The organism is Mesorhizobium sp. M0587, assembly GCF_040320945.1.
Classification (GTDB): Bacteria; Pseudomonadota; Alphaproteobacteria; order Rhizobiales; family Rhizobiaceae; genus Mesorhizobium.
The window spans coordinates 229484-284539 of sequence record NZ_JAMYQP010000004.1; the positions used below are offsets into that span (position 1 = coordinate 229484).

Here is a 55056-nt window from a genome sequence, read left to right on the forward strand (position 1 = left end):
GTCCTGCGTTTCCATCCCGCCTTCGAGACGCTGAAAGGCCTGATCGACAATGGCGAGCTCGGCGAAGTCCGCTACATCCACTCGCACCGGCTCGGCCTCGGCAAGTTCCACACCGAGAACGACGCGCTATGGGATCTGGCGCCGCACGATTTGTCGATGATCCTGGCCATAACCGGCACCGAGCCGATCGAGGTGCGCGGCGAGGGGGCGGCCCTGCTCGACAGTCTCAGCGACTTCGCGCATCTGCACATGCGCTTTCCCAACGGCCTGCGCAGCCATCTTTTCGCCTCGCGGCTCAACCCTTACCGCGAGCGGCGGCTGACCGTGGTCGGCACCAAGGCCATGGCGGTATTCGACGATGTCGAGCCTTGGGAGCGCAAACTTGCAGTCTACCGCCATGCGGTCTGGCAGGACAGCGGCCAGTGGGCCTTCACCACCAACGAGCCGTCCTATGTCGCGGTCGGGCAAGGCATGCCGCTGACGCGCGAGCTGGAGCACTTCATCCAGTGCATCGAGACGCGGGCCGAACCTCGCACGAGCGGCGAGGAAGCAATCAGGGTGCTGCGGATCCTGACGGCCGGCACGGTCACCCACACCAAGTCCTGACCCACACCAAGTCCTGAGAGACCTGTTCGGCTTACTCGGCGGGGACCTGCGCAGGCAAAGCGGCCAGCCGGGTCAGCATCGCCTCGGCCTCGGCGCCGCGCTCGGAGCGCTCGATGAAGCCGCCGCCGAAGACGCGGGCCTCGTTGCCGTCGTCGGAATAGAGCACGCAGGCCTGTCCCGGCGCGATGCCGGACTCGCCGTCGGCCAATTCGACCGACGTCACGCCCGCCTTGTGGCGCAGCACCGCAGGGCGCGGCGGCCTGGTCGAGCGGACCTTGGCGAAAAGCTCGAGGCCACCGGCAGGAACATCGGCCAGCGGCCCGCCGCCCAGCCAGTTCATATTGCGCAGATAGATCTTGTGCGTCTCCAGCGCTTCGCGCGGGCCAACCACGACGCGGGCCCGCTCGGCATCGAGATGGACGACATAGAGCGGTTCGCCGGACGCGATGCCGATGCCGCGGCGCTGGCCGATCGTGTAGCGCAGGATACCCTCATGGCGGCCAAGCACGCGACCGTCGATGTGGACGATGTCGCCCGGATTGGCGGCAGTCGGCTTCAGCTTGGCGATAATGTCGGAATATTTGCCTTGCGGTACGAAGCAGATGTCCTGGCTGTCCTGCTTTGCAGCCACCGTCAGCCCCATCTCCTCGGCGATGGCGCGCACCTGCGGCTTCGACAAGCCACCGAGCGGAAAGCGCAGATAATCGATCTGTGCCTGCGTGGTGGCGAAGAGAAAATAGCTCTGGTCGCGGTCGGCATCGACCGGCCGGTAGAGTGCGCGATGGGCGCCGTTGGCGCCGGAGCGAATATAGTGGCCGGTTGCCAACGCGTCGGCGCCAAGCTCCTTGGCGGTGGCGAGCAGGTCGGCAAACTTCACTGTCTGGTTGCAGGAAACGCAAGGGATCGGCGTCTCGCCGGCGACATAGCTCTCGGCGAAGGGGTCGATCACCGCCTTGCGGAAGCGCTCCTCATAGTCGAGCACATAGTGGGGGATGCCGAGCGTTTCCGACACGCGGCGAGCATCGTCGATGTCCTGGCCGGCGCAGCACGAGCCAGCCCGGTGCGTCGCCGCGCCATGGTCGTATAGCTGCAGGGTAACGCCGACGACGTCATAGCCTTCGCGCTTCAACAGGCCGGCGACCACGGACGAATCCACGCCGCCCGACATGGCGACGACGATGCGGGTCTTTTCGGGACGTCCGGGAAGATCGAGACTGTTCATGATGCTTTCGTTCTGCGCGGCGCCTGAATGCCAAGGACGCGAATATAGGTCAAGCTTTCCGGCTGCGCCAGCTGCAGGACGATTCCCCGGATGCGGCTGGTCCGGCGAACGCTCGGATTTTTCCCCGGTGAATCAAGGCTTCCTGCCGAATGTTTCAAATGCCCGCGAAAAGACTAACGCGGCGTTCACGATCCTTACCTAGTCATTAGGGTCTGCTTAGGCAATTTTTAAAGCTGTGGCGGTAACGTGGCGGGGATTGGGTCTTTGAGTTTTTTGTAGAGAGTACGATGACCGATCTGGTTAGACCTAGAGTGAAGTATGTTATTGGGCCCGACGGCAGCCCTCTTACGATTGCCGATCTGCCGCCGACCAACACACGTCGCTGGGTTATCCGGCGCAAGGCGGAGGTGGTCGCTGCGGTGCGCGGCGGCCTGTTGAGCCTCGAAGAGGCATGTCAGCGTTATAAGCTGACCACCGAGGAATTCCTGTCCTGGCAAGCGTCGATCGACGAATATGGCTTGGCCGGGCTGCGCACCACGCGCATCCAGCAATACCGGCATTAGAGCCGGTCTGAGCCAAAAAAGGGCGCGGCACTCCGCGCCCTTCTGGTTTCGAATGGCTCCGAACCCTCGCGGCGGTCAGACCGTCAGCGCCACCTTGCCGACCGGCTTGGTGGCGAGAAAGGCGTGGGCGGCTCCCGCTTGGTCGAGCGGAAAGCTCCTGGCTATATGGACGGCGAGCTTTTTCGCGTCGATCAGCCGGCCGAGCTCCAGCAGACCTTCACGGTCGGGCACGACGGACATGCGCTCGACCCGGATGCCCCGTATGCTGGCTTGCGCCTTCGTGGCGTCGCTGACATTGAGCAGCGAAACCAGTACGCCGCCGTCCTTGAGGACCTTGAGCGAGCGTTCGGCATGGTCGCCGCCGACTGGTTCCAGCACGAGATCGATATCATGAAGTTTTCCGGTGAAATCGTCCTTGGTGTAGTCGATGACCTCGTCGGCGCCGAGCTTGCGTACGAAATCGAGCTTGTCCGGGCTGGTGGTGGCGGCAACCCAGGCGCCGCGCGCCTTGGCGACCTGCACCGCCAGATGGCCGACCCCGCCGGCACCCGCATGCACCAGTACGCGCTGGCCCGACTTCAGCCCGCCATGACGGACAAGGCCTTGCCAGGCGGTGAGGCCGGCCAGCGGCAGCGCACCGGCCTGTAGGTAATCGGCCTTCTTCGGCTTCAGCGCGATCTCGTCGGCAGGCACGGCCACCAGTTCCGCATAGGCCGCCGCCTGTTTGGGGAAGTGCGGCATGCCGAACACGTCGTCGCCGATTTTGAAGCCGGCGACACCTGCGCCCAGCGCGGCGACTGTTCCGGAGATATCCCAGCCGAGGGTAAAGGGCGGTTCGCCAAGCAACGGAAAATAGCCGGCGCGGACGGCGCCGTCGACGGGATTGATGCCTGCGGCTTTGATGCGCACCAGCACTTCGCCGGCCTTCGGCGTGGGGTCGGTCTGACTGGCGATGACAAGGACTTCGGGCCCGCCGAAGGAATTCTGGATCACGGCACGCATTGGATATCTCCTGCTTGATTGGTGCCACTATCATTTGGATAGTAATGATCCCTTGTCCAGTATGTACCTTTTTGGTATATAGGCACCCCATGGATAGCGAAGATAACTGCCCCTTCGGCTATGACGCCTTCCGGCGGACATGTCCCTCGCATACCGTGCTGGAGATGCTGGCCAGCAAATGGGTCTATCTGGTGGTTTGCGCGCTGCGCAAAGGCCGACAGCGCAATGGCGAGCTTGCCCGCAAGCTCGAAGGCATAACGCCGAAGATGCTGACGCAGACGTTGCGCGTGCTCGAGCGTGACGGTCTGGTGCGGCGCGAGGTCTTTCCGGTTATTCCGCCACGCGTCGAATATGAACTGACCGAACTCGGCCAGAACCTGGCGGGGCTGCTTACCCAGATAAGATCATGGGCGGAGCAGCATGCACCTGATATCAAGGACGCCCGTGCGCGGGCGGTGGCCGGGAGTGAAGGGGATTGGGCCGCCTAAGGGAGCTTTGCCCTGGTCGAGCGCCTCGCAGCCTGGTGCGGTGCCCGCCCGCGTGGCAAGCACCTGCGTTATGAATAGCCGGACTTCAGCCGATCATGGCGCTGCGGCCGCCGATTTCGGTTTCGCGGATCTTGGTGTCTCGCGATTCCAGCATCTCCGCCTTGGAAAGCTCCGCTTCAGCTTCGCCGAGTAGTGATTCGGCAGCGCTGCGCTGTTGGGCGAGGTCGCTTTGCGAATTTCTAAGATTGTCGCGGCGCAAACGTGCCGCCTTGGCGAAGGTCGGATAGGCAAAATGGTTGATGTCGGTGATGCCGGCCTTCTTTTCCTCGGCATTGATCTGAAGCTCCAGTTCGACGGCCATGCGTTCGAACTCGGCGATCATCATGTCGAGCTGGAGCAGCTGCCGCCGCTTCTCATTCACCTGAAACTGCTTCAGTCGAACGAGGTTCTCACGTGACTTCATGATTCGGTACTCCCGGAAACGCACACCTGCACATATCGTCCAATCACCCGGAAACGCCCCAGGCGTTGCCCGTTTCCACCAGCTTTCCCCGAACTATGGGAAACAAAACCCTAAAGTTTTTTGCCGGCGGTAACCATTCGTTTACGGGCATTGTTAATCATACGGGTCAGGGCTTAAGGCCGGGTAAAAATCCGACCGACGACACGGAAGCGCTGTCGATGAGTCCCTGGAGTCACTTAGTCCAGGTTATTAATGTTGTGCATTAGCGGTTTGGGTCTGTGATTCACTATTAGATTCAAGAGGGTGTAGAAAGAGGTTAAAAAATCTGGTACCGTAATCGGCGCGGAATTAGGTTTTGTTAACCATTCAATGGCAGCCTCTGCATTAGGCAATCACTGCTCCGGTCCAGGACGGGTCGCGAGATGGTCCGGCAGCAGAAAAGGGGAATGAGATGCGTGTTCTGCTGATAGAAGATGACAGTGCAACCGCACAAAGCATCGAACTGATGCTGAAGTCGGAAAGTTTCAATGTCTATACGACAGACCTCGGCGAAGAGGGTGTCGATCTAGGCAAACTCTACGACTACGACATCATCCTTCTCGACCTCAACCTGCCCGATATGTCCGGCTACGAGGTCTTGAGAACGCTTCGCCTTTCCAAAGTTAAGACGCCTATCCTGATCCTCTCCGGCATGGCCGGCATCGAGGACAAGGTGCGCGGCCTCGGCTTCGGCGCGGACGACTATATGACCAAGCCGTTCCACAAGGATGAGCTGGTCGCCCGTATCCATGCCATCGTGCGGCGCTCCAAGGGCCACGCCCAATCGGTCATCACAACCGGCGACCTGGTGGTCAACCTCGATGCCAAAACCGTCGAAGTCGGCGGCCAGCGCGTGCATCTCACCGGCAAGGAATACCAGATGCTGGAGCTGCTCTCGTTGCGCAAGGGGACGACGCTCACCAAGGAAATGTTCCTCAACCACCTTTATGGCGGCATGGACGAGCCGGAACTGAAGATCATCGACGTCTTCATCTGCAAGCTGCGCAAGAAGCTCGACGCCGCGTCCGGTGGCCAGAACTACATCGAGACGGTCTGGGGCCGCGGCTATGTGCTGCGCGAACCCGAAGACATCCGCGTCAGCGCCTGAACGGCGAACACCGTCCGACTCTCTTCGACAAAAACCCGGCCAAGCCGGGTTTTTGTGCGAATGGGCCATTAAATTAGCCGTTTGTTTCTACGCAATCCTGGACGGAAAGGCCATGACGCACGTTTCTTGGAATTGCTCCAAGCCGGCGAATCAAGCGGCAATCTTCAGGGCGCGGAACCGTTCGAGCAACTGCGAACGGTTGAAGGGTTTCAGGAGATAGCCCTGGGCGCCGGCGCGCTTGGCCCGCATGATGGACGCGATATCGAGCTCGACCAGCGAGATCAGGATCTGCGGCTTGACCGGGCTTTCCATGGCGCGCACACGGCGGATCAGGTCAACCGCCTTCACGTCGGGCAGGGCGCCGTCGACGACGATGATGTCGGGCATGTCGGCGGCGCACATTTCCAGCGCATCAAGCCCGCTGGCTGCTTCGATGACCGTCATGTCGGAACCACCCAAGATGCGTTTTGCAACCTTTCTGATGACACTGGAATCGTCGACGAACATGCAGCGCTTCATTTCCGGGTCCTCTTTGCCTTATGGCGATCCGGTCGTCGGGGCATCTGCGGTGCACACTAGGCCGATCTGGTAAAGAACCCGGAAAGCGATTAGGTAAATTTTTTGCAAGGATGCCGTTTCATGGCTTTTTCTTGCGGATATTTCGCTGCTGCAATCAGAAGCAGTTCAATTCCCGCGGATTTGTCCGTATGGCAATATTATTTCGCTGAAATACTTTGCTCGTAGTGGATCAGCCGGATTCTCAGGCTACCGAAAGCACGATCTCTTCGGCGGTCGCATGGATCGATATCGTCATGCCGGCCTCGCGGGCCAGAAGCAGTGTGTAGTAGGGCTGTACCGAATGCGCGTCGATCGGTTCTTCCGGCTTGTGTCCGGAATGCAGTTCGAGGAATTTTGGCGGCACGCGCAGCATCGGCCCGCTTGCCGAAAGCGAAAAGCGTGGCTCGGTCTCGAGATTTTCCAATGTGACGACCAGCTTGCCGCCGCGTGGAATGGCGGCGTTGGCGACCAGGATCAGGTTCAGCAGCAGCTTGACCTTGTTCTTCGGCAGCAGCGCGCGCGTCCCTTTCCAGACGAGTTCCGGCTTTTCGTTCTTGAGGAAAGCGATGGCGACCGCCTCGGCGTCTCCGGTGTCGATCAGCATGCCCGCCGAGCCGGCTGCACCGAAGGCGATCCGGGCGAATTGCAGCCGGGCCGAGGCATTCTTGGCACTCTGGCGGATGAGCCGCATGGCGTCTTCGTCGGCGCCGCCCTCGTCGAGGAGTTCAAGCCCGTTGTTGATCGCGCCGACCGGGGAAATAATGTCGTGGCAGACGCGGCTGCACAAAAGCGCTGCCAGATCGGGTGCGGAAATGGTGAACAGATCGGCCATTGGCGAAAAATCCCTGCAAAATTTCACAACTCACGGCCGAGCGATCAATCGTCGCCTGCCCGCACGAATCACGCTTTCTCCCCAGGTCCTCTGAATACACAGCGCCTGTGCGTGCGGCAACAAATCCAAAATTATGGTCATGGCAAATGCGCGTTCACGCAGGCTGCCGCCCCACGTGTGCGACCCTAAAACAGCCTTCGAACCGCCATCTTCATGTGGAAGCTTAATGGTTGAAAAAGAATTACGGCATAGTTTGCCCGTAACAGTTACCCTTAACGGCCGGATAAGAGAGCCGTACGGGTGTGGGGCGTCGGCGAAAGTGCTCCCTGACGGAGATTGGAAGCATGTTTTCCCGATTCTACGACCGGAGCTTTTTCCGTGTCATCCCAGACCGGATTTCTATCCGTGTCCCAGACCGGAGCTTTTTCCGTGTCGTCTCAATGGCGGTCGCGCTCATGAGCGTTCTCGTCTTTTCGACCTCAGCCTTGCGGGCCCAGGAATACACCGCTCAGGAGATCGTGGATTCCGGCCACAAGTTCTTCGGAGCGACATCGGGAGGGCTCGCCACCGTCGTCGAGAAGGTCTTCGCCTCCTACGGCTTGCCGAACGGCTATCTGCTTGGCGAAGAGGGCTCGGGCGCGCTGATCGGCGGCCTGACCTATGGCGAAGGCACACTCTACACCAAGAATGCCGGCGACCACAAAGTGTTCTGGCAAGGCCCGTCGCTGGGTTGGGATTTCGGCGGCGAAGGGTCGCGGGTGATGATGCTGGTCTACAATCTCGACGATGTCGGCAACCTCTACAACCGCTATGGCGGCGTCGCCGGTTCAGCCTATGTGGTGGCTGGCGTCGGCTTCAATGTGCTGAAGAACAACAATGTGCTTTTGGTGCCGATCCGCACCGGTGTCGGCGCTCGGCTCGGCGTCAATCTCGGTTACCTCAAACTTACCGAGCGGGCGACCTGGAATCCCTTCTGAGCCCCAGTCGGCGTGATCGAAACGCGGACATGTCCGCGAGTCTTCACAAGCCGATGACCGAAGCGCGCTGTGGCAAGCCCCTTGCCGCAGCGCCGGATTTCCGCCATGCCAATGTGCCACGGTCAAAGCGCGAGAGGCGCTTTTGGTCTTCGTCTGATTGTATGTCGTCGTCCCAAAACCGGCTCCAACATTGGACGACATGCATTAGTTTCGCGGTTGCCTTCGATAACGGGTAGTCCCTTGGTTCAGTCGGTCCTGTTCTTTGCACTCGGCTTTCTCTGTGCCGGCTTTCTGGCGCTGATATTGGCTCCGGCGATCTGGCGGCGCGCCGTCGCCCTGACCCGCAAACGGATCGAGGCCTCGATCCCGTTGACGCAGGCCGAAATTCAGGCCGACAAGGACCGGATCCGCGCCGAATTCGCCATGTCCACGCGCCGCCTCGAAATGAACGTCAAGGCGCTGCGCGAGAAGGCGGCCGAACAGCTGGTCGAGATCAATCGCGGCCGCGAGGCTTTGAAGGGGCTGGCGGTCGAGCGCGCGGACAAGAACCTTGCCCTTGCCGAACTCGGCGCCAAGAGCGAGGCGTTACGGCAGCGCGAGGAAGAACAGCATCTGTTGTCGGCACGGCTCAAGGAGATCGAACGCAAACTGGAAAAACGCGCGCTCGAGCTTGAAAAGCTGGAGCATATGTATGATGACGCCAGCTTCTCTTCCAGCAGCCGCCAGATTGAATTGGTGGCGCGCGAATCCGAATTGCAGAAGCTTGCCAACGACATTGCGCTGCTGCGCGGCCAGCGCAAGGAAGCGGACCGGCGCGGCCAGGAAATCGCAGCCGAGAACAGGGCCGCGCGCGAAGCCCTGAAGGCCGAGAAGAAGAGAACGGCCGAACTCGACAAGAAGGTCGAGCGGCTCCTCGCTACGCTCGCCGATCGCGAAGACAAGCTCGAGCGTCGCGAAAAGGAGCTGGCGCGGTCGCGCGAAAAGGTGAAAGCCGAGGAGGGCGGGCCGGCGCTGCGGCTGGTCGGCAACCAGAATGGAGCCGACAGGCATGGGGAAGCTGAAAGGCGGGACGACTTGGACAAGGCGATTGCCAAGCTCGACAGCGATCGCGAGCGGTTGGAAGCCAGGCTCACGGCGCTTGCGAGCGAGAACAAGCGTTTGAAGGCGGCCATGACGGCATCAGGCCCCGCGAACGGCAGTGCCGCGCTGCGCGAGCAGATGAACGAACTGGCGGCGGAGGTCGTCCATCTGACGGCCAAGCTCGAAGGGCCAGACTCGCCAATCGCCAAGGCGCTGGCCGAGCCACAGGACAGCCGTTCCGGAAATGGCGACCGTAGCCTCGCCGACCGCGTGCGGGCATTGCAGAAGGCGGCGAACGGAAATCAGGTCCTGCCTGCGCAGAAATGATGCAGGGCGATGGCTGACGCGGCCGCGACGTTCAGGCTGTCGAAGTCTTGCGCCATGCCGATGCGCACCGTCTGCAAACGGGCAAGCAGGCTTTCGGGCAGGCCTTCGCCCTCGGTGCCGAGATAGAGCGCCAGGCGCTCGCTGCGCTGCGCGTCGCGTATGTCGGTGTGCCCACGCGGCGATAACGCAAACTGGCCATAGAAGCGCCGGTCGAGTTCTGCTGTGAACCCGGCGGCATCGGTGAAGGAGGCGAAGGGGATCTTGAGCGCGGCGCCGACCGAAACGCGGATCGCCTTGCGGTAGAGCGGATCGCAACAGGTCGCATCCATGAAGACCGCGTCGGCGCCGAAGGCGGCGGCGTTGCGGAAAATGGATCCCATATTGTCATGGTTGGCGATGCCGACAAGCACCAGGACCAATGCTTGGGCAGGCAAGGCATCGAGCAGCGCCTCGGCCTGTTGCTGCGTGCCCTTGCGGCCAATGGCCAGGATGCCGCGATGCATGTGAAAGCCGGCGATGGCATCCATCACAGCGCCGGTGGCGACATAGACCGGCAGGTCGCCCGGGGCCTTGCGCAAGATGTCTTCAAGGCCTGCCAAACGATTTTCCAGGACCAGCACCGATTCGGCACTGAACCGTCCGGCCGATAACAGCAGGTCGAGCACCACCTTGCCTTCGGCGACGAAACGGCCCTGCCGGCCGGCAAGATCACGTTCGCGGATATCGAGATAGGCTGCGACACGCGGGTCTCGCGGGTCGTCGATCCGAATGGGTTCCATGCCGCTCCTCGGCGCTCATACGTCGACGAGGTAAGCGGCAGCAGGGCTTGCCGGTCAAGTTCCCGCGCGGCGCAACCTGTGTGCCATCTGGGACAAATCATCCTTGCCACTGCCAAAAATGCCATCCAGCACGCCGAGCAGTTCGCGCACAGCGTCGGATTTGCAGGAATAGTAGATCATCTGGCGGTCGCGACGGGTTTCGACGAGGTCGAGTCCCCGCAACTTGGCCAGATGTTGTGACAGGGCGGACTGGCTGAGCATCACCTTTTCGGCGATGGCACCAACCGACATTTCACCGTCGATCAGATAGCTCATGATCAACAGCCGTTTTTCGTTGCCCATCAGCATCAGAAATTCAGCTGCCGATTCGGCGTTGGCGATTAGCTTTGTCGAGACCATCGATCCCCCATGCTGTTTGCTCATCAAGGCGCCATGGGGGCAATGGCACCTGAATCCATCAACTCGCTTGTGAATGGCGCTGACGAGTCAGCGTCACAGATAAAGCCTAGAACATTTCATTTAAATCTCAAGCATTGCTTTTGATCAAATGCTAATCACTCTGTCGTGCCCTGCGCCGCCCGGCCGCTCCTGGCCATGTCGACCAGAACCGGGCGCAACTCACGTGCCGTCGATAGGGGTTGCGGAAAGAAAACCCGACAAACATTGTCGCCCGAGAGCAGATCCATGCCATCGGCGTCAATTCCGCTGATGACCCAGCTATTGTCGCCGGACGACTTCCCGAAATGCAGTGCATAAACGGCGATCGCGTCGAGATGGTCGGAGTTCATATGATCAATAGCCGATTGTTCGCTCGCCGCCAGCTCTTCGACGACCGGTCCGCTGGTTATGAGATCGGACCGGCCGAGCTGATAGGCCTTGCCGAAACCGCCATTCAGACTGGCGCGTTGCGGATCGAGGCGAAAGATCGAAAAGTCGCCGAGCCCGGCATAGAGGCTGGCCTTGGGATTGCGGTTGAGATAGCGGCGCTCGGCGCGAGCGTAAGCATCCGAGCCACGCTCGAGCCGCGACGCCAGGCAGACCAGGCTCAGGCGCGGATGGGCGAGCGGGTCGCCCTTTCCGGGCTCGCCGAGCAGCAGAGAACAGCGGGGATCCGCAAGCAGGGCAGGCGTGTGCGCCGAAAGCTGCGACACCAAGATCAGGGGCGCGCCATCGATATCGGTGGCGACGCCGACCCGGCTCGCCAGGGGCGACCCGGTTTGCGGTTCCAGCACCGCCAGGGCACCGAAGCGGGCACTCCGCAGCAACGTGTTCGCCAGCCGGATCGCGTCGGCGTCGGTCTCGCGGATCACGTCCTTCCTTTGTTCGTCCAAGGTTCTCGTTCCGCTAAGTTGATGTCGCTATTCCACTTATCGAACGATGGTGCCACGCTTGGCAAGGACTACTTCGGCGCCATGCGGATGGCGCCGTCGAGGCGAATGGTCTCGCCGTTCAGCATCTGGTTCTCGACGATGTGGAGCGCCAGGGCGGCATATTCGGAAGGCTCACCGAGACGGGACGGGAAAGGTACTGCGGCACCCAGCGAATCCTGCACTTCCTGTGGCATGCCCGCCATCATCGGCGTCCTGAAGATACCGGGTGCGATGGTGCAGACGCGGATGCCGGAGCGGGCGAGATCGCGCGCCACCGGCAGCGTCATGCCGACGACGCCACCCTTGGAGGCCGAATAAGCAGCCTGTCCGATCTGACCGTCATAGGCAGCGACCGATGCGGTGTTGACGATGACGCCGCGTTCGCCGCCTTCCAGCGGCTCGAGCTTCGCGGTACGGTCTGCGACAAGGCGGATCATGTTGAATGTTCCGATCAGATTGACCTCGATTACCTTGCGGTACTGATCGAGGGGATGAGGGCCGTCCTTGCCGATCGTCTTCACGCCAATGGCGATGCCGGCGCAGTTGACCAGGATACGCGGCTCGCCGAACTTGGCCGCGACCTCGGCGAGGGCAGCCGTGCCACTGTCGCCGCTGCTGACGTCACATTGGACGGCAATGCCGCCGATTTCGGCTGCGACCTTGGACGCACGGTCGACGACGACATCGAAGATGGCGACGCGGGTCCCCTTGGCGGCAAGCGCGCGCGCCGTCGCCTCGCCAAGGCCGGAGCCGCCGCCGGTGACGATCGCGATCTGGCCGTTCGGATTCATGGCGTCGTCCTTTTGATCTTGGGGACAGGGGATGGATCAGGCGCCAGATCGGCCCGCAACGTCAAGCCATCGCGGAAATGTGCTCGGCAACCCTGGCCTGGTCGGCGTGGCCGACCTCGCCCGAGAGCCGGGCGACCGCGCCCGGCGTGATCTCGTGCGACAGCAACCGGTCGAGGTCGACGGGGCGCGGCATCGAAATCTGGCCGCGCGGGATCCTCTTGAAGCCGAGCGGGCCATAATAAGGCTCGTCACCGACCAGCATGACGGCAGGCGCGCCGGCCTTGGCGGCCGCCTCCAGCGCGATCGCCACCAGCCGGCGACCGATGCCGAGATTCTTGAAGGCCGGCCGCACCGCAAGCGGCCCAAGCATCAGCGCACGGCCGGCGCCGGCGGCAACGCGTGTCATGCGTACCGAAGCAACGACGATACCAGCATCGACGGCGACAAAGGACAGCGCGCGCTCATGGCCCCCGGCCTCGCGGATCTTGTAGGCGGCCAGCACGAACCGGCCGGGCCCGAAGGCCTCGTCATTGATGGCTTCGATCTCAGGATCATGCGCCGGAGTTTCCGGCAGGTATTTCACGTCGGCAAGGCTCATGGTTTTGCGTTCCGGTAGAGGAGGAAAGGTTTGCTGCAAACGGCAGCATTCGCCAGTCAGCGCTTCATCAAGCGCGGGCGCCCTTTCGTCGTCGGTCGAACCGGATCAAAGCAAAGTCGAACATGCGGATTGTCCGCTAGCATCAATTTTAGGCCGCCGCAATCGACCCGGTCGCCGGCACTGCCGATTGACGATCTGTTCAGCCTGAGATGATTTCCGCCTTGCCCCCTCGCGTTCTACATGAAGGCAAACGCGAAAGGGTATTCTATGGGATTGCTGGTCGAGGGCAAATGGCAGGACCGCTGGTCCGACACCAAGGATAGCGGTGGCAAGTTCGTGCGGGACCAGTCGCAATGGCGCGACTGGGTCACCCCCGACGGCTCGCCCGCCGAAGGCCGCAGCCGCGGCTTCAAGGCGGAGCCCGGCCGCTATCACCTCTATGTGTCGCTCGCCTGTCCGTGGGCGCACCGGACGCTGATCTTTCGCGCGCTGAAAAGACTGGACCGCATCATCTCGGTTTCGGTGGTACATCATTTCATGGGCGCTAATGGCTGGACGTTCCTGGCCGAGGACAGCGCCACCGGCGACACGCTTTACGGCCTCGACTTCCTGCATCAGATCTACACCAGGGCGGATCCCACCTATTCCGGCCGGGTGACCGTGCCGGTGCTTTGGGACAAGAAGGAGCAGACCATCGTCTCCAATGAATCCTCCGAGATCATCCGGATGCTCAATTCAGCCTTCGATGAGTGGGGTGACGCCAGCCTCGATTTCTATCCGCATGCACTGCGCGGCGAGATCGATGCGATCAATGCGCTGGTCTATCCCGCCGTCAACAACGGCGTCTACCGCGCCGGTCTCGCCACCACGCAAGCCGCCTATGAGGAGGCGTTCGGCGACCTGTTCTCGGCGCTCGATGCGCTGGAGGGTCGGCTGTCGCGCCAGCGCTATCTTATTGGCGGCCGCATTACCGAGGCCGACTGGCGGCTGTTCACCACTCTGGTGCGCTTCGACCCGGTCTATGTCGGCCATTTCAAGTGCAATCTGCGCCGCATCGCCGATTATCCGAACCTGTCGAACTATCTGCGCGACCTCTACCAGTTGCCTGGCGTCGCCGCGACAGTGAACCTCCATCACATCAAGGCGCATTATTACGGCAGCCACGAGACGATCAATCCGACGCGGATCGTCCCGGTCGGCCCGGAACTGGATTATGGCGCGCCGCACGACCGGGCACGGTTCGGTGAGGCGGCGGTATGATCTACCAATAGGGCGATGCCGGTTCGCCATGAAAGACCTCCGCGATCCGGCGCAGCGTCGCCGGTGTCGTGCCTTCCGGCAGGCGGTCGATCGGGAAGAAGCCGGCCTCGGCGATCTCGCGGTCGGGCAGCTTCGGCGCGGTCTGGCTGAACTGCTCGATCAGGTAGAAGCCGACGTGGTCGCGCCGGCTGGAGCGGCGGTTGAAATGTGTTGATTTCAGCATCGGCGGGTCAGTCAGCGCGATGTTACCTTCCTCGGCCAGTTCGCGCGCCAGCGCCTCAACCATGGTCTCGCCAACCTCGAGCCCACCACCGGGAAGCTGCCAGCCCGGGACATAGGTGTGGCGGATGAGGAAGACGGAATTGGACGCGGTATCGTGGACGAGGCCGCGCACGCCGAGCGTCATCGGCCGCCGCAGCACGAAATAGAGATGGAACAGCCTGGCCCTGAGGCCAGGCCAGCCGGTTTGGCGGAAAGCGTCTTGCGGACCTGTCGTCATCGGTAGCGAAACCTTGGGTGGAAAGCGGGGCCCCTGTCGCCTATGAAGGATGCATGTTCAGGCTCGCGCATATTTCCGATGTCCATCTGGGGCCGCTCCCCGATGTATCCTATCGCGATCTCGCCTCCAAGCGCGTGCTCGGCTACGTCAACTGGCAGCGCAACCGCCGCCGCTACATGCATGACGCGGTCATCGACACCATCGTCGGAGACATCAAGGCGCAAGGCCCCGATCACCTTGCCGTTACCGGCGATCTCGTCAACCTGGCGCTCGACGGCGAGATCGAGATGGCCAGGCACTGGCTCGAGACGCTGGGGTCGCCGCACGACGTGTCGGTCGTTCCAGGAAATCACGATGCCTATGTGCCGGGCGCTTTCGACAAGGTCTGCCGGTCCTGGGCGGCCTGGATGAGCGGCGACGGCATCAACACGCCGGTCGACCGCAATGCATTCCCCTATCTGCGCGTGCGCGGCAATGTCGCGCTGATCGGCGTCTCGACGGCGCGTGCCACGGCACCCTTCATGGCCAATGGCTTCTTCATGGAAGGCCAGGCCGAGCGGCTCCGCAAAATGCTCGATGCGACGGCGAAGCAAGGTCTGTTCCGTGCGATCATGATCCATCATCCGCCGGTGCGGGGCGCCGTCCCGCAGCACAAGCGGCTGTTCGGTATCGCCCGCTTCCACAAAATCATTCGCCGGCATGGCGCGGAGCTCGTCCTGCATGGCCATTCACATCTGCCGTCGCTGTTCCAGATCGGCCCGCGAGGCGCCAAGGTTCCGGTGGTCGGCGTCGCCGCCGCCGGCCAGGCGCCGGGCGGCAAAAATCCGCCGGCGCAATACAATCTCTTCGAGATCGACGGCGAAAAGGGAGACTGGCGCATCCGCCTGACGCGGCGCGGGCTCACCGGCCCTTCGATACCGCCTTCGGACCTGCAGACACTGGAACTCGGCGTGGAAGCCAGCGCCGCTATGGCCGCAGGCTGAGCCCCATCGCCACGATGCGATCCCAGAAGAGCGCGATCGACACCGCCAGGCCGACAAGGGCGCCGGCGGCGACGAGGCCGAGGCCGGACAGGAAGGCCGACCAGCCGTTGCGGCGGGCCGTCGAGCGCAGCGGCGGCTCGGCTTCCGCCACCTCGGCGCGTTTCATGCCGGCCACCGCGAGTTCGACCCCGCCTTCCATCATCCTCTGACGCTCGATGATACGCTCGGCGACATAGCGCGTCACGGAATCGGCGACCAGCTTCATCTCCGTCGATTCGGCAAGCACAACGCGGCCGATGCGGGTGTCCTTGAGGAAACGATAGGTGCGGCGGTCGCGTCCCATGGCGACATGGCTGACGGCATCGATCCACAGGCGCGGTTGTAGCCCCGTGGAGACGACGAAATCGAAATTGTCCATGTCGGCCGGAACATCGGCGAAGATGGGCTCGAGTTCGGCCGCCAAAAGATCGAGGCGCATGCGATGCGCCTCGCGCATATCGACGACGACATCGTCGCGGTCGGCGAAGGCATTCTTCACATCACGGATAGCGTCGGACAGCTTGTTCGACTGGTCGACCTGCTCGCCTGTGTCCTTCATCGGCGTTGCCTCGCGGTTTGGTTAACATGGAGTTAACACAGCCGCCGGCAAAATGCACTGGCGAGATCGAGCGGTCGAGGCGTTCGGAAGAGATTGGACGCGAAAAGTCAGCTGGCGGCCGCCGCGAATTTCAGGCGCCGCCGCCTGGCGCGGCGGCTCATATTGCGTTGAATGATCCTGGCGACCAGATCGGGGGCTTCCTCGATCAGCATATGACCGGCACCGAGCACGTGATGGACATGGAAATGCGCCGGCAGATGATCGGCCTGGGCAAAGGGCAGCACCGTGTCTTCACTTCCCCACGCCACCATCACCGGCATCTCCAGCCTGTCGAGCTGTTCGCGTGGAATGACGCCTTGCTGATCGTTGCTCGTGATGGCCTCGGCGATCTCGACGAGTTTCTCCAACTGGCCGGGTCGGCCGCGCATTTCCCATAGCGCGTCCACGGTGGGATCGAAGGGCCGTGCCCCTGGGCCCGACATGGCGGCGAGGCACGCCCGGATCTCTGATGGATCCTGGGCGTTGGCATAGCGACGTAACAGTGGGCCGTTGATTTCCGGACCGAAGCCGCCGGGCGCCAGAAGCGTCAGCGATGCCACTTTTTCGGGTTCGGCCAGCGCCATCAGCACCGCGACCGCCCCGCCCATGGAGTGGCCCACGAGATGAAAGCGCTTCAGCCCGCGCGTGGAGAGATCGGCGAGAACGGCCCTTGCCGCGAGTTTGGCCGGGCCGGCATTTGGGAAGCCGAGCGACAGGCCATGCCCCGGCAAATCATAGGCAAGCGTGTGCACAGGCGGCAGCGACGAGATCACCTCGCGCCAAACATCGTGAGAGCCGCCCAAACCATGCAGCAGGATTGTGGCCTTCGAACCAACACCTTGTTCGGCGGCATGAAGCGATGGGGTCATGAAAACTGAAGGCTTTAACTGAAATGGCAGGACGGCACGTTGCAAATGTGGCTGAAATGCTCCTTGTCCAGAGCGATGGCCAGTAAAATCTTCGCGATTGGCTTCGGCTCGTGCCGCTAACTCGCGTTGCCGAGGCCGGCGGCGCGCAAGGCGCCGACCAGCCGCTCCGTCAGATCGGCGGGATATTTTCTGTCGATGAAGGTCGTGCGCGGATCCGCGGCGAATTTCGGAAATTCGGTTGTCAGTTCATCGATCAACCGGCGCACCTGATGGTCCTGGCCGGCGATCCTGGCGCCGATCAGCCGGGCAGCGAGATAGTGCGATTTCGTTGCGGTCGTCCTCAGAGCGGAGCTGGCTATCGCAGCCTTGTTCATGTCGCCCAGCATGAATTCGCCGGCGAAAAGTCCGAAATCCCACCATGTCGGATGACCGCTGGACGCATCTACCGCATGGGCCAGGAGGGGTGTCCCCTCCGCGTACCGGCCAGCGAAGATCAACCCATAGCCATAGGCGGCGGCCATGGCGAGATCGTAGGGATTGAGTTCATAGGCCTTGCGCATCCAGCGCAGCGCCTCTCCGGCATTGCCAAGACGCGAATTGATGTAACCATAGGAGCGATGCGCATAAGGGCTGGTCGGTCCCATCTGAACGGCCCGGTGGGCGAACGTTATCGCCTTCTCGATCGTGGCATCCGGTGGATAGGCGTAGTGGTCGTTCACAGCCTCAAGGTGCAACGAGGCGAGTTCGGAATAGACCAGCGATGACTTGGCGCCTTCATTGGCAAGGGCTTCGAGACAGCGATAGGCGGCCTCATGCGTCTTGGCATTCTGGTCGAGATAATATTTGTCGTTGAGCAGCAGACACTGCGTCAGGGCGGTCTGAGTGCCGCTCTGTTCGATGTAGCTGTAGATCGTGCCGGAGGCGGGCATGGCCGAACTCAGGACGCCGGCGATACGGTCCTCTATGGCGGTCGGCGCGCTGTCGTCAGCGGTCAGATTGCGCGATAAAAGCACCCGTCCGGTGGCCACGCTCTGCAACTCGATCGTGATATCGCCGGCGTCCGGTCCGGGCAGGATATCGAAGATGAAGCTCGTGGCGTCGGTGACCGGATCGACCTTGTTGACGGTATCGCGGCCGATGAAGTCGATGGTATCGAAGCCGCTCAGGCCGGCGCGCAGCGATGTGGCGACGCGGTTGGCTTCCGGTCCACCGGCCTTGACGGCGATGTAGACGAGCGGCAAGGCCTCGCTCGTCGGCGGCGGTGCGACGGTGTTCGTCAGGCCGGCAGTCTCGATCGTTGCCGACATGTCGCCCCCCGCCAGCAGGGCATGGCTGCCCTGACGCAGGATCAGAACGCCGAGCATGGCGATGACGACGGCGATCGCCATCCAGAAGAACCGGAGATGGCGCGCCACCGAGGGCATCGGCACGGCGGGCGGTGCCACGAAAGCGGCAGCCGGAACGGCGTTGTCGGCAGCCTCGGATCGTTCGGATGGAGCCGCTGCCGTATTCTCGATAGCTTTCGCAGGTTGAGGCAAGCGGATTGCATTGAGCTCATAGGCCGGCACGTAGCCACCGCGCGGGATGGCGATGCGAACGGGCTCGGCGATGCCTTCATTGGCGAAATACTGCTGCAGCAGATCGCGCAGCCTGCCCGCCTGCACGCGCACCACGGCATCCGTCGACGGGTCAAAATCGCCGTCCTTGCCGAAGACATCCATGGCAATGGAAAAACCCTTGAGCATGTTGGCTTCGCCAGCCTGCTCGCGCTCAACCAGATAGCGAAGCAATTTACGCGCCCGCTCGGATCTCCCGAACGTTTCGCTGGCAAGCAGTCGCTCCAGTGTCTCGCGCACTGCGGGGGCGGCAGGCGTGGCATGCTGCAAGTGTCGATCCTCTCGAAGTCGGCACAGGTTAAGGTACGGATAATATAACGCTCGCACCGCCATACAAGTATACACGCATTATGCGATCGCGTACCCCACCGGATATTTTTGCGGTGGTTAATGGCGCGGGGACGCACGCCACGCGATGGACGTGCTGCAGGAAGGCCTCGCCACTGTCATCTATCGTACAAGAGTCAAAGCCTTGATCGGGCTCGAAGATTCGGCGCGAGAGCAGTCTCGTCTCTCGCGCCTGGAATGGCGGATTACCGCGTCTTGCGACCAATGATGCGGTTGGCGGCCGACGTCACCGCTTCCAACGAAGCGGCGACGATGTTGGTGTTGATGCCGGCGCCGAACAGCTTGCCACCGGGATATTCCATCTCGACATAGGAAATGGCGGACGCATTCGAGCCGCGCTGCATCGAATGTTCGGAGTAGTCGAGCACCGACATCGCTACGCCGACATGACGCGACAGCGCATCGACGAAGCCGTCAATCGGACCGGTGCCGGTACCTGATATCGTCGTCTCCTTGCCATTGTCGAGGATGACCGCCTCGACCACGCGCCGGCCCTTGACCTCGGTGTCTGGATAAGTGTGGTGGTCGAGGAATTTCAGGCGCGCGCCCGGCTGATCGACATAGGTATCGAGGAAGCGCTCATAGATGCGCCTGACCGGCACTTCCTTGCCTTCGGCATCGGTGATCGCCTGGATCGCCTGACTGAACTCGATCTGCAAATTGCGCGGCAGGTTGAGGCCGTAATCGGCCTGCAGCACATAGGCGATGCCGCCCTTGCCCGACTGCGAGTTGATGCGGATGATCGCTTCGTAGCTGCGTCCGACATCGGCCGGATCGATTGGCAGGTAGGGCACTTCCCACAGGCTTGTGTTGGCCTTCTTCAGCGCCTTCATGCCCTTGTTGATGGCATCCTGGTGGGAACCGGAAAAAGCGGTGTAGACGAGCTCGCCGACATAGGGGTGGCGCTCGGGGATCTTCAACTGGTTCGAATATTCGTAGACGTCCTTCATCCGGTTGATGTCGGAGCAGTCAATCCCGGGATCGACGCCTTGCGTGTACATGTTGAGCGCCAGCGTGACGATGTCGACATTGCCGGTGCGTTCGCCATTGCCGAACAGCGTGCCTTCGACCCGGTCTGCGCCGGCCATCAAGCCCAACTCGGTGGTGGCGACGCCGGTGCCGCGGTCATTGTGCGGATGCAAGGAGACAATCAGGTTTTCACGGTTGTCGAGATTGCGGCACATCCATTCGATGCGGTCGGCATAGATGTTGGGCGTCGACATCTCGACCGTCGACGGCAGGTTGACGATCAGCTTGTTGTCGGCCGTCGGCCTGACGATCTCGGTGACGGCGTTGCAGATCTCCAGCGCCACTTCGAGTTCGGTGCCGGTAAAGCTTTCCGGCGAATATTCGAAACGATAGCCGCCGCCGGCCTTGGCGGCCATGTCGGTGATCATCTTGGCCGCGTCGGTGGCGATGCGCTTGATGCCGCCGACATCCTTCTCGAAGACGACGCGGCGCTGCAATTCGCTGGTCGAGTTGTAGAAATGCACGATCGGGTTGGTGGCGCCCTTCAGCGCCTCGAAGGTGCGGGCGATCAGTTCGGGCCGGCACTGGACCAGCACCTGCAGCGAGACGTCGCTCGGCACGCCGCCTTCCTCGATGCACCAGCGGGCGAAGTCGAAATCCGTCTGCGAGGCCGAGGGGAAACCGATCTCGATCTCCTTGAAACCCATGTCGAGCAGCAAGGCGAACATGCGCGCCTTGCGCTCATGGCCCATCGGATCGATCAGCGCCTGGTTGCCGTCGCGCAGGTCGACCGAACACCAGATCGGCGCCTTGTCGATGACCTTCGAGGGCCAGGTGCGGTCAGTGAGGCCGACGGTCGGGTAGGGCTGGTACTTGCGGGCTGCGTCCGGCATGCCCCGGCTTGCCATCTCAGGAACGGCCTTTGCCGCGTCCTTGCCGGCTACCGCGGCATGGGAACGGATTTCTTCTCGTGCGTTCATCGTCGTTTCTCCCGGCGGCCGTCGGATCCGTCCCGGACGGATTGATGGCGAGCGGCGCCTTTACCAGATTTTCGTTCGCTTGATGAGACTTGCCAATTTTGAGACTGGCCAAGGAGCGTGCGCTTGCGCGGCGGTTCGACCGCCGGGCGCTCCTTCAGCGAACCCGGCGATCGCCGATAAGGCCGAGAAGAAGGAGCGTCGAGGCCAGCGCGCGCACGGTCTCGCCAGCAAAGCCGGCCTGACGGGAAATGGTGGTGGCGCGCGTATTCATGGCTGTTCTCATACAGGAGCGCCCCAGGAGAGGCAAGCGGCCCGGCATATGTCGAATATTATCCCTAATGCGGGTGCTCTTCCCGACGCGGCGCAAATGCGCCAGACTTGGCAGCCGACGAGATGCCGCCGGGAGGGGATCGTCCATGAATTTCGTGTTCTTCTCGCCGCACTTCCCCGCCAACGGCGCCGATTTCTGCGACCGGCTCAAGAAGGCCGGGGCTACCGTGCTCGGCATCGGCGATGCGCCCCATAATACGCTGGATCCCAAGCTGAAGGCGGCTCTTTCGGAATATTACCGAGTCGCCGACATGGAAGACTACGATCCGGTGTTCAGGGCGATCGGCCATTTCATCCATAAATGGGGCCGCATCGACCGTTTCGAATCGCTCAATGAGCACTGGCTGGAGCTGGAAGCCAATATCCGCACCGACTTCAACATCTATGGCACCAAGCTCGATTTCGTGAAAAACCTGAAGCGCAAGAGCCGCATGCGCGCGTTCTTCCGTAAGAGCGGCGTCGAGACCATCGCGCAGCGCAAATGCTCCGACCGAGCCGGCGCCATGACCTTTATCCGCCGCGTCGGCTATCCCGTCGTGGTCAAGCCCGACAGCGGCTCAGGCGCCTCGAACACCTTCAAGATCTCCAACGCCAAGGAACTCGATCAGTTCTTCCGGGACAAACCCGACGACGTTACCTTCGTGATGGAGCAGTTCATCGAAGGGTTGGTGGTGACGTTCGACGGGCTGGTCAACCGCGATGGCGAGGTGGTGCTGGCGGCCAGCCACCGCTACGACCAGAGCGTGATGGACGTGGTCAACAAGGACCGCCACATGAGCTACACCTGCTTTCCCAGGATCAGCCCGGCGGTCGAGGAAGCCGGCCGCAAGATCCTGAAGGCGTTCGACGTGCGTGAGCGCTTCTTCCACATCGAGCTGTTCGAGACGAAAGACGACCGCGTCATTGCGCTGGAAGTCAACATGCGGCCGCCCGGCGCCTGGATGACCGATGCCATCAACTATACTTTCGACATCGACGTCTACGCGGCATGGGCCGAGATGGTGGTGAAAGATGCCGCCGGCGGTCCTTATGAGGGCAAGTATTTCACCGCTTATGCCAGCCGCAAGCGGCGCCTCCATTATTTGCACAGCCATGAGGACGTGCTGGCCGCGCATGGCGACAAGATCGTCCACCATCAGGCAATCGAAGAGGTTTTCAGCCGCGCCATGGGAAATTACGCATACCAGATGCGCTCGAAGGATGCGGCGGCGTTGCGCGAGGCGGTCGCCTACATCCACGCGGAAAGGGCGTGAGGCTATGAACATCTCCTATCACAAGAACTTCGCCCGCAATCTCGGCCGCGACATGGAATACAAGCGCTACGGCCATGCCGGCCGGCCGGTGGTGGTGTTCCCGACCTCGCAAGGGCGGTTCTACCAGTTCGAGGATTCAGGCGGGGTGGGCGCGCTGGCAGAGTTCATCGACACCGGCCGTATCCAGCTGTTCACGGTCGACGGCATCGATTCGGAATCCTTCTTCGACAAGTATGCCGATGCTGCGCATCGCATCGGCCGCCACGAGGCCTACTTCCGCTATGTGCGCGAGGAGGCGCTGCCGGAGTTCCTGTCCACTGCGGCAGCCTCCAATGGGCAACGCAAGCTGAAGCCGTTGTTCTCGGGCTGCTCGATGGGCGCCTATCATTCCTCGAACTTCGTTTTCCGCTTCCCCGAACTCGCCAGCGGCGTCATCGCTCTGTCAGGCGTCTATTCGGCCCGCGACTTCTTCGGCAGGGCGCTTGAAGGCGATATCTTCTACAATTCGCCGCTCGACTACCTGCCCGGCATCGTCGACCCCAAACTGCTTGCCCGGCTGAAGACACTCAGGCTGATCTTCTGCTGCGGGCAGGGCGCCTGGGAAGAGCGGATGCTGGTCGAGACGCGCCAGCTGGAACAAATCCTGCGTGACAGGTCCATTCCAGCCTGGGTCGATTATTGGGGTGGCGATGTCAGCCATGACTGGCCGTGGTGGCACAAGCAGCTGGTCTATTTCTTCGGCCGCTGGCTGGATGACGACCTGATGCACAGGCTGGACTGAGGCAGTCGGTATTCCGCCGGCCTGACCTGGATCTCAACAGATTCGGGTACAATAATTATGATTTATATACTCAAGTTTCGGTGGAAACACCGAAGCGGCTGTGGCATTCCGCTGACGGCAAGGACAGGGCGCCTTGCCGGGAACAGCTACGAAGGACTTGAGCGATGGACCAATTGAACGCGCAAACCCGGATCCGCGACGGGGCGATCAAGGCGGCGATGGACCGGCTGCGTGCCGAGCACGGGGAATTCGAGATCGAGACCGGCTTCGCCGACCGATGGGAGCTTCGCCTGCATTACGGCTCGTTGAGCGCCACGCTGGAGGGAGACGGCATGCTGATCCGCGTCGCAGCCGCGGACGAAACCTGCCTTTCCTACATGAAGATGACGGTTGCCGGCCATGTTGCCGAGCATCTCGGCACGGCAAGCGGACTGCGTTGGCAAGGCGACGGCAGCGATGCCGGAGCGCCAGTCTTCTTCCGAGAGATCACGGTGGTGTCGTCGACACGGATTTCTCCGCACATGCAGCGCCTACGCTTTGCCGGCAAGAATCTCGACCGGTTTAGCCATGGCGGACTCCATATGCGGCTGCTGTTGCCGCCGCGTGGCCGGCGGCCGGTCTGGCCCTCTATCGGCGCCGACGGCATGCTTGTGTGGCCTTCCGGTGAGGATGCGCTTACCGTGCGGGTCTACACGATCCGCGCGGTGCATGCCGCAAGCGGCTGGCTCGACGTCGATTTCGTCCTGCATCCCGGCCAGGATACGCCTGCCGCCACGTTCGCGCAGAACGCACGGATGGGAGACATTATCGGCATGATCGGACCGGGCGGCGGGGACGCTCCGGACGCACGCACCCTGCTTCTGCTCGGCGACGACACCGCGCTGCCGGCCATTGGCAGGATTCTCGACCATCTTGCGCCATCAACCCGCGCCGAGGCACTTATCGAGGTCGATGGTCCCGATGACCGGATCGCGTTGCCGCAACGGGACAACATCGACGTCACCTGGCTTTACCGGCTACGCCGCGAGGCCGGCACGGCTGGCCTGCTATCGGCCGCCCTGCGCGAGCGCAGCCACATGGCGCTTGCCGAAGGGCTCTATGTCTGGGCCGGATGCGAGTTCGCCGACTTCCGCGACATCCGCAAGATCGTGCGCAAGGAGTGGGGCCTGGCGCGCGACAGGCATCTGGTCACGGCCTATTGGCGCCGGGGCGCACAAGGCGAGAACGGGGGCGGCGAGGATGCCTAGCCGATCTCCTCCTGTCGATGTTGCGCTGCCGCGCGTATGGGCAGTCAGTCATGCCGCGCCAGAAACGCCTCGGTGACGGCCATGCAGTCCTGCCTTTCCTCGACATGCGGCATGTGGCTCGATAGCGGGAAAACATGGCCTTCGACGATAGGGATACGATCCAGGAAGGGCTGGACGCAGGCTGAAGTGGCTTCATCGAAGAGGCCGCGAAAAACCAGCGTCGGCGCTTCGATCAGCGGCAACCGGTCGATGATGGTCCAATCTCGCATGGTGCCGACGACGTGGAATTCATTGGGCCCGTTCATCGTGTGATAGACGGTGGGATCGGCGTCGATGGCGGCGAAGGTGCGCGCCACTTCCGCCGGCCAGGGCACGACGCGGCAGACGTGACGGTCGTAGAACGCGCGGGTCGCAGCGAGATAGTCGGGATGATCCGTCGTTCCGGCGGCTTCGTGGCTGTCGAGCGCTTGCCGCACCTCGGCCGGCAGTTGTGCGCGCAACTGCCCCGCGCCTTCGACCCACAGCTTCATCGAGGCGAGCGAATTGGCGAGCACCAGCGCCTTAAGACCCGGCGGCCGGAGCACCGCGTGTTCGGCGGCGAGCATGCCGCCCCAGGATTGCCCGAGCAGGGCGTAGCGCTGCTGGACGCCGAGATGGGCGAGCAGTGCATCGAGTTCACCAAGGAAGAATTCGACTGTCCAGAAGTCGCCGCCCTTGTCCGGCAAGTGGGTGGATCGGCCATTGCCGATCTGGTCGTAGTGGATCACCGCGCGGCCGTAGCCGGCAAGGTCCTTGAAGCTGTCGACATAGTCATGGGTGCAGCCGGGACCGCCATGGGCAACGACCAGCGGCAGCCGGCCAGAACCCAGATCTCCCGTCATGCGGTACCAGGTCCTGTATGGTCCGTAGGCGCTAAAGCCTTCCGAAACCGAAAGATCGTCCATCCGTGTTCCTCCGCCTGGCAGGGACCGCTGACCAGCGGCCCGCGACATTGTTCGCGGCAGAAGGTATAGAGGCGGACCGGCAGGCGACCAGCTAGCAATAACGTTAGTTTTGACTGATCCGGCGGGGCGGGTTCTGGCCCTGGCTGATCGGCCCGAGCAAGCGGTAGTGGGCCGCCAAAGCGATCGCATGGAAACGGTTGCGGGCGCCAAGCTTGCGGCTTGCGGCATTGAGATGCAGCGTCGCTGTCGGCACGCTGCGGCAGATTTCATGAGCGATCTGCTTGGCCGTCAGCCCGCAGGCCGCCAGGCTCAGGCACTGGCGTTCCCGCGGTGTCAGATGGAAATACTGGCTTGTCCTGGTGCGCTGGTCGAAACCGGCATAGACGCAGTCATGGAAGAGATGGCCGAGGTCACCGATGCCCGGCAACATACTCTGCGCCTCGGCTTCAAAGCCCGGCTCCGGATCGAGGCGGATGGCGGTGAAGGTGGCGAGATCGCCGTCGTGGAAGCGGATGGGCACCGTCACGCCGCATGTCATCTTGGTGTCTAGGAGATAGCCCACCACGGGATCATGCTTGCGCTGCAGGACGCGCCGCATGACCGCGCCCTGGCTGCCCTTGTGCGACCAAAGAAACGGCCGCGACACCGCGAGGGCCGCCTCCTGCACCGGATCCAGTTGATAGTAGCCGCCCTTGCACCATAGGTCCTGCATGCCGGACGGGACATTGTCGAGCGCCATCAGCGAAGGCGTGATCAGTTCGCCGTCATGGCTGACCGGGACCGGCGTATAATCGTAGATCAGCGAGGTGAAACCGGCGGGCGCAAGCACGCGCATCGCTGCCGCCATCGCGGCGTCAACAGCCATCCCCGTGTGGAATTCACTTTCGCAATCGCCGGACAAACCTTGCATGAGCAAAAGCTTACTCGCCGGCCAATGTTTGTCAAACGGGCATATCGGCAAAATGCCCAACAAATAAGCAATTTGCGATCACGCTTGTTATCCGCGAAGCGCCTGGAGAGCCAAAACTATCTTAATTCACAGCTATCCCGGTGGGTTTCGTGCGCCATAGGCTATGTGCGATGGATAACGGCCCGGCATATGCCACCTGGCGTGCGTCGCGGTTGCTATCACCCACTTCCCCCAAGGAGCAAGGCGATGCGATCCCGGAAGGTTTTCAGTGCAATGTTGGCCGGTGCCGGCCTGGCCGGCCTCATGCTGGCGGCGCCCACGACAGGCGCTTTCGCCCAGGAGGGCAAGGCTGGCGGAACCCTCAAGCTTCTCGCCAACGCAGCCGCCGGCACGATCGATCCGCACATCAACTACACGCTGCAATATTTCCAGATCAACTACGTGCTCTATGACGGGCTGGTGACCTTCCGCAAAACCGGCGACAAGACCGGCTTCGACGTGGTGGCGGATTTGGCCGAGAGCCTGCCCAAGCCGGAAGACGGCGGCAAGAAATACGTCTTCAAGCTGCGCAAGGGCATCAAGTTCGCCGACGGATCGGACCTGACGACGGCCGATGTCGTGGCCTCGTTCCAGCGCATGTTCAAGATCAGCGGCCCGACCACGGGCACGCTCTACAACGGCATCGTCGGTGCCGACAAATGCCTCAAGGCACCGGCGGCCTGCACGCTCGATGGCGGCGTCATTGCCGATGAGGCGGCAAGCACCGTCACCTTCAACCTGATGGCGCCTGATCCCGACTTCCTCCAGAAGATCTCGATCCCGCACGCGGCGATCCTGCCGGCCGAGGCGCCGCTCAAGGATTCGGGCACCGTGCCCGTTCCCGGCACAGGGCCCTACATGATCGCCAGCTACGATCCCAACAGTCTGCTCAAAATGGTGCGCAATCCGCATTTCAAGGAATGGAGCAAGGAGGCGCAGCCGGCCGGATATCCTGACGAGATAGATTATGGCTTCGGGCTCACCGACGAGGCGGCGGTCACCGCCGTCGAGAACGGCCAGGCCGATTGGATGTTTGATCCGCCGCCGGCCGACCGGTTGGCGGAACTGGGTACGAAATACGCCAAGCAGGTGTCCGTGCATCCGCTGACGGCGATGTGGTATGCGCCGATGAACACAAATCTCGCGCCCTTCAACGACATCCGTGTGCGGCAAGCCGTCAACTACGCCATAGACCGGGCGGCCATCGTCAAGCTGTTCGGCGGCAGCAATCTGGCGCAACCGTCGTGCCAAATCCTGCCGCCGGACTTCCCATCCTATGCGCCCTATTGCCCGTTCACGGCCAATCCCGGCGAGAAGTGGTCGGCTCCCGACATGGGGAAAGCCAAGGCGCTGGTCGCCGCCTCCGGCACGGCCGGCCAGGAGGTGACGATCATCACCGAGGACACCGAAGTGTCGAAATCGATCGGCGTTTACCTGCAGGACGTGCTGAACGGGCTCGGCTACAAGACCTCGGTCAAGCCCATCTCGCAGAACATCCAGTTCACCTACATTCAGAACACCAACAACAAGGTGCAGATTTCCATCTCGCAGTGGTTCCAGGATTATCCCGCGCCATCGGATTTCCTGCAGGTGCTGTTCAGCTGCGCCTCGTTCACGCCGGGCTCGGATGCCTCGGTCAACATCTCCGGCTTCTGCGACAAATCGATCGACCAGAAGATGGGCGAGGCCCAGGCCGCGGCCGTCACGGACCCGGCCAAGGGTGCGCAATTGTGGACCGCCGTCGACAAGGCAGTGACCGACGCAGCGCCCGTGGCCGTCCTGTTCACGCCCAAGCGCGTCGACCTGATCTCGCCGCGGCTGAAGAATTTCGTCTTCAGCCCGCAATTCTACTGGATCATGAGCCAGTCGTGGGTCGAGTGATCCGGGGTTGAACAACCAGGCCCAATCCGATGCGCGGCGGAGCGATGCAATATCCTCCGCCGCGGTTGCTTTTCCCGCTGATCTGAAATTCATAGCCATCATGGACAAGTTGAGTGGCGTGCAAACGCCGGTTCGAAGCCGCCGGGGCGCCGAGGGGCCGTGGCGCACGGCGTGGCGCAAACTCAGAGCCGATCGGGCAGCCATTACGGCGTTCGCGGTGCTGGTGCTGATCGCCGCCGCCTCGCTGGCCGCACCCCTCTACGCCCGCCATGTGGCGCGGACCGATGCTTTCGCCACCAACCTCAATGGCGAGATCATCATCGACGGCCAGACCAGGCAAGTGCTGGAAGCGTCGACGGAAGGCCTTGGCCTGGGCTTCACGCCGCTTGGACCGACATGGGATTTCGGGCCCTACATGCTGGGCGCCGACAATCAGGGCCGCGACGTCGCCGCGCGCCTGCTTTATGGCGGGCGCAATTCGCTGCTGATCGCTGGCGCCGCGGCGCTGATATGTCTTGGCCTGGCGACATTGCTCGGCGTGATCTCCGGCTTTTTCGGTGGTCTGGTTGATACATTGCTGTCGCGTATTCTCGACGTGCTGTGGGCGTTTCCAATCTTCCTGCTGGCGATTTCACTGTCGATCGTGCTGATCACGCAAAGCATTGCCATCGGGCCGATCGAAATCCGCTCCGGCAGTCTGTGGCTGCCGATCTTCATCATCGGCATTGTCTATGTGCCCTATGTCGCCCGGCCGATCCGCGGCCATGTCCTGTCGCTGATGCAGGCCGAGTTCGTCACGGCCGCGATCGGCATCGGCGCGTCGCCCTGGCGCATTCTGATCCATGACATCCTGCCCAATGTGATCACCCGGGTCATCGTCTTCGTGCCGCTTATCCTGGCGCTCAACATGATGACCGAGTCTTCGCTGTCCTTCCTGTCCATCGGGGTGCAGCCGCCCGACGCGAGCTGGGGCACCATCATCCAGGACGGGCAAGGGCTTCTCTACTCGCGCCCGATCGTCGCGCTGGCGCCAGGGCTGGCGATCGTCATCTGCGTGCTGGCGCTGAACATATTGGGCGATGGGGTGCGCGACGCGCTTGACCCGAAATCCTCGATCAGGGTCGTCTGATGCTGGCGGCATTCGTTTCCAGGCTCGGCCAAATGGCGCTGGTGATGTTCGGCATCAGCATCGTCGCCTTCCTGATCTTCTTCGCCACGCCGGGCGCCGACCCGTCGGCGCGCATTGCCGGGCGCAACGCATCGCAGGAGACGCTGGCCCAGGTGCGGCACGATTTCGGCCTCGACCAGCCGATGCCTGTCCAATACGCGCTGATGATGAAGCGGCTCTTTGTCAGCCGCGATCTTACCTCCTTCGTCAATCGCGGCCAGAAGGTCGTCCCGACAGTGCTCCAAGCTATCCCGGTCACCCTGTCGCTGGTGTTCGGCGCCGCGGTCTTTTGGGTCATCGGCGGATTGATTGTCGGCGTTGTCGCCGGGGCGACGCGCGGCACGTGGCTCGACCGGACGCTGATGATCCTCAGCCTGATCGGTGTGTCGATCCCGGTCTTCTGGCTGGGCGAAGTCGCCAACCTGGTCACCCAGAGCCGCTGGCATGACAGCTTTCTGTTCTCCTGGGTGCCGCCGCTCGGCTACATCGCCTTTACCGACGATCCGTGGGGCTGGTTCAAGGCGTTGATCATTCCCTGGTTCACGCTCGCCACGCTCTACATCGGACTTTACGGTCGCGTGCTGCGGGCCTCGATCATCGAGACCATGCAGGAGGATTTCATCCGCACCGCGCGCGCCAAGGGTATCGGCGAGCGCCGTGTGCTGCTGCGTCATGGCTTGAGAACCTCGCTCGTCGCCTTCGTCACCATGTTCGGGCTCGATTTCGGCGCCCTGGTCGGCGGCGGCGCCTTGCTGACGGAAGTTGTCTTCGGCTTGCAAGGGGTCGGCAAGCTCACCTATGGGGCCTTGCAGACGCTCGATTTGCCGATGATCCTGGCGACGGTCATCTATGCCTCGTTTTTTGTGGTCATGGCCAATTTCATCGTCGATGTCGCCTTTGTCTTGATCGATCCGAGGGTTCGAGATGCTCACTGATGCGCCGCTTCTGGTCGTCGAAAACCTGTGCGTCTCGTTCCGCACGGAGGGCGGTGTGGTGCCTGCCGTCAGCGGCGTCTCGTTCTCGCTCAAGCAGCGCGAGATCCTCGGCGTCGTCGGCGAAAGCGGCTCGGGCAAGAGCCAGACCCTGCTCGCCATGCTGGGGCTGATCAGCAGTCCCAACGCGGTCGTCACCGGGTCTGTCCGTTTTCTCGGCCAGGAGTTACTGGGGCTCAAGCGCCGGGCGCTCGATGCCGTCCGCGGGCGGCAGATCGGGATGATCTTCCAGGATCCGATGACGGCACTGACGCCGGTCCACACGATCGGCAACCAGATCATCGAGCAGATCCGCGCGCATGAGCGAGTGTCACGCGCCGCGGCGCGCAAGCGGGCGGTGGATTTGCTCGATGCGGTCGGATTGCCGAGCCCCGGCAGTGCCGTCGACCGCTATCCGCACCAGCTATCGGGCGGCATGCGTCAGCGCGCCGTGATCGCCATGGCGCTGTCGTGCAACCCGGCGCTGCTGATCGCCGACGAGCCGACCACCGCGCTCGATGTGACAGTGCAGGCGCAGATTCTGGAGCTGATCGGCCGATTGCGCGATGAGTTCGGATCTGCCGTGATCCTGGTCACGCACGACCTTGGTGTGGTTGCCGACGTGGCCGACCGCGTGCTGGTTATGTATGCCGGACGCGTGGTCGAGGAAGGCGCCAAGGGGCAGCTTTTCCGCGAGCCGCTTCATCCCTATGCGTGGGGCCTGTTCGGCTCGATCCCGCCGATGCACGGTCCGCGCCCGTCGCGGCTGACGGCCATTCCCGGCAGCCCGCCGAAGCTGAGCCAGATGCCGCAAGGCTGCGCCTTCGGGCCGCGATGCGTGTTCCGGCACGAAGCCTGCGTTGCGCAGCCTTCGCTTGGCGGGGCGACGGGGCACCGGTCGGCCTGTTTTCTTCCCGAAGTCGGCCGCCAGGATCTGCGCCGGACGCTGGCTGCCAAGGCCGTGCCGGCATGACCGAATCCAGGCCGCAACCGCTGGTGCGAACAAGCGATCTGTCGAAATATTATCCGGTGGGGCGCTCGCCCTTTCAGCGGCGGATCGTCCATGCCGTCGAGCAGGTCTCGCTAGACATCTTCCCCGGCGAGACGCTGGGCATCGTCGGTGAATCGGGCTGCGGAAAATCGACCCTGGGACGCTGTCTCGTCCGGCTCACCGAGATCACCTCCGGGGCGCTGGAATTCGCAGGCCGCGATATCACCAAGGCCTCGCAACGGCAGCTGCGGCCAATACGCCGCCAGATGCAGATGGTGTTCCAGGATCCCGCTGCCTCGCTCAACCCTCGGCGCCGCGTCGGCGACCTTCTGGCGGACCCATTTCGCGTGCATGAGAAGCTGTCGCGCTCGGAAATGACGGACCGGGTCGAGGATCTTCTGGTCCGGGTCGAACTTCTTCCTGAGCATGCGGAGCGTTTCCCGCACGAATTCTCGGGTGGACAGCGCCAGCGCATCGGCATCGCGCGTGCCCTTGCGCTGCGGCCGCAGCTGATTGTTGCCGACGAACCAGTGTCGGCGCTGGACGTGTCGATCCAGGCGCAGATCATCAACCTGCTTTGCGATCTGCGCGACGAATTCAAGCTGACCTACGTGTTCATCGCCCACGACCTATCGGTGGTCAGGCAGTTCGCGTCGCGGGTGGCGGTGATGTATATGGGTTCGATCGTCGAGACGGGGCCGGTCGACGCCGTCTTCTCAGCGCCGCGGCATCATTACACGGCTGCACTTCGCTCGGCGGTGCCGGTTCCCGACGTCGACAACCGGCCGAGCCGGCGGATCGTGCTCAAGGGCGATCTGCCGAGCCCTCTCGATCCGTCGTCGGGCTGCCGTTTCCACACGCGCTGCGTGGCGGCGACGTCGGTCTGCCGCCACGAGCGCCCCGTGCTTTCGCTCGTCGACAAAGGCCATTTCGTTGCCTGCCATCAGCCAAGGGCGAGCTAGGGCGTGATCCCGAAAGTGGCACCGGTTTTTGGGATCATGCTCCAAGCTGTCCATTAGAAACGATAGCGCAGGCTGGCGAACAGCGAGCGGCCTTCGTCGCGATAGCAATAGCCGGCCGAGCAGATACTCTTCCGGTTGTCGAACAAGTTCTTGGCGTTGACCTGCAGCCTGACGCCTTCGAGCTTCGGATTGCGGTAGCCGAAATCGTAGGAGAGCGAAGCGTCGACAAAGGCGCGCGCGCTGTTCTTGAAGGTATTGGCGTCGTCGCCATAGCTCGCGTCGGCAACGCGCACGCCGGTGCCCAGGCCCAGTCCTTCGAGCGTGCCGTTCTCGAACTGATAGTGGCCCCATAGCGACAGGATGTGGTTCGGCGTCGCCGACAGTTCCTTGCCCGCGGTTCCTTCGGCGCCGCGTTCGATCCGGACCCGCAAGTATGTATACGACGCGATGAAACTGAAGCCGTTGTCGAGCGATGCATTGGCTTCCAGTTCGACGCCGCGCGAATTCAGGTCGAGCTGACGCTGCTTGTTGATGCCGGTCGAGGCATCGAAGACGACGCCGTCCTTCTGGTCGATGTCGAACAGCGCGGCGCTGACGGTCGCATTGTAATTCGGGATCTCGTATTTGACGCCGATCTCCTTCTGTGTGGCGATGGTCGGGCGGGCGATGCGGCCGACACTGCTGCTGACATCATCGTAGACGAAGCCGATATTTGGCGAGAACGAGGTCGAATAGTTGACGTAGGGGGTGATCCCCCACTCGGTCTGGTAGGACAGGCCGAGCCGGCCGGAAAAGGCGCTGTCCTTCTGCTTCGAGGTGCTGAAATCGGCGGCGGTGGAGGTGGTGTCGACCCAGTCGTACCGGCCGCTGGTGAACAGGGTGAAGTCGTTCCACTCCATCTGGTCATGCAGATAGACGCCGAGCTGGTTCATCTCCTGTCCGCCGGAGTGAGGAACCGGCATTGCCTTGATGTCGTCGATGGAAACGTAGGACAGGCCGCTGCCGGCATCGTAGTCCGACCAGGCATAATCGATGCCGCCGACCGCGGTGTGCTTGACCGCGCCGGTGTCGAATTCGAACTGCGCCATGTTGTCGACGACGAAGTTCTTCATGTTTTCGGTGTAGTGGCCCCAGTAGCGCTCCAGCGGCTGGTCGGCACCGGTCGAGTAATGGCCGCTGTACTCGATGTCGCTATCGACAGCGTTGTAGCGCAGGTTCTGGCGAACCGTCAGCACATCGTTGAAACGGTGCTCGAACTCGTAGCCGATGCGGCCTTGGCTCTGGTCGAAATCATTCCAGGCCGGATCGCCCTCATAGACATTCGATAGCACGCCATAGCTCGAATTGTAGAAAGCCGCCGTGCCGCCGGCGACGGACTTGGAATATTCGCCGAGGATGGTGAGCTTGGTATCCTCGTCAGGCTTGAAGGTGACGGCCGGCGCCAGGTAAAGCTTGTCGTCGGGATAGCCGGGCAGATCGGTCTCGCTCAGGCGACCAAGGCTCGTGAATCGATATAGAATGCTGCCGTCCGCGTTGACAGGCCCGGAAGCGTCGAGCGCAGCCTGAAACCGGTTGTGGTCGCCGGCCAGCAGTTCGATCTCGCGGAACGGCTCATCCTTGGGGCGCTTGGTGACGACGTTGACGATGCCGCCAGGGCCGCTGACGCCGTAAAGCGAGGATGCCGGGCCTTTGAGGATGGTGACGCCCTCGATGCCGTAGGGCTCGGTCTTGAACCAGGCCGACGGTCCGTTGTACTGGCGCAGCCCATCGCGGAACAGGCCGTTGTAGAAAGCCTGGAAGCCGCGCAGGAAGAAGGCATCATAGCGCGTGTCGAAGCCGAAGCTGTTGGGATTGGCGCTTGCGGTATAGCCGAGCGTCTCATTCAGCGTGCGCGGTTTCTGGTCCTCGATCTGCTTCTGCGTCACCACCGAAATCGCTTGCGGGATCCTGACGATCGGCGTGTCCGTCTTGGTGCCGATGCGGTCCTTCTTGGCGACATAGCCATCCTGCACCAGGATCTCGTTGCTCTGCGCGGTCACCTCGACCGTGTCGAGCACCGTAGCGGTTCCGCTGTCCTGGGCATGAGCACTGAGTTGGCCGAGCATCGCCGTACCGCCCAGCAATGAAATTCCCAGGCACCATGTCGTCGGCCGCTTTCGCATCAACTCGTCTCCATTTTCTCATAAAGGATTGCGTCCCCGCGCTCTCAAATATGAGTATGAAGTCAAGTATTTTTTGGCAATCAGTGCTCAAAGTGCCGAGTGCTGTCGCACTGCGGCAACGCCAGCAGGTTTCGGCCGGTCGATTGCCAACTCCGGGGCGACGACTTTACCTATTCCTTGATCGATCTCGCCACCAGGCGTGCGACGCTCGGGCCAACCAGCAGCACGACGAGGAAGCGTGCTGATTGCAACGCCATGACGAAGGAGATGTCGACGTTCTGCGCGGCGGCGGCGATGATGGCGACGCTGTCCATGCCGCCTGGGCTGGTCGCCAGGTAGGCGGTCAGCGGATCGATACCCAGGAGATGGCTGATCGTGAAGGCCATGCCGCCGCAAAACGCGATCAGCGCCACGATCGAGGCGATGATCTGCGGCAGAGCGCGCGTCGCATGGCGCAGGATCGGCCGGGTGAAATTCAGCCCGATCGACCAGCCGACCAGGGCGTAGCTGGCTGCCAGCAGCCAGGGCGGCAATTGCATCTCCGCGCCAAGGCCGAGATGGATGAGGCCGCCAAAGATGAAGGTGCCGAGAAAGAAGGGCGACGGCAGCCGGCAAAGCTTCCCCATGAGGCCGCCGGCGAGCGCGATGCCGATGGTGGCGGCGAAGGCTTGGCGGTCGATCGGCGGAAACCAGATGATGGGCGGAACTTCGATGCCTGACGTGTCGACCCACATCTTGGCGACGAGAGCTGCCGTCACCGAAACGAAAATGACGCGCAGGTACTGCATGAAGGCGACGAGCCGCTGGTCTGCGCCGAAAGCTCCGGCCATCAGCACCATGGCGGTGGCCGCTCCGGGCGAGGAGCCCCAGACGGCGGTGGTGCCGGGCAGGATGCGCCAGCGGCTGATCAGCCAGCCGAGCAGGCTGGAAGCGGCGACGGTGGCAATGACCACGCCAAGGAACAGCGGCCATTCCTGGTAGAAGATGGGAAAGATGTCGGCAGAGATCGAAGCGGCGACGAGGCAGCCGACGATCGCCTGGGCGGAGCCGAACAGAAGGCGCGGCACCCGCACCGTGGCGCCGTTGGTTCCGGCGATGATGGCCGCCAGCATCGGCCCGATCAGCAGCGCCGCCGGCAGCGCGGCGAATTCCAGCGCGCCGGCAAACAGCGCCGATATGACCAGCAGGACCAGCCATTGCCAGAGTTTACGCATCCGCGCCATGCGTTCGACAACGGGCAGGTCCGGGGGTGGCAGCTCGGCCGAAGAATCCATTTTTTGCTCTTAGACACGAAACGGGGCGATGCGAACCCCGTTACGCCGAAAAGGAAGCCGTGACGCTCGGTTGCCGCAGTTTGGCTGCAGGGTGTCCCGGTCAGAACTTTCGTATAGGACCAGGATAGCAGGCGACAAGATCGTCCATCGTCAGCAAGGTGATGCCCTCCACGATTGCCTGGGCGACCAGGATTCGGTCGAAGGGATCCTTGTGGACCGCCGGAAGTCCGTCAACTGTGACTGCGTGTTCACTGGTGATCGGTAACTCGTGATAGCCATTGTCGAATAGTCCTCGCCGCAGCAAACGGGGATCGACCTGGAAATCGTCCCGCCCAAGTCCTCGCTTGATTGCGATCTCCCAAAGGCTGGCGGAACTGAAGAGCAATTCGTTGAGCGGATTTTCAATTTCGGCGAGAGCCGCGGGCGGCAGCCGATCCGGCTCGGCAGCCGCCCACAGCAGCAAATAGGTGTCGAGTAACAGTTTCACCCGTTGGCACCGAACAATTGCCCGATTTCTTCACCGCCCATTCGGTCGAAGTCGTCGGGGACGGAAAACTGGCCGGCCATGAAGCCGATCCGTCGCGCCTGTTGGGCCGGCTGATCGATAGCTACGACTTTGACCAATGGTTTGCCCGCTTTGGCGATGATGAACGGCTCGCCCTTGGCGGCTCGGTCAACGAGACGTGAAAGATTGGTCTTCGCATTGTGAATGTTCACGGTCTGCATCGCAGGTCGCTCCAATGGACTTAGTTCATAGAACTTAGTTCATTTCTCCAGCATTGCAAGCACGTGCGCGATTTGGGAACGCGGTGAACTGGCGAAGCTTGTAATCGGATTGTGCATGTCGAGTGAAGCCTACGAACTCCGCGTCGGCATCGAGCCGTCCGTCCAGATCAGCCCGTCTTGCCGCCAGGCAAGCCAAAGCCGCCGACTGGGTGGGTCTCTACCTGGAACTCGAAGCCGGCGATGAAGGGGCGCGCCTTGGCGATGGCCGCCTGGACTTCGGGCAGTTGCAGCGAAGCCTTGTGGCTTGCCTGATCCGTCCACACTTCGGTCACCCAGATCGCATCGGCATCCGCAGGGTCGCGGGCGATGATATAGCTCAGACAACCTGGCAAGGCGCCGGTGCTTTCGCGAAGCAGGTCAATGACCGCGTCGCGCTGGCCGCGCGCCGCCCGCATCTTGCCGATCAGTCCGTACATTCCTTTGTCTCCCTTTGAGCTCTTCGACAGGAGTATGCAGATCGCCAGTATGCAGATCGTCGCTCAAGGCATCAACTGGCCGCCATTCACCTCGATCACCTGGCCGGTGATGTAGCCGCTCAACAGATCGGAAGAGAGGAACAGATAGGCGCCGACGCAATCCTGTGCGGTGCCGGCGCGCCCCTGAGGAATGGTCGCGATCATTCCTTTCATCTGTTCGTCGGTCGAATAGCGTTCGTGGAAGGGTGTGAGAATGGTGCCCGGCGCCACCGCGTTGACGCGGATGCCGAAGCCGATCAGCTCCTTGGCCATGCCGCGCGTCACATTGGAGACGAAAGCCTTGGCCGAGCCATAAAGGCCGGCGCCGCCGCCGGCACCATTGCGTGCGGCGATCGACGAGGTGTTGACGATGAAGCCGCCCTGTTTCTTCAGCCACGGTATCGCCTTGCGCGAGGCAGTCAGCACCGAACGGGCGTTGAGGTCCATCACCGCATCGTAATGCGCTTCGGTCTGCTCGGCATAGGGCACGCGACCGAGCATGCCGCCGGCGTTGTTGACCAGCCCGTCGAGGCGACCGAAATATCGGGCGCTGTCCTCGACGACGCGTTCGATATCGGCGGCAACGGAAAAATCACCCTGGACGAGGAAGACCTCGCCGCCATTGTCGGCAATGGTCTTGCCGAGCTTCTCGGCGGCTTCGCGGCTCGAATTATAGTGCAGCCCAACCCGGCATTTCTGCGCGGCATAGGCAATTGCAAGCGCCGCGCCTATGCCGGTCGAGGCGCCGGTGACGAGCACCACCTTGCCGGCGAGATCGGGGATGGTAAGCACGGTCGTGGCTGGCACTGCTGTTTCTCCGGAGATTTTTCAACACGATCAAGACTGTGCACTACGGTCTGAGATAGGCATAGCCCTGGCTTTGCAGTTCGGCGAGCTTGACGACGCCACCCTTGTCGGCGGCGTGAAAGCCATCGAGCAGGTCGGCCAGGGAAATGTCCATGCCTTGCATGGTATTGGCACAGGCTTGCGGCTCGAGCCCTTGCTGCACGAGGCCGGCGAAGCGGCCGGAGACCGCTGCCGATATGCCTTTCGACCTGAAAGCGGCAAGGGCCGGACCATGCACGACCAGCGCGATGTCGACATTGCCGCCGGTGCCTTCATAGTGGTTCTTGATGTTGCCGAGCACAAAATTGACCTTGTCGAGATCGCTCAGGTGATAGGCGACCTTCAGCTTGCCGGGCTCGGCACTTGCGGCCTGCGCCGCGCGCAGACCAAAGACCGTCCCGGTTCCGGCAAGCACCGCCCGGAACATATCGCGCCGGCGCATTGGGTATCTCCTCCGCTTTGCTGCTCTTCGCAAATTGCGTGGCCGCGGCCGCAGTACTAGCATAAAATGACGTTGCGTCCTGTTGATGCGAGGAGGGGGTCACATGGCGTTCAGCAAGATATTGGTGCCCGGCGTGCTCGGCGTCGCTCTGCTCGGTCTGCTGGCTGATACAGCCGCTGCCGATGGTGCGCTCAAGCTCACAGAACTCAGCCCGAACGGGGCGGACGTCTGTTTCGGGCGTGTCTATGAAGCGGCACACCTCAAAACGCACCCGAAGCAGAAGGTGGCCCGGATCTTCTTCTATTACGGCCACGATCCGGTCAGCCGGCCGAACGAGGAGCCGACCGCGAATTCCGACACGTCCTACAATGGCTTCGTCACCACCACGGTGCGCGGGGCCAAGGCACCGGAATGGGCCGGCGGCTGGTGCAATCGCGAGTCGGAAGACGACAAATCAGGCCCGATCCATTGCGGCATGGACTGCGACCGCACGCTCGCGTCGCTGAAGATCGACGACAAGGGCCGGCTGATCCTGTCGGATCTGCAGCCCGATATCTATCTCGACGCCGATTCGGAAGAGGAACTCGGCACGGCTGAATACGACAGGCAGGCGCTCGGCTCGCAGGACGACGATTTTCGCCTCGACCCGATGCCGGCCGCGACCTGTAGGGCGGAGTTCGCGCGCATCGCTCCCTTTGATCCGGCGCTTGGCCCGCCTTTGCGCGAGCGGCTGAAACCTGACCAGGCGTTCTGCTACGGCCGCGACTATGATGCTTCGCATCTAGGCTCGCATCCCGACCAGCTAACGCAGTCGATCCGGGTTTTCCGCGGAGCGGTCGAACTCGCCTCCTTCGCCTCGGGCGGCGACGCCGCCAGCTGGCCCGATGGCGCCGACATCGCCGTCTCGGTCACCACGCGGCAGAAGTCGGCCAAGGTCACGCAGACTTATTCCTGCCAGGGTGAGGCTGACCAATGGCGTTGCGCGGCAAGTGCGAAGATGAGCGATTTCTCCTGCGACATCGCGCAGAAGGAGATTTTCCTCAAGCGCGGCGCCGACGGCACGATGATGCTGGCCAACCCCAACAGCAGCCTGGCGATTATCGACCTGTGTTCGAAAGCCGCCGACGGCAAGACGAAATCCGACGACAAGGTCTACCGGCTGCAGCCGATGCCGCAATCGGCCTGCGCGCCTTGAGCTGAGCTCACGCGAAAGGCACTGCCGTCGTGCCTTTCGGCAGCTTGGCCTCGTCGTCGGGCTCGACATGGATGGTGACGCGCACCGAGGGGATCTCGGCCTTCAGAGCATCCTCGATGCGGTCGCAGATGACATGGCTCGCTCCGACCGACATGTCGGCATCGACCACCAGGTGGAACTCGATGAAGGTGGCGCGGCCGGCAATGCGCGTCTTCAGGTCATGTACTTCCAGCGCACCCTTGCAACTGGCCGAGATGATGTCGCGGATATGCATGTGCTCCTGGGTATCGACGGCGCGGTCCATCAGGCCGTTCATCGACGAGCCGATGACGTGCCAACCCTGCCACAGGATGTTGAGCGCAACGATGACGGCAAGTGCCGGATCAAGGATCTGCCAGCCGGTGAGGATAGCCCCGACCAGTCCGCCGAAGACGCCGATCGAGGTCACCACGTCGGTCATGATGTGGTTGCCGTCGGCGACCAGCGCGGGCGATTTCGAGGCCCGGCCGGTGCGGATAAGCATCCACGCCCAGAAGGCGTTAATGACGGTGGCGACGCCGTTGACGGCAAGGCCTTCCCAAGGCTGTTCGAGAGGCGCCGGAGCCTGCCAGGAACGCCAGACTTCGTTGAGGATCAAAAGGGCGGCGACCACGATCAGCACCCCTTCGAGCACTGCCGAGAAGTATTCCGCCTTGTGATGGCCGAACGGGTGGTCCTGGTCTGCCGGCTTGTAACTGACCTGGATTGCCCAGAATGCGGCGGCCGAGGCAATGACGTTGACGATGGATTCCAGCGCGTCCGAATAGAGGGCGACGGAGCCGGTGACGTACCAGGCGGCGAGTTTCAGCGCGAGCACGACAAAGGCGACAACGATCGACCAGAAGGCGAGATTGGCGACCTTCTGCTTCGCGGCGGCCTTCGCCGCCATCGCCGCCGTGTTCTCGGGTTCGGCCATCTTCGTCAGGCAGCCTTTTCCTTGGCCTTGCGGGGCAGGTGCGCGACGATGTTTTCTATGATGCGCATGCCGGCGTTATGGCCGAGCGTCATGATCGATTCCGGGTGGAACTGCACCGCGGCGATCGGCTCCTTGCGGTGCTCGAAAGCCATGATGACGCCATCCTCGGTCTCGGCCGTGACCACGAAATCGTCGGGCAACCGCACCGGGTCGGCGAAGATCGAGTGGTAGCGGCCGACGGTGACTTCCTTGGGCAGGCCGGAAAAGATGATGCCCGGCTTGGAGACCCGGATGCGCGACGGCTTGCCGTGCATGGGTACATGCAGCTGCCTGAGCTCGCCGCCATAGGCCTCGGCCAATGCCTGCAGGCCAAGGCAGACGCCGAAGATCGGCAGCTCGCGGGCACGGGCCTTCTTGATGGTCGCGGCGCAATCGAAGTCCTTCGGCGTGCCCGGCCCGGGCGACAGCACCACGAGATCCGGCTTCAGCCGTTCGAAGACTTCCTCAGGCACCGGCGTGCGGACGGTCGACACATTGGCGCCGGTCTGGCGGAAATAGTTGGCCAGCGTGTGGACGAAACTATCCTCGTGGTCGACCAGAAGGATATTGACGCCATCGCCGACGCGCGCGGTGGTGCGTTCGGTGCTGGCGGAATTGCCCGTTTTCGCGTCGCGGATGGCGGAGAGCATGGCGGATGCCTTGAGTTCGGTTTCGGCTTCTTCTTCCTCGGGAATGCTGTCGAACAGCAATGTGGCGCCGGCACGCACTTCGGCAATGCCGTCCTTGATGCGGATGGTGCGCAGCGTCAGGCCGGTATTCATGTCACCGTTGAAATTGACCATGCCGATCGCGCCGCCATACCAGGCGCGCGGGCTCTTCTCGTTCTGCTCGATGAAGCGCATGGCCCACAGTTTCGGCGCACCGGTGACGGTGACAGCCCAGGCATGCGACAGGAAGGCGTCAAAAGCGTCCATGCCTTCGCGCAGGCGGCCCTCGATGTGATCCACGGTGTGGATCAGGCGCGAATACATCTCGATCTGGCGGCGGCCGATGACGCGCACCGAGCCGGGCTCGCAGACCCTGGACTTGTCGTTACGGTCGACATCCGAGCACATTGTGAGCTCGGATTCGTCCTTCTTCGAATTGAGCAGTTTCAGGATCTGCTCGCTGTCGGAAATGGCGTCGTCGCCGCGCTTGATGGTGCCCGAGATCGGACAGGTCTCGACACGGCGGCCGTTGACGCGGACGAACATTTCCGGCGAGGCGCCGATCAAGTACTCGCCTTCGCCGAGATTGATGAAGAAGGAATAGGGCGAGGGATTGATCGACTTCAGCTTGCGCGAAATCTCCGACGGTTGCGTCTCGCAACGCTCGTAGAACATCTGGCCAGGGACGACTTCGAACAGGTCGCCGCGCTTGAAGCTGTCCATGGCCTGGCGCACCAGATCGGCGTATTCGCCAGGCTCATGGTCGCCGCGCGGCGGGATGCGGTCCGCGGTCCTGAACGGCTCGGCGATCTCATCGCGCGGCAGACCCTCGGTCGAGAAACCCTCGCCGGCGTAGTCGTAGCGGTCGGTCCAGGCCTTGGCCGAATAGTGGTCGACGACCAGGATCTCGTCGGGCAGGAACAGCACAAGGTCGCGCTGGCTCTGCTTGCGCTCGAGCTTGTAGTCGACCGGGTCGAACTGGAAGGCGAGATCGTAGCCGAAGGCGCCGTAGAGGCCGAGATTGGCGTCTTCGCCGGTCTTGAACAAAGCCGTGATGGCGCGCAGCACGGTGAACACCGATGGAACGCGGCTACGCTCCTCCTCGGTGAAGATACGGCCGGGTTTGGCCACATCGAGGCGGATCAGCTTCTTCGACGTCTCTGTGATGGTGACATCGGCCAAGCTGCCGAGAGCCTTGCCGATGACAGGCAACAGCACCTCGCCACGGCCGTTCAGCGCCTCGATGCGCATTGCCCGCCCATGCGCGGAGATCACCAGCGGCGGATCGATGATGGCGGTGTCCCAGCGCGTGTAGCGGCCGGGATATTCATAGTTGGAGGAAAACACCGCGCCCCGGCGCGAATTCAAGCCGTCGACATAGCTGTCGATCGCTCCCGCATAGGAGCGGTCGTGGCGCTCGCGGGTGATGGTGATGCCACCCGCGGTCACGAAACTTTCAGCGCCGTTGTCCAGAATCTTCATCGTCATTGCCGTCTCCATCAGCTCCTTGGGGCAACGGACCCGGGAATGGCTTTAAAAAACAAATGGCCGCCCGGACATTCCGCTGCGGCCACCCTCTCTTTTCACGCGCACGTGCTCGAACAGGCCGCTGTCAGCAGGCCCACCACCAAATGGTCTTGATCGAACGCATGTTCATGGCGATTCCCTTAGCGGCGATTGAGCGGCCACGCAACAGGATTCAATGGGGGGCGTGAGCCCTCAATCCTCCAGCGTACCCGATCTGGCATCGGCGCTCTTTCTTTCGCCGACCAGTTTCAACAGATCCTCGCCGGCGCGGATGATGCGGCGCGAGCGCCGGGTCAGGACGATGCCGTCCTGCGGTGCGAACACTTCCGTGCGGCCGTCGGCTTCGCCCGGTGCATGCACGATGGTGGCGAGGCGTGTGCCCGTCGCGACGCGATCGCCGGGCTTTACGTCATAGAGGACCGCACCCGCCCGGGGCGCCGGCATCATGTCGATGTTCTCCAGCGGCGCCACGACACCGGTGAAAGGACCGGGCGCCGGGATGGCCGGGTCGGCGACCACGCCGCGCGCCACCAGCAGCCGGTAGAGGCCTTCGGCATCGGCGGCGGCCAGGGCGCCGTCGACATCGAGGATGCCGCGATATTCGACCGTGGTGGCGACACGACGATCGAACTTGGCCATGTCGGCGGGAACGTTCTGGTAGGGCATGATCGAGGCGCCTTCGAAGGTGCCGTCTGCATCCTCGCTCCACAGCACCACCGCGTCGACGCCCATGGCGGCAGCGCAATCGGCCATGGCCGGCCAGAGACTCGTGTGGACGTAGAGATAGGCGAGGCCCTCATCGTCGCAATGCAGGTCGAGCACGATGTCGTGGCCGAGCGAAAGCTGCACCAGCCGGGTCTTCAGCCGTTGGTCGGCACTGCCAAGGACGGTGTTGGGCAAGAGCGCCGCGTCGGGCGCGGCGAGCAGCGGAAAGCCGCGGTTGAAGTTGGTTCGGGTGCCCAAATGAAAACGGCCCTGATGCTCGCCGAAATGATATTGCGCGCGGCCGATCGGGTTGGCCCAGGGCGCGATGGTGATGTCGCCCCTGATGCGGCCTTCGGCTTCAGCCTCGCCGAGCATCGGCATCAGCGCATCGATGGCGACGACGCCCGGCAGCTCGCCGGCATGGAGTGCGGCCTGCAAATAGGCCGATGGTGCCGCTTTGTCCGCACCGGCGAAGCGGAACAGCGGGAATTCGTAGGAAACGCCGTCGCTGTCGCCGGCGATGCGTTCGATCGATTTCTGCATGACGTCCTCCTTCGAGCGCGGAAGACATGCCCATTGAAGGCGCCGATGTCGATTGGTCCAGCGCGCCGCGCTATGGGCGCAACAGATTACTCCGCCGGAGCTTGAAGCGGGAGGGGCGCGCGCCGGTCCAGCGCCCGCGTCAGGACCGCGACGGTGACCGCCAGCAGGGCCAGTGCGGCGCCGACCAATGGCAGATTCGCGTAGGAAATGCCTTGGGAAAGGGCCATGCCGCCGATCCAGGCGCCGCCCGCATTGCCGACATTGAAGGCGCCCTGGTTGAGTGTGGCGGCGAGGTTTGGCCCCTCGGAGGCCGCCTCGACGACGCGGATTTGCAGCGGCGGCACGACGACGAAGACGAGCAGGCCCCACAGGAAGACGATGCCGATGGCAACGCTCGCTATCGCGCCGAACTGCATGAAGCAGACGAACAGGAGTGCCAGCAACAGCAGCGTGCCGATGACCGTCGGCATCAGTTTCCAGTCGGCCAGCCTGCCGCCGATGATGTTGCCGATGGTCATTCCGGCGCCGAACAAAAGCAGCACCCAGGTGACCGCCGCCGTGGACAAGCCGGAGACGTCGGTGAGGTAGGGTTTAATGTAGGTGAAGACGGCGAACAGGCTGGCTGAAGCAAGGGCCGCGATCAGCATCGCCAGCCAGACCTGCAGCTTGCCCAAGACACGCAGTTCGCCGCGCAGGCCGCCGCCGCTCGGCTCGGCGACATCTGACGGCACCAGCCAGGCGATGGCGGCGACCGAGATCAGGCCGATGCCGACCACGGCCAGGAAGGTGGCGCGCCAGCCGAAGGCTTCGCCAAGCGCCGTGCCGGCCGGAACGCCAAGGATATTGGCCAGCGTCAGTCCGGCGAACATCAGCGCGATGGCGCTGGCGCGCTTGTTGCGCGGCACCAGGCTGGCGGCGACGACCGATCCGATGCCGAAGAAGGCGCCGTGGCCGAAAGCGGTGAAGACGCGCGCCGCCATCAGCAGCCAGTAGTTGGGCGCGATGGCGCAGAACTGATTGCCGATGACGAACAGCACGGCCAGTCCGACCAGCACCGGCTTGCGCGGCAAATGCGCGGTCGCCATCGCCACGATCGGCGCCCCGAAGACGACGCCCAACGCATAGCCGGTGACCAGCAGGCCGGCCGAGGGGATGGACACGCCGAGGTCGGCTGCGACCTCCGGCAGCAGGCCCATGATGACGAATTCGGTGGTGCCGATGCAGAAGGACGCAATGGCAAGCGCAAGGATCGGCAAAGGCATGGGGCGTCCAGACTGAATCGGTTCAATCAGAGACTGCGCGAAGCGCGCCACGGCACACAAGCGCCATTGCCGCAATGCAGCAATGCAGAAATCGGAGAGCAGAAGATGGCGCCGGCAGCCGTGCTTGTGCCGAGCCGGCTCTAGAGACGGGACTGAACCCAGCCGAGCGGTCGAACCGACCGGCTGAAGCCTGAACTCAGACCAGCGGCCTTAACTCCTGGGCGATGGTGGGCAGCAGCTCCGAGACATTGGGGTGGATGTGCATGGCGCGCGCCAGCGTGTCGACAGGCGCCTTGGCGTACATCAGGTCGAGCACGCAATGCACGGCCTCATCGCCGCCGGGGCCTAGCACGCAGCAGCCGAGGATTTCCCTGGTGTCGGCATCGACCAGGATCTTCATGAAGCCTTGCGTCTCGCCTTTTTCGACGGCACGGCCGACGCGGGTCATCGGGCGCTGGCCGACCAGCGCGCGGCGGCCGGACTTTTTCACCGCCGCCTCGGTCATGCCGCAGCGGCCGAGCGGTGGGTCGATGTAGAGCGCGTACGCTTCGATGCGGTCGCTGACCTTGCGCGGATCATTGTCGAGCAGGTTGGCGGCGACGATCTCGTAGTCGTTGTAGGAGGTATGGGTGAAAGCGCCCTTGCCGTTGCAGTCGCCCATTGCCCAGATGCCGGGCACGCTGGTGCGCAACTGGTCGTCGACGACGATGAAGCCGCGCTTGTCGACCTCGACGCCGGCTCTGTCGAGGCCAAGGTCGTCGGTGTTGGGTGCTCGTCCCAGAGCCAACAGCACGTGCGAGCCGACGGCGGCTGGCTTGCCGGCCGAGAAGGTCACGGCGATGTCGTTGCCTTGCTTGGCAAATGCGATGTCGTCGGCGCCGAGATGGATCGCAATGCCTTCGTTTTCGAGGATCGACAGGATGGCTGCCGAAACGTCCTCGTCCTCGCGACCGGCTAGGCGCGGGCCTTTTTCGATGACGGTGACTTGCGAGCCGAAGCGACGGAACATCTGCGCGAATTCAAGCGAGATATAGCTGCCGCCTACGACGACGAGATGGCGCGGCAAAACGTCGAGATCCATCATCGAGGAATTGGTCAGATAGTCGATGTCGTGGATGCCGGGCAGGTCAGGCACGGAAGCGCGACCGCCGGTGTTGAGGAATATCTTTTCGGCGGTCAAAAGGTCGTCGCCGACGCGCACCGTGTTCGCCGATTCGAAACGCGCATGACCGCGATAGAGCGTGCATTTGTCCATGCTGCCGATCCAGGTCTCGAGCCCTGTGCGGGCGTCGATTGTCACCTTGTCCTTGCGCGCCTTGATCGTCTCGTAGTTGACGCCGACGGGGCCTTCGAGCGTGACGCCATAGTCGGCGGCTCGGCGGGCGAGATGCGCCGCATAGGCGCTGGCGACCATGGCTTTGGTCGGCATGCAGCCGGTGTTGACGCAGGTGCCGCCGACCAGCTTGCGCTCGATCAGCGCCACGCTCATGCCGGCGTCATTCAACCGGCCAGCCAGCGAAGGGCCGGCCTGTCCGGCGCCGATGACGATGGCGTCGAAGGTTTTGACCGTCATGCCACCGCCGCCACGATGAGCAACCCGCCGATGATCGCCACCGCGTCCTCGATGAAAGCGGCAGGCGGATCCTTGCCGAAGCTTGCTGCCAGCCGGCCGCGTACTTCCGCACCGCCGAGCGTCCCGATGACTGCGCCGATGGCGCCGGCGATCAGGCCGCCGATGGTGGAACCGGCAGTGGCGCCGATCACCGCGCCGCTGAAGGCGCCAAGCAGGATACGGGCGCCAAATTGCTGCGGCACCTTGCGGCTTGGCGTCGACGGCAGCTGGTCGGTGACCAGTTCGACGATGGCCAGGATGGTGAAGATGCCGACAGCTGCCCAGTGGCTCATGAAGCTGGCCCAGGTGCCGGCAACCGGCAGCCAGCCGAGATACGCGCCCCAGGCGACGGTTGCCGGCGCTGTCATGGCGCGCAGGCCGGCAATGACGCCGATCAGAAGTGCGAGAACATAAAGCATGATTGATCCCCTCGATCCCGGGCCAGGCAACCCAGCAAGAGCAGGCTAGCATAGGCCCGGCATTTGACCAGCGCATGACTCCGAAAAAAGCGAATGAGGATTGCAAGTCGGTGTTGCAGGGTGCAGGGACTTTCCATTCACTGCAATTATGCTTTGGCAATGCCGTCCACCGGAGGTCCCGTCATGGCTGGAAGCGAGCGCGCAAAGATGGCGGCCGGCGAATGGTACGCATGCCTCGACGATGAACTGGAGGCCCTGCGCGTTACGGCGCGCGACGCCGTGTTCGAGCACAATTCGCTGCCGCCGCGGCAGCGCGGTGATCTCGGGCCAGGGTTGAAGGCGCTGCTCGGCAGCGTGGGCCAGGGCGTCCGCATCGAGGCGCCGTTTCACTGCGCCTATGGCTTCAACATCTTTCTCGGCGACGGCGTCTTTCTCAATGCCGGCTGCATCATTCTCGATACGGCAAGCGTTCGCATCGGCAAGGGAACGCTGCTCGGTCCCAATGTGCAGATCTATTGCGCGGAGCATCACAGGGAACCTGCCGGACGGCAGGTCGGCCTGGAGATCGCCGGGCCGGTGGAGATCGGCGCCAACGCATGGATCGGCGGTAGCGCCGTCCTGCTCGCCGGCGTCAGCATCGGCGAGGGCGCCATCGTCGGCGCCGGCGCCGTGGTGACGCGCGACGTGCCCGCGAACACGACGGTGGTCGGCAATCCCGCGCGGGCGGTCAAGCGCGGCTGACGCGTTTTCGCGGACGATCAATGCGACAACGCATGGGCCGCGCGCACATCCGGATCGGCTCGCCTGGAGAATTCACGCCGGTACTGCGCCGGTGATGTCCTAAGCCTTGCAGCGAAATGTTGGCGCAGTGACGTGGCGCTGCCGAAACCGGCCTCGTAGGCAACGATGTCCATCGATTTTTCGGTCGCTTCCAGCAGCCGTTGCGCTAGTTCGATCCGCTGGCCGATCAGCCATTCGCCGAAACTGGTGCCGATCGATTTCTGGAAGCGGCGGGTGAAAGTGCGCCGGGTCAGACCGGCTGCTTCGGCGACGCTGTCCAGGTTGTGCGCTTCGCCGGGCGTCGCGCGAACCGCGTCGAGAGCCCTGGTGAAACGGTCGGCATCCGCGCTTTTCGCCAGGGGATGTTCTATGAATTGCGCCTGCCCGCCCTGCCGATGCGGCGAGAGGACGATCTGGCGGGCCAGCCGCAGCGCTGCTTCCGCGCCGTAGCGGGCACGCACGATGTGGAGGCAGCAATCGAGGCCGGCCGCAACGCCCGCCGATGTCACGACATCGCCATTGTCGACATAGAGCACCGAGGCATCGACCGCGATGTCCGGGTGCATTTTTTGCAGCTGCTCGGAATAGGCCCAGTGCGTCGCCGCGGCGCGACCGGAAAGCAGCCCGGCGGCGGCAATGGCAAAGGTCCCAAGGCAAAGGCCGACGATCAACGCGCCGCGTCGATGTGCCTGGCGCAAGGCCTTCACCAGTTGCTGTTGTGGCGGCTCGCTGAGATGATGCCAACTCGGGATGATGACGATGTCGGCGTCGTCGAGGCCCTCCAACCCATGCGGCGCGGTAGCAGTCAGACCGGCCTCGGTATGGACAGGGCCGGCCGTGCCCGCGCAGATGCGGAACTCGAAGCGGGGTAGGCCGAGCGCCGTCCTGTCCTCGCCGAACACCAGGCATGGCACGGAGAGATGGAACGGGCTGATGCCGTCGAAGGCGAGGACAGCAATGATCGGATCGGCCAAGGGCGTCTTCCAGCGAGAAAAAAAGATTGTCCCAATTCTTTCGAATGATGTCAATTGGGACACTTTTGGCGACCCGACTGCCGGCCTATTCTCGGCGCATCGCATTCAAGCCCGAAAGGAAAACATCATGTCCGAGCCAGCCAACACCACGCCACGCCGGGCGCTGATCGTCGTCGATGTCCAGAACGATTATGACGGCGGCAATCTCGCCATCCAGCATCCGCCGTTCCGCGACAGCGTCGTCAATGTGGCGCGCGCGATGGATGCCGCTGCCGCCGCTGGCATCAAGGTGGTTGTCATCAAGCAGATGGCGCCCGAGACGTCGCCAATCTTCGCCAAAGGCAGCCATGGCGGCGAACTGCATCCCGAGATCGCCAGGCGTGGCCGCGACCACTATGTCGAGAAGACGCTGCCCTCCGCCTTCACCGGCACCGATCTCGAGGACTGGCTGCGCGCCAATGCCATAGATACGATCGCGGTCGTCGGCTACATGACGCATAATTGCGATCTGTCGACCATCATCCACGCCGTGCACATGGGGTTCTCGGTCGAGTTCCTGTCCGACGCCACCGGCTCGGTGCCTTACGCCAACAGCGCCGGCTATGCCTCGGCCGAGGAAATCCACCGCGTGGTGACGATCATTCTGCAGTCGCGCTTCGCCGCCGTGCTCAAGACCGCCGAATGGGTCGACTGCCTGAAGACCGGCGCGTTGCCGGAACGCGACACGATCTTCGGCTCCAATCAGCGGGCACTGGCTCGCAACGCTGCGTAATCGTCCGCGAAATAAAAGGGCGCCGCATCGCTGCGGCGCCCTTTTGCACTTTGGAGTTGAGGGTTTTTAGAACAAACCTTCGATCTGGCCCATCTCGTTGAGGAAGATCTTTTCTGAGGATGGCGCCTTGGGCAGGCCCGGCATGGTCATGACCTCGCCACAGATGATGACGACGAAGCCCGCACCCGCCGACAGCCTGACCTCGCGCACCGGCACGGTATGACCGGTTGGCGCGCCGCGCAGGTTCGGGTCGGTCGAGAACGAGTATTGCGTCTTGGCCATGCAGACCGGCAGGTGGCCGTAGCCGGCCTGTTCCCAGGCGTGCAACTGGTCGCGCACCGACTTGTCGGCGATCGCTTCCGATCCGCGATAGATGCGCTGGACGATGGTGTTGATCTTCTCGAACAGCGGCATGGCATCGGGATAGAGCGGCGCGAACTGCGAGGCGCCGGATTCGGCCAGCCTCACCACCTTGTTGGCGAGTTCCTCGATGCCGGCCGATCCCTGGGCCCAGTGCTTGCACAGGATCGCGTCTTCGCCCATCGAGGCGACATAGGCCTTCATCGCCTGGATCTCGGCCTCGGTGTCGGAATAGAAATGGTTGATGGCGACCACCGCCGGCACGCCGAACTGCCTGATGTTCTCGATGTGGCGGCCGAGATTGGCACAGCCCTTCTTGACCGCCTCGACGTTCTCCTTGCCGAGGTCTTCCTTCTTGACGCCGCCATTCATCTTCATGGCGCGCACGGTAGCGACGATGACGGCCGCCGCCGGCTTCAGGCCCGCCTTGCGGCACTTGATGTCGAAGAACTTTTCGGCACCGAGATCCGCGCCGAAGCCTGCTTCGGTGACGACATAATCGGCGAGCTTCAGTGCCGTCGTGGTGGCGACGACCGAGTTGCAGCCATGGGCGATGTTGGCGAACGGGCCGCCATGCACGAAGGCCGGGTTATTTTCCAGCGTTTGCACCAGATTGGGCTGCATGGCGTCCTTCAAGAGCACGGCCATGGCGCCGTCGGCCTTGAGGTCGCGGGCATAGACCGGCGACTTGTCGCGGCGGTAGGCGACGATGATGTCGCCGAGGCGTTTTTCAAGGTCCTTCAGGTCGGTCGACAGGCACAGGATAGCCATGACTTCCGAGGCGACGGTGATGTCGAAGCCGGCTTCGCGCGGAAAGCCGTTGGCGACGCCGCCGAGTGAGCAGATGATCTCGCGCAGCGCGCGGTCGTTCATGTCCATGACGCGGCGCCAGACGACCCGGCGGGTGTCGATGCCGAGCTCATTGCCCCAGTAGATGTGGTTGTCGATCAGCGCCGACAAAAGGTTGTGCGCGGTGGTGATGGCGTGGAAGTCGCCGGTGAAATGGAGGTTCATGTCCTCCATCGGCACGACCTGCGCATAGCCGCCGCCGGCCGCACCGCCCTTGACGCCGAAATTCGGGCCGAGCGAAGCCTCGCGGATGCAGACGATCGCCTTCTTGCCGATGCGGTTCAGGCCGTCGCCGAGGCCGACCGTGGTGGTCGTCTTGCCTTCGCCGGCCGGCGTCGGGTTGATGGCGGTGACGAGGATCAGCTTGCCGTCCTTGTTGCCTTTCACCGACTTGATGAACTCGGCAGAGATCTTCGCCTTGTCGTGGCCATAGGGCAAAAGATGCTCGGTCGGGATGCCGATCTTCTGGCCGATCTCCTGGATCTGCTTCTTCCTGGCGCCGCGCGCGATCTCGATGTCGGACTTCACTTCGGCCATGACGGCTTTCCTCTGGATTGAACGGTGGAGGGGACGGGTTGATCTCACTCGCAGGCAGGCTGGAACGGCGCGAGGGCATGTTCTAACCCTGTCGCTGCCGCGGCGTCAACTTCCATGCAACTATGTTTCCTCTAGAGAAAATTCCTCTGCGGACCGGCCGACCTGTCAGCGGTTCTTTCTGGCTCCGTTTGCCGCGCCGTATAGAAGCCAGAGGACGCGCCGCTCCGCCGTCTCAAAACAGCCGCACACAATGCACGGAATGCGACAGAGGCGACGGCGCAAATCCGCCATCGAAGAGGTTGCGGCGGAACAGCGTTACTGCGTCAGCACGTTGCTGATTTCAACCATGTTGGAGCGCACCCTGAGCACGTAGAAGCCCATCGTCGTCAGGTGCGTCGGCAACAGCCAGCCGTCCTCGCGGCCATTGGCGATGATGAACGGTTGGATGCGTAGCGCCGAGACGAACTGTGCGTCCATCGTGTCCCACAGGCTTTGCAAATGCTTTTCCTTGATGACGTCATCGAAGTCGGCCTGGGCGCCCTTCATCAGGCCGTAATAGGCGTAGAGCTGGCCATAGGCGAACCAGTAACGGTCGTCGGCACGGAAGTCGAACCAGCCATTGTTGTGGTTCTCGGCGCGCTCCTTGAGGATGGCCGAGGTCGAGCCGATGTCGCTGGCGATACGGTCGATGTACTGCTTCAGATTGTCGGCGCGGGCATCGAAGGTCGCCTGGCAGGTGGCCAGCCGGGCGTTGAACGAGCGCAGCTTGCGCACGGCGTCGCGATAGTAGCTGGGGGTCGGCGTCTTCGGGCCGAACGGACTCACGCCGAAATACCAGGTGTATTCGTCGAACTGCAGATTGCCGCGCGCATCCTGCAGGTCGGCATCGATCTGCGATGTCGTGCGCACCCGGCCGAGATTGTCGGCGAGTTCGGTCGCTGTGCGCCGTACCGCCTGGTTGATGCCGCGCTGGAACGAGGCCTTGTTGTCCATCCACGGCGTGTTGTCCCAGTTGATGCCGAACAGGCCGAGCTTGTAGAGGATCATCGACGAGATCCAGGCATTCTGGTTGACGTTGAAATCGGTCAGGTCGGCGGCGATCTGGGCGATGCCGGAGTTGCCGCAGGTCCGGGCGGTATCCGTGCCGGCGCCGGCGGCCAGCTGTTCGCCGGCGGACACGTTGCGCTTCTCGAACGTGTAGTTGTCGGGGTAGCTCGGGTTGAAATTGTTCCACCACTGGGTGGCGTAGAAGAAATTGGCGTAAAGGCCGATCAGCACCAGCAAGGCGAGGCCGACCACCGCCTTGAGGATCCAGCCGCGTTGCGCATACCAGCGCCCGGCCCATAGGAACGGCCACAGGATGACGCCGATCAGAAGGCCGATGCCGCGGCCGATCCATTGGAAAATCCCGGTGAAGAAGTTCACGATCGGATTGAGCATGGCTGTGTCACCCCTCATAGCATGATGCCAAAAAGTTGCAGACTTTTTGGATAACATTATTCGCCAAAACAACACGTTAGAACGAAATGACGGTTTATTTCGTTCTAGTCAGTCAGGCCGTAGAGGCGTGTGCGGAACGCCACCTTATCCTTCAAATATGTGGTTTTCAGAACGTCCACAACATGCGATCGCCAGGCGTCGCTGAAGCCGTCATAATCGTCGTAGAAGCCCTGCTTGTTGAAGATGTAGCGCGAGACGAAGTCCGACGGCACGAAATCCGAAATCAGCCGGTTGGTCAGCCAGGCGTCGGGATGGTCGGGCTTTGCCCGGATCACCAGGAAACGTTGCTGCGGAAAGACATCCTCGATCTTGAGGTGGCCAAGCTGGGCGATCTCGCGTTTGGCGGCATTGAGGAAAGGAAAATTGCCGTCCTTGGTGATCAGGTCCGCATGGCTCTGGATCCAGGTCTGCAGCCAGACCTTGTCGACGTCGGTAAGGTTGCGGTTCGGCTCGGCATCGCGGATCAGTGCTCGCACCACCATCTCGGCCCGGTGCTCGAGATAGCCCGATGTCTCGATCCAGGAGGCGCGCGGCAGTTCGATGCGACCGGTGGCTGCAAGGAATTTGAATACCTTGTCGGCATCGTTGATCGAGAGATAGCTGACCTGCCACGGACGCGAGCGGCGGAAGCCGGGGGCGGCCGGATCGCTGATCACCGTCGTCATGTCGGGATCGACGAACACGTAGAGGCCGCCGAAATGGCTGGTCCAGTAGGCGTTGTGGCGGAAGATCACCTGGTCGGGCACCAGAGCGTTCTCTCTGATATCGCCGCAGATTTTCGCCAGTTCCACCATTCGGGTCAGCATGGCATTGTCGCGCCAGGCGTCGGGCTCCTGCCTCAGCCGGTCGACCAGCTTGCCGAGCTCGGCGGCCTTGCCCAGCACATCCTCGGCCGACAGCACCTTGAACTCGACCTGGTTGATCGACAGCAGGTCCTCGATGTCGTTGACCTTGGGAATGGAATCCTCGATCTCGCCGTAGATCACGTCCTTGATGGTCAGCGCGTCGATGGCGCGCTGGTTCTTCGACATGAACTCGAACATCAGCTGCGAGGTGTTGGAGAAGGCGGTGTGCACCACCGGCAGGTCGATCTGCGACGGCGTCAGGATAATGAAGCGGCGATTGACCTCATTGGGATCGAGATAGTCGTAGTCGCCGCACTCCTCGGCCACTTCGGGCGAGAAGCCGGTACGGTCGATCTGGAAGCTCTTCAGCTTGGTGGGTGTGAGGCCGAACGCCGCCAGCGCCTTGTTGTAACGCTGGATGAGATGCGTCTCGTCGACCGTCAGCAGCCGGCCATAGATGAGTTCATTGTCGCGCAGAAGGTCGGGTTTGCGGACCATTATTCCTTCTCCCCGTTTACGGGGAGAAGGTGCCCGAAGGGCGGATGAGGGGCGGCGCAAACGCTCATCATCTTTCCCCTGACGTTGAAGAGGGCAAAAACTTAACGTCGACAGCGATCATTCTCTGGTTGAGCCTACCATCCAGCGCCGCAACAATCGTATCCAGAACACTCTTGCGGCCCGTCAGGACATCAACGTGCCAAACTCTTAGCACCGACCAACCATTCCTATTCATAGTTTCGTCCCTGTATCGATCACGGGATCGGTTTGCGTGCTGGCTTCCATCAACTTCCACGACCAGATTGGCTTCACGACAAGCGAAGTCAGCGAAATAGGGGCCAATCGGCAGTTGGCGAACAAACTTGCGGCCATTCAATCGCCGTCCGCGCAGTTCATGCCAAAGCCTTTCCTCGGCTTCGTTTTCCACCTTCCGTAGCTCACGGGCTCTCGCCACCTTCGGCTCGTTTCCACTACGCATGGCGCTGCCCCTCATCCGCCCTTCGGGCACCTTCTCCCCGTAAACGGGGAGAAGGAAAGGGCGCTCCACTCACACATTCCAACTGCCCTTCTTCTTCATTTCCTCCATCTCCCGTGCGGCCCTCTCACGCAG

At 62.7% G+C, this 55056-nt stretch carries 54 protein-coding genes (1 of these 54 running past the window's edge); 19 read left to right on the forward strand and 35 right to left on the reverse strand.

Annotated features, from left to right (window positions below; all coding sequences use genetic code 11):
* On the forward strand, positions 1-606 hold the 3' portion of the coding sequence (locus tag NKI49_RS05735; RefSeq protein ID WP_352601007.1) for a Gfo/Idh/MocA family protein. It extends 354 nt beyond the left edge of the window; the window shows 606 of its 960 coding nt (coding positions 355-960); the start codon falls outside the window, past its left edge; it ends in the stop codon at positions 604-606.
* Between the two features lie 31 nt (positions 607-637).
* Here NKI49_RS05735 and mnmA read toward each other — a convergent pair whose 3' ends face one another.
* Complete coding sequence (mnmA, locus tag NKI49_RS05740; protein WP_352601005.1) at positions 638-1828, reverse strand: tRNA 2-thiouridine(34) synthase MnmA; 1191 nt, start codon at positions 1826-1828, stop codon at positions 638-640.
* A 287-nt stretch (positions 1829-2115) separates the two neighbouring features.
* On the opposite strand from mnmA, the gene sciP reads away from it, so the two are divergent.
* Positions 2116-2391 (forward strand): CtrA inhibitor SciP, encoded by a 276-nt coding sequence (sciP, locus tag NKI49_RS05745; protein WP_006203587.1) that lies wholly within the window; start codon positions 2116-2118, stop codon positions 2389-2391.
* A gap of 75 nt (positions 2392-2466) precedes the next feature.
* Here sciP and NKI49_RS05750 read toward each other — a convergent pair whose 3' ends face one another.
* Positions 2467-3393: an NADP-dependent oxidoreductase gene (locus NKI49_RS05750; RefSeq protein WP_352601002.1), complete on the reverse strand. Its 927-nt coding sequence runs from the start codon at positions 3391-3393 to the stop codon at positions 2467-2469.
* 89 nt (positions 3394-3482) lie between these two features.
* On the opposite strand from NKI49_RS05750, the gene NKI49_RS05755 reads away from it, so the two are divergent.
* Entirely contained in the window at positions 3483-3881 is a 399-nt protein-coding gene (locus NKI49_RS05755; protein ID WP_352600999.1) for a winged helix-turn-helix transcriptional regulator, read from the forward strand.
* Positions 3882-3966: 85 nt separating this feature from the next.
* Here NKI49_RS05755 and NKI49_RS05760 read toward each other — a convergent pair whose 3' ends face one another.
* Positions 3967-4344 (reverse strand): flagellar export protein FliJ, encoded by a 378-nt coding sequence (locus tag NKI49_RS05760; RefSeq protein ID WP_352600997.1) that lies wholly within the window; start codon positions 4342-4344, stop codon positions 3967-3969.
* 451 nt (positions 4345-4795) lie between these two features.
* On the opposite strand from NKI49_RS05760, the gene ctrA reads away from it, so the two are divergent.
* Entirely contained in the window at positions 4796-5491 is a 696-nt protein-coding gene (gene ctrA, locus NKI49_RS05765) for a response regulator transcription factor CtrA (protein WP_006203583.1), read from the forward strand.
* Between the two features lie 150 nt (positions 5492-5641).
* On the opposite strand, the gene NKI49_RS05770 is transcribed toward ctrA, so the two are convergent.
* Both NKI49_RS05770 and chpT read right to left on the reverse strand, forming a co-directional pair.
* Positions 5642-6010, reverse strand: a complete 369-nt coding sequence (locus tag NKI49_RS05770) for a response regulator (protein WP_352600995.1) — start codon at positions 6008-6010, stop codon at positions 5642-5644.
* A gap of 241 nt (positions 6011-6251) precedes the next feature.
* Complete coding sequence (gene chpT, locus NKI49_RS05775) at positions 6252-6881, reverse strand: histidine phosphotransferase ChpT (RefSeq protein ID WP_027024381.1); 630 nt, start codon at positions 6879-6881, stop codon at positions 6252-6254.
* A 440-nt stretch (positions 6882-7321) separates the two neighbouring features.
* Between chpT and NKI49_RS05780 the strand changes: the two genes are divergently transcribed.
* A complete protein-coding gene (locus NKI49_RS05780) occupies positions 7322-7858 on the forward strand; it encodes a DUF1134 domain-containing protein (protein ID WP_352600993.1) in 537 nt (178 codons plus the stop codon).
* A gap of 240 nt (positions 7859-8098) precedes the next feature.
* Positions 8099-9265: a coiled-coil domain-containing protein gene (locus tag NKI49_RS05785; protein WP_352600991.1), complete on the forward strand. Its 1167-nt coding sequence runs from the start codon at positions 8099-8101 to the stop codon at positions 9263-9265.
* Here NKI49_RS05785 and NKI49_RS05790 read toward each other — a convergent pair.
* The 5 genes from NKI49_RS05790 to NKI49_RS05810 all read right to left on the reverse strand — a co-directional run bounded on the left by NKI49_RS05790 (position 9241) and on the right by NKI49_RS05810 (position 12803).
* Complete coding sequence (locus tag NKI49_RS05790; RefSeq protein ID WP_352600989.1) at positions 9241-10044, reverse strand: TrmH family RNA methyltransferase; 804 nt, start codon at positions 10042-10044, stop codon at positions 9241-9243. The two genes, NKI49_RS05785 and NKI49_RS05790, sit on opposite strands and share 25 nt — an antisense overlap.
* A gap of 54 nt (positions 10045-10098) precedes the next feature.
* Positions 10099-10443 (reverse strand): ArsR/SmtB family transcription factor, encoded by a 345-nt coding sequence (locus tag NKI49_RS05795; protein WP_352600987.1) that lies wholly within the window; start codon positions 10441-10443, stop codon positions 10099-10101.
* A gap of 155 nt (positions 10444-10598) precedes the next feature.
* Positions 10599-11375, reverse strand: coding sequence for a HugZ family pyridoxamine 5'-phosphate oxidase (locus NKI49_RS05800; RefSeq protein WP_352600985.1), 777 nt, complete (start codon positions 11373-11375; stop codon positions 10599-10601).
* A 68-nt stretch (positions 11376-11443) separates the two neighbouring features.
* Positions 11444-12205: a 3-hydroxyacyl-CoA dehydrogenase gene (locus NKI49_RS05805; protein WP_352600983.1), complete on the reverse strand. Its 762-nt coding sequence runs from the start codon at positions 12203-12205 to the stop codon at positions 11444-11446.
* 61 nt (positions 12206-12266) lie between these two features.
* Entirely contained in the window at positions 12267-12803 is a 537-nt protein-coding gene (locus NKI49_RS05810; RefSeq protein ID WP_352600981.1) for a GNAT family N-acetyltransferase, read from the reverse strand.
* Positions 12804-13070: 267 nt separating this feature from the next.
* On the opposite strand from NKI49_RS05810, the gene NKI49_RS05815 reads away from it, so the two are divergent.
* Positions 13071-14063 carry a glutathione S-transferase family protein gene (locus NKI49_RS05815; RefSeq protein ID WP_352600979.1) on the forward strand — a complete coding sequence of 331 codons (993 nt, stop codon included), beginning with the start codon at positions 13071-13073 and terminating at the stop codon, positions 14061-14063.
* A 1-nt stretch (position 14064) separates the two neighbouring features.
* On the opposite strand, the gene NKI49_RS05820 is transcribed toward NKI49_RS05815, so the two are convergent.
* Complete coding sequence (locus NKI49_RS05820) at positions 14065-14562, reverse strand: NUDIX domain-containing protein (protein WP_352600977.1); 498 nt, start codon at positions 14560-14562, stop codon at positions 14065-14067.
* 53 nt (positions 14563-14615) lie between these two features.
* Here NKI49_RS05820 and NKI49_RS05825 point away from each other — a divergent pair, with 53 nt between their 5' ends.
* On the forward strand, positions 14616-15545 hold the full coding sequence (locus tag NKI49_RS05825; RefSeq protein WP_352600975.1) for a metallophosphoesterase family protein: 930 nt from the start codon (positions 14616-14618) through the stop codon (positions 15543-15545).
* Here NKI49_RS05825 and NKI49_RS05830 read toward each other — a convergent pair.
* From NKI49_RS05830 to leuA, 4 genes are all read right to left on the reverse strand, one after another.
* A complete protein-coding gene (locus NKI49_RS05830; protein ID WP_352600973.1) occupies positions 15529-16143 on the reverse strand; it encodes a hypothetical protein in 615 nt (204 codons plus the stop codon). The genes NKI49_RS05825 and NKI49_RS05830 overlap by 17 nt on opposite strands.
* A 107-nt stretch (positions 16144-16250) precedes the next feature.
* On the reverse strand, positions 16251-17051 hold the full coding sequence (locus NKI49_RS05835; protein WP_352600971.1) for an alpha/beta fold hydrolase: 801 nt from the start codon (positions 17049-17051) through the stop codon (positions 16251-16253).
* A gap of 116 nt (positions 17052-17167) precedes the next feature.
* Positions 17168-18937, reverse strand: coding sequence for a tetratricopeptide repeat protein (locus tag NKI49_RS05840; RefSeq protein WP_352600969.1), 1770 nt, complete (start codon positions 18935-18937; stop codon positions 17168-17170).
* A gap of 263 nt (positions 18938-19200) precedes the next feature.
* Positions 19201-20877: a 2-isopropylmalate synthase gene (gene leuA, locus NKI49_RS05845; protein ID WP_352601178.1), complete on the reverse strand. Its 1677-nt coding sequence runs from the start codon at positions 20875-20877 to the stop codon at positions 19201-19203.
* Between the two features lie 503 nt (positions 20878-21380).
* On the opposite strand from leuA, the gene NKI49_RS05850 reads away from it, so the two are divergent.
* The 3 genes from NKI49_RS05850 (at position 21381) to NKI49_RS05860 (ending at position 24575) form a co-directional block, all read left to right on the forward strand.
* Positions 21381-22547 (forward strand): ATP-grasp domain-containing protein, encoded by a 1167-nt coding sequence (locus NKI49_RS05850; RefSeq protein WP_352600967.1) that lies wholly within the window; start codon positions 21381-21383, stop codon positions 22545-22547.
* A 4-nt stretch (positions 22548-22551) separates the two neighbouring features.
* Positions 22552-23328, forward strand: a complete 777-nt coding sequence (locus NKI49_RS05855) for an esterase family protein (RefSeq protein WP_352600965.1) — start codon at positions 22552-22554, stop codon at positions 23326-23328.
* A 164-nt stretch (positions 23329-23492) separates the two neighbouring features.
* On the forward strand, positions 23493-24575 hold the full coding sequence (locus tag NKI49_RS05860) for an SIP domain-containing protein (protein WP_352600963.1): 1083 nt from the start codon (positions 23493-23495) through the stop codon (positions 24573-24575).
* Positions 24576-24619: 44 nt separating this feature from the next.
* Here NKI49_RS05860 and NKI49_RS05865 read toward each other — a convergent pair whose 3' ends face one another.
* Positions 24620-25519, reverse strand: coding sequence for a proline iminopeptidase-family hydrolase (locus NKI49_RS05865; RefSeq protein ID WP_352600961.1), 900 nt, complete (start codon positions 25517-25519; stop codon positions 24620-24622).
* 103 nt (positions 25520-25622) lie between these two features.
* Positions 25623-26384 carry a helix-turn-helix transcriptional regulator gene (locus NKI49_RS05870; protein ID WP_352600959.1) on the reverse strand — a complete coding sequence of 254 codons (762 nt, stop codon included), beginning with the start codon at positions 26382-26384 and terminating at the stop codon, positions 25623-25625.
* A 291-nt stretch (positions 26385-26675) separates the two neighbouring features.
* On the opposite strand from NKI49_RS05870, the gene NKI49_RS05875 reads away from it, so the two are divergent.
* The 5 genes from NKI49_RS05875 (at position 26676) to NKI49_RS05895 (ending at position 32441) form a co-directional block, all read left to right on the forward strand.
* Entirely contained in the window at positions 26676-28349 is a 1674-nt protein-coding gene (locus NKI49_RS05875) for an ABC transporter substrate-binding protein (RefSeq protein WP_352600957.1), read from the forward strand.
* 100 nt (positions 28350-28449) lie between these two features.
* The gene (locus tag NKI49_RS05880) at positions 28450-29478 is read left to right on the forward strand and encodes an ABC transporter permease (protein WP_352600955.1); all 1029 of its coding nucleotides are present in this window, start codon (positions 28450-28452) and stop codon (positions 29476-29478) included.
* Positions 29478-30452, forward strand: a complete 975-nt coding sequence (locus NKI49_RS05885; RefSeq protein ID WP_352600953.1) for an ABC transporter permease — start codon at positions 29478-29480, stop codon at positions 30450-30452. The genes NKI49_RS05880 and NKI49_RS05885 overlap by 1 nt, the downstream gene beginning before the upstream one ends.
* Positions 30442-31461, forward strand: a complete 1020-nt coding sequence (locus NKI49_RS05890) for an ABC transporter ATP-binding protein (protein ID WP_352600951.1) — start codon at positions 30442-30444, stop codon at positions 31459-31461. The genes NKI49_RS05885 and NKI49_RS05890 overlap by 11 nt, the downstream gene beginning before the upstream one ends.
* Positions 31458-32441 (forward strand): ABC transporter ATP-binding protein, encoded by a 984-nt coding sequence (locus NKI49_RS05895; RefSeq protein WP_352600949.1) that lies wholly within the window; start codon positions 31458-31460, stop codon positions 32439-32441. The genes NKI49_RS05890 and NKI49_RS05895 overlap by 4 nt, the downstream gene beginning before the upstream one ends.
* 53 nt (positions 32442-32494) lie before the next feature.
* Here the strand turns inward: NKI49_RS05895 and NKI49_RS05900 are convergent, their stop codons facing one another.
* The 7 genes from NKI49_RS05900 to NKI49_RS05930 form a co-directional block, all read right to left on the reverse strand.
* Positions 32495-34603, reverse strand: a complete 2109-nt coding sequence (locus NKI49_RS05900; RefSeq protein ID WP_352695558.1) for a TonB-dependent siderophore receptor — start codon at positions 34601-34603, stop codon at positions 32495-32497.
* Positions 34604-34773: 170 nt separating this feature from the next.
* Positions 34774-35877 (reverse strand): AbrB family transcriptional regulator, encoded by a 1104-nt coding sequence (locus NKI49_RS05905; protein WP_352600945.1) that lies wholly within the window; start codon positions 35875-35877, stop codon positions 34774-34776.
* Positions 35878-35977: 100 nt separating this feature from the next.
* Positions 35978-36364, reverse strand: coding sequence for a type II toxin-antitoxin system VapC family toxin (locus NKI49_RS05910; RefSeq protein ID WP_352600943.1), 387 nt, complete (start codon positions 36362-36364; stop codon positions 35978-35980).
* A complete protein-coding gene (locus NKI49_RS05915; protein ID WP_027024409.1) occupies positions 36361-36603 on the reverse strand; it encodes a type II toxin-antitoxin system Phd/YefM family antitoxin in 243 nt (80 codons plus the stop codon). The genes NKI49_RS05910 and NKI49_RS05915 overlap by 4 nt, the downstream gene beginning before the upstream one ends.
* A gap of 167 nt (positions 36604-36770) precedes the next feature.
* Positions 36771-37079, reverse strand: a complete 309-nt coding sequence (locus NKI49_RS05920; RefSeq protein WP_027024410.1) for a putative quinol monooxygenase — start codon at positions 37077-37079, stop codon at positions 36771-36773.
* Between the two features lie 63 nt (positions 37080-37142).
* Positions 37143-37925, reverse strand: a complete 783-nt coding sequence (locus tag NKI49_RS05925) for an SDR family NAD(P)-dependent oxidoreductase (protein WP_352600940.1) — start codon at positions 37923-37925, stop codon at positions 37143-37145.
* A gap of 43 nt (positions 37926-37968) precedes the next feature.
* Positions 37969-38406: a DsrE family protein gene (locus tag NKI49_RS05930; RefSeq protein ID WP_352600938.1), complete on the reverse strand. Its 438-nt coding sequence runs from the start codon at positions 38404-38406 to the stop codon at positions 37969-37971.
* A 103-nt stretch (positions 38407-38509) separates the two neighbouring features.
* On the opposite strand from NKI49_RS05930, the gene NKI49_RS05935 reads away from it, so the two are divergent.
* Positions 38510-39601, forward strand: a complete 1092-nt coding sequence (locus NKI49_RS05935) for a hypothetical protein (RefSeq protein WP_352600936.1) — start codon at positions 38510-38512, stop codon at positions 39599-39601.
* Positions 39602-39608: 7 nt separating this feature from the next.
* Here the strand turns inward: NKI49_RS05935 and NKI49_RS05940 are convergent, their stop codons facing one another.
* The 6 genes from NKI49_RS05940 to NKI49_RS05965 form a co-directional block, all read right to left on the reverse strand.
* Positions 39609-40556, reverse strand: coding sequence for a cation diffusion facilitator family transporter (locus NKI49_RS05940; RefSeq protein WP_352600934.1), 948 nt, complete (start codon positions 40554-40556; stop codon positions 39609-39611).
* A gap of 5 nt (positions 40557-40561) precedes the next feature.
* Positions 40562-42751, reverse strand: a complete 2190-nt coding sequence (locus tag NKI49_RS05945) for an anthranilate synthase (RefSeq protein WP_352600932.1) — start codon at positions 42749-42751, stop codon at positions 40562-40564.
* 231 nt (positions 42752-42982) lie between these two features.
* Positions 42983-44038 (reverse strand): M14 family metallopeptidase, encoded by a 1056-nt coding sequence (locus NKI49_RS05950; protein WP_352600930.1) that lies wholly within the window; start codon positions 44036-44038, stop codon positions 42983-42985.
* Between the two features lie 86 nt (positions 44039-44124).
* On the reverse strand, positions 44125-45300 hold the full coding sequence (locus NKI49_RS05955; protein ID WP_352600928.1) for an MFS transporter: 1176 nt from the start codon (positions 45298-45300) through the stop codon (positions 44125-44127).
* Between the two features lie 196 nt (positions 45301-45496).
* Positions 45497-46873 (reverse strand): FAD-containing oxidoreductase, encoded by a 1377-nt coding sequence (locus NKI49_RS05960; protein WP_352600926.1) that lies wholly within the window; start codon positions 46871-46873, stop codon positions 45497-45499.
* On the reverse strand, positions 46870-47331 hold the full coding sequence (locus NKI49_RS05965) for a DUF4126 domain-containing protein (protein ID WP_352600924.1): 462 nt from the start codon (positions 47329-47331) through the stop codon (positions 46870-46872). Before NKI49_RS05965 ends, NKI49_RS05960 begins: the two co-directional genes overlap by 4 nt.
* 183 nt (positions 47332-47514) lie before the next feature.
* On the opposite strand from NKI49_RS05965, the gene NKI49_RS05970 reads away from it, so the two are divergent.
* On the forward strand, positions 47515-48072 hold the full coding sequence (locus tag NKI49_RS05970) for a sugar O-acetyltransferase (protein ID WP_352600922.1): 558 nt from the start codon (positions 47515-47517) through the stop codon (positions 48070-48072).
* 17 nt (positions 48073-48089) lie between these two features.
* Here the strand turns inward: NKI49_RS05970 and NKI49_RS05975 are convergent, their stop codons facing one another.
* A complete protein-coding gene (locus NKI49_RS05975; RefSeq protein WP_352600920.1) occupies positions 48090-49085 on the reverse strand; it encodes a GlxA family transcriptional regulator in 996 nt (331 codons plus the stop codon).
* A 127-nt stretch (positions 49086-49212) separates the two neighbouring features.
* Here NKI49_RS05975 and NKI49_RS05980 point away from each other — a divergent pair, with 127 nt between their 5' ends.
* On the forward strand, positions 49213-49857 hold the full coding sequence (locus NKI49_RS05980; protein ID WP_352600918.1) for a cysteine hydrolase family protein: 645 nt from the start codon (positions 49213-49215) through the stop codon (positions 49855-49857).
* A 66-nt stretch (positions 49858-49923) separates the two neighbouring features.
* Here NKI49_RS05980 and NKI49_RS05985 read toward each other — a convergent pair whose 3' ends face one another.
* The 4 genes from NKI49_RS05985 to NKI49_RS06000 all read right to left on the reverse strand — a co-directional run bounded on the left by NKI49_RS05985 (position 49924) and on the right by NKI49_RS06000 (position 54924).
* Positions 49924-51603: a formate--tetrahydrofolate ligase gene (locus NKI49_RS05985; protein WP_352600916.1), complete on the reverse strand. Its 1680-nt coding sequence runs from the start codon at positions 51601-51603 to the stop codon at positions 49924-49926.
* 315 nt (positions 51604-51918) lie between these two features.
* The gene (locus NKI49_RS05990; RefSeq protein ID WP_352600914.1) at positions 51919-53043 is read right to left on the reverse strand and encodes a DUF2333 family protein; all 1125 of its coding nucleotides are present in this window, start codon (positions 53041-53043) and stop codon (positions 51919-51921) included.
* Positions 53044-53147: 104 nt separating this feature from the next.
* Positions 53148-54446 (reverse strand): DUF6638 family protein, encoded by a 1299-nt coding sequence (locus NKI49_RS05995; protein ID WP_352600912.1) that lies wholly within the window; start codon positions 54444-54446, stop codon positions 53148-53150.
* Positions 54447-54513: 67 nt separating this feature from the next.
* Positions 54514-54924 carry an endonuclease domain-containing protein gene (locus tag NKI49_RS06000; RefSeq protein ID WP_352601176.1) on the reverse strand — a complete coding sequence of 137 codons (411 nt, stop codon included), beginning with the start codon at positions 54922-54924 and terminating at the stop codon, positions 54514-54516.
* Positions 54925-55056 lie beyond the last annotated feature (132 nt).

What these genes read in the sequence shown, in the direction of transcription:
- mnmA (WP_352601005.1), bottom strand. Translation starts at nt 1,828, where the DNA reads ATGAACAGTCTCGATCTTCCCGGACGTCCCGAAAAGACCCGCATCGTC.
- sciP (WP_006203587.1), top strand. Translation starts at nt 2,116, where the DNA reads ATGACCGATCTGGTTAGACCTAGAGTGAAGTATGTTATTGGGCCCGAC.
- NKI49_RS05750 (WP_352601002.1), bottom strand. Translation starts at nt 3,393, where the DNA reads ATGCGTGCCGTGATCCAGAATTCCTTCGGCGGGCCCGAAGTCCTTGTC.
- NKI49_RS05755 (WP_352600999.1), top strand. Translation starts at nt 3,483, where the DNA reads ATGGATAGCGAAGATAACTGCCCCTTCGGCTATGACGCCTTCCGGCGG.
- NKI49_RS05760 (WP_352600997.1), bottom strand. Translation starts at nt 4,344, where the DNA reads ATGAAGTCACGTGAGAACCTCGTTCGACTGAAGCAGTTTCAGGTGAAT.
- ctrA (WP_006203583.1), top strand. Translation starts at nt 4,796, where the DNA reads ATGCGTGTTCTGCTGATAGAAGATGACAGTGCAACCGCACAAAGCATC.
- NKI49_RS05770 (WP_352600995.1), bottom strand. Translation starts at nt 6,010, where the DNA reads ATGAAGCGCTGCATGTTCGTCGACGATTCCAGTGTCATCAGAAAGGTT.
- chpT (WP_027024381.1), bottom strand. Translation starts at nt 6,881, where the DNA reads ATGGCCGATCTGTTCACCATTTCCGCACCCGATCTGGCAGCGCTTTTG.
- NKI49_RS05780 (WP_352600993.1), top strand. Translation starts at nt 7,322, where the DNA reads ATGGCGGTCGCGCTCATGAGCGTTCTCGTCTTTTCGACCTCAGCCTTG.
- NKI49_RS05790 (WP_352600989.1), bottom strand. Translation starts at nt 10,044, where the DNA reads ATGGAACCCATTCGGATCGACGACCCGCGAGACCCGCGTGTCGCAGCC.
- NKI49_RS05795 (WP_352600987.1), bottom strand. Translation starts at nt 10,443, where the DNA reads ATGGTCTCGACAAAGCTAATCGCCAACGCCGAATCGGCAGCTGAATTT.
- NKI49_RS05805 (WP_352600983.1), bottom strand. Translation starts at nt 12,205, where the DNA reads ATGAATCCGAACGGCCAGATCGCGATCGTCACCGGCGGCGGCTCCGGC.
- NKI49_RS05810 (WP_352600981.1), bottom strand. Translation starts at nt 12,803, where the DNA reads ATGAGCCTTGCCGACGTGAAATACCTGCCGGAAACTCCGGCGCATGAT.
- NKI49_RS05815 (WP_352600979.1), top strand. Translation starts at nt 13,071, where the DNA reads ATGGGATTGCTGGTCGAGGGCAAATGGCAGGACCGCTGGTCCGACACC.
- NKI49_RS05820 (WP_352600977.1), bottom strand. Translation starts at nt 14,562, where the DNA reads ATGACGACAGGTCCGCAAGACGCTTTCCGCCAAACCGGCTGGCCTGGC.
- NKI49_RS05825 (WP_352600975.1), top strand. Translation starts at nt 14,616, where the DNA reads ATGTTCAGGCTCGCGCATATTTCCGATGTCCATCTGGGGCCGCTCCCC.
- NKI49_RS05830 (WP_352600973.1), bottom strand. Translation starts at nt 16,143, where the DNA reads ATGAAGGACACAGGCGAGCAGGTCGACCAGTCGAACAAGCTGTCCGAC.
- NKI49_RS05835 (WP_352600971.1), bottom strand. Translation starts at nt 17,051, where the DNA reads ATGACCCCATCGCTTCATGCCGCCGAACAAGGTGTTGGTTCGAAGGCC.
- leuA (WP_352601178.1), bottom strand. Translation starts at nt 20,877, where the DNA reads ATGCCGGACGCAGCCCGCAAGTACCAGCCCTACCCGACCGTCGGCCTC.
- NKI49_RS05850 (WP_352600967.1), top strand. Translation starts at nt 21,381, where the DNA reads ATGAATTTCGTGTTCTTCTCGCCGCACTTCCCCGCCAACGGCGCCGAT.
- NKI49_RS05855 (WP_352600965.1), top strand. Translation starts at nt 22,552, where the DNA reads ATGAACATCTCCTATCACAAGAACTTCGCCCGCAATCTCGGCCGCGAC.
- NKI49_RS05860 (WP_352600963.1), top strand. Translation starts at nt 23,493, where the DNA reads ATGGACCAATTGAACGCGCAAACCCGGATCCGCGACGGGGCGATCAAG.
- NKI49_RS05865 (WP_352600961.1), bottom strand. Translation starts at nt 25,519, where the DNA reads ATGGACGATCTTTCGGTTTCGGAAGGCTTTAGCGCCTACGGACCATAC.
- NKI49_RS05870 (WP_352600959.1), bottom strand. Translation starts at nt 26,384, where the DNA reads ATGGCTGTTGACGCCGCGATGGCGGCAGCGATGCGCGTGCTTGCGCCC.
- NKI49_RS05875 (WP_352600957.1), top strand. Translation starts at nt 26,676, where the DNA reads ATGCGATCCCGGAAGGTTTTCAGTGCAATGTTGGCCGGTGCCGGCCTG.
- NKI49_RS05880 (WP_352600955.1), top strand. Translation starts at nt 28,450, where the DNA reads ATGGACAAGTTGAGTGGCGTGCAAACGCCGGTTCGAAGCCGCCGGGGC.
- NKI49_RS05885 (WP_352600953.1), top strand. Translation starts at nt 29,478, where the DNA reads ATGCTGGCGGCATTCGTTTCCAGGCTCGGCCAAATGGCGCTGGTGATG.
- NKI49_RS05890 (WP_352600951.1), top strand. Translation starts at nt 30,442, where the DNA reads ATGCTCACTGATGCGCCGCTTCTGGTCGTCGAAAACCTGTGCGTCTCG.
- NKI49_RS05895 (WP_352600949.1), top strand. Translation starts at nt 31,458, where the DNA reads ATGACCGAATCCAGGCCGCAACCGCTGGTGCGAACAAGCGATCTGTCG.
- NKI49_RS05900 (WP_352695558.1), bottom strand. Translation starts at nt 34,603, where the DNA reads ATGCGAAAGCGGCCGACGACATGGTGCCTGGGAATTTCATTGCTGGGC.
- NKI49_RS05905 (WP_352600945.1), bottom strand. Translation starts at nt 35,877, where the DNA reads ATGGATTCTTCGGCCGAGCTGCCACCCCCGGACCTGCCCGTTGTCGAA.
- NKI49_RS05915 (WP_027024409.1), bottom strand. Translation starts at nt 36,603, where the DNA reads ATGCAGACCGTGAACATTCACAATGCGAAGACCAATCTTTCACGTCTC.
- NKI49_RS05920 (WP_027024410.1), bottom strand. Translation starts at nt 37,079, where the DNA reads ATGTACGGACTGATCGGCAAGATGCGGGCGGCGCGCGGCCAGCGCGAC.
- NKI49_RS05930 (WP_352600938.1), bottom strand. Translation starts at nt 38,406, where the DNA reads ATGCGCCGGCGCGATATGTTCCGGGCGGTGCTTGCCGGAACCGGGACG.
- NKI49_RS05935 (WP_352600936.1), top strand. Translation starts at nt 38,510, where the DNA reads ATGGCGTTCAGCAAGATATTGGTGCCCGGCGTGCTCGGCGTCGCTCTG.
- NKI49_RS05940 (WP_352600934.1), bottom strand. Translation starts at nt 40,556, where the DNA reads ATGGCCGAACCCGAGAACACGGCGGCGATGGCGGCGAAGGCCGCCGCG.
- NKI49_RS05945 (WP_352600932.1), bottom strand. Translation starts at nt 42,751, where the DNA reads ATGACGATGAAGATTCTGGACAACGGCGCTGAAAGTTTCGTGACCGCG.
- NKI49_RS05950 (WP_352600930.1), bottom strand. Translation starts at nt 44,038, where the DNA reads ATGCAGAAATCGATCGAACGCATCGCCGGCGACAGCGACGGCGTTTCC.
- NKI49_RS05955 (WP_352600928.1), bottom strand. Translation starts at nt 45,300, where the DNA reads ATGCCTTTGCCGATCCTTGCGCTTGCCATTGCGTCCTTCTGCATCGGC.
- NKI49_RS05960 (WP_352600926.1), bottom strand. Translation starts at nt 46,873, where the DNA reads ATGACGGTCAAAACCTTCGACGCCATCGTCATCGGCGCCGGACAGGCC.
- NKI49_RS05965 (WP_352600924.1), bottom strand. Translation starts at nt 47,331, where the DNA reads ATGCTTTATGTTCTCGCACTTCTGATCGGCGTCATTGCCGGCCTGCGC.
- NKI49_RS05970 (WP_352600922.1), top strand. Translation starts at nt 47,515, where the DNA reads ATGGCTGGAAGCGAGCGCGCAAAGATGGCGGCCGGCGAATGGTACGCA.
- NKI49_RS05980 (WP_352600918.1), top strand. Translation starts at nt 49,213, where the DNA reads ATGTCCGAGCCAGCCAACACCACGCCACGCCGGGCGCTGATCGTCGTC.
- NKI49_RS05985 (WP_352600916.1), bottom strand. Translation starts at nt 51,603, where the DNA reads ATGGCCGAAGTGAAGTCCGACATCGAGATCGCGCGCGGCGCCAGGAAG.
- NKI49_RS05990 (WP_352600914.1), bottom strand. Translation starts at nt 53,043, where the DNA reads ATGCTCAATCCGATCGTGAACTTCTTCACCGGGATTTTCCAATGGATC.
- NKI49_RS05995 (WP_352600912.1), bottom strand. Translation starts at nt 54,446, where the DNA reads ATGGTCCGCAAACCCGACCTTCTGCGCGACAATGAACTCATCTATGGC.
- NKI49_RS06000 (WP_352601176.1), bottom strand. Translation starts at nt 54,924, where the DNA reads ATGCGTAGTGGAAACGAGCCGAAGGTGGCGAGAGCCCGTGAGCTACGG.